Source organism: Streptomyces sp. NBC_00620 (assembly GCF_026341825.1).
Taxonomy (GTDB): Bacteria; Actinomycetota; Actinomycetes; order Streptomycetales; family Streptomycetaceae; genus Streptomyces.
The window spans coordinates 969721-1025843 of sequence record NZ_JAPENY010000003.1; the positions used below are offsets into that span (position 1 = coordinate 969721).

A 56123-nucleotide genomic window follows, 5' to 3' on the forward strand; every position below is an offset into this window, starting at 1 on the left:
GGGCGGCGGCACCTTCGACGTCAGCATCCTCGACGTCGGCGACGGCGTGGTGGAAGTACGGTCCACGGCGGGCGACAGCCATCTGGGCGGCGACGACTTCGACCGCCGGCTGGTCGACCAGCTCGCCGACGGCTTCCAGAAGGAGAACGGCATCGACCTGCGCCAGGACCCCCAGGCGCTGCAACGCCTGTTCGAGGCCGCCGAGAAGGCCAAGACCGAGCTCAGCTCGGTGACCCAGACGCAGATCAGCCTGCCGTTCATCACGGCCGACGCCTCCGGGCCCAAGCACCTGACCACGACGATCATGCGGTCCACGTTCGAGCAGATCACCGGCGACCTGGTGGAGCGCTGCCTGGGCCCGGTACGGCAGGCCATGGACGACGCCAAGGTCAGTGACAGCGACATCGACGAGGTCATCCTCGTCGGCGGCTCCACCCGCATCCCCGCCGTCCAGGCCCTGGTGCGGAGGCTGACCGGCGGCAAGGAACCCAACATGAGTGTCAACCCCGACGAGGTCGTGGCGCTGGGTGCCGCGATCCAGGCGGGGGTCCTCAAGGGCGAGGTCAAGGACGTCCTGCTGCTCGACGTCACCCCTTTGTCGCTGGGTGTGGAGACACGCGGCGGCGTGATGACGAAGATCGTCGAGCGGAACACCACCATCCCGGTACGCCGCACCGAGACCTTCTCCACCGCCGAGGACAACCAGCCCGCCGTCGACGTCGTCGTCCTGCAGGGCGAGCGTGAGAGGGCCGCCGACAACCGGGTCCTGGGTCGGTTCCAGCTCACCGACATCCGCCCCGCGCCGCGCGGCGAGCCGCAGGTCGAGGTCACCTTCGACGTCGACGCCAACGGCATCCTCAACGTCACCGCGCGGGACAAGGACACCGGCAAGGAGCAGGGCATCACCATCAGCGAGAGCTCCAACCTGGACCGCAGCGAGGTCGAGCGGATGGTCCAGGAGGCCGAACACAACCGCGGCCAGGACCAGGCCCTGCGCGAGGCAGTCGACGCCCGCAACGAACTGGACGCCATCGCCTACCAGGTCGAAAAGCGCCTCGGCGAGCTCGGCGACGCCGCACCCGCACATGAGAAGGCCCGCGCCGAGATGCTGGTGGCCGAGGCTCGCGAGGCGGTCAAGAACGAGGCCGGGGTGGACAAGGTCCGGCCGCTGGCATCCGAACTCCAGCAGGTCTTCGCGGGGCTCGCGGCCCACCAGGCGGGATCCGCCGCGGGCGGTCCGGCGGGCACCGGCTCACCGGACGGATCCGGGGCCGCGCCGGGCGGCGCCGAGGGCGGCGACGATGTGATCGACGCCGAATTCGACAAGGGCTGAGGTGCCCGCCATGCCCATCCCACCCCAGGGCCGAGAGCCCGACCCGCCGCCGGAAGGCGCCGTACAGCCGCCGCGCGGGGACCTTGCACAGCCTCGACCGCCGACCGAGGAGGCCGAGCCGTCGCCCGACGCCGCAACCGGCAGCGCCACACCCGACGACGAATCCTCGGCCGCGTTGCGAGAGGCCGAGGACCGCTGGCGCCGCGCCCTGGCCGACCTCGACAACCTGCGCAAACGCCACGCCAGGGAGCTGGAGCGGGAGGCCGCGGCCGAACGCGCCCGTACGGCTGCGGCCTTCCTGCCCGTCATCGACAACTTGGAACTTGCCCTGAGCCACGCGGCCGCCGACCCCGGTGCGATTGTCGAAGGTGTCCGGGCTGTGCGTGACCAGGCCGTGAACGTCCTGGAGCGGCTGGGCTACCCGCGCCACGCAGAGAGGGGTGTGGCGTTCGACCCGTCCCGGCACGAGGTGGTCGGCGTGGTCCAGGATCCCGATGCCGATCCGAACACCGTGGTCCAGGTGGTGCGACCCGGCTACGGGGAGGCCGAGCGGCAGCTGCGGCCGGCCGCCGTGACCGTCGCCAAGCGGGAGTGACCGTCCATGTCACGCGACTTCTACGAGGTGCTCGGCGTTCCGCGTACCGCCGACCGGGACGAGATCCAGCGGGCCTATCGCACCCTGGCCCGCAGGTACCACCCCGACGTCAACAAGGACCCCCAGGCCGAGGAGCGGTTCAAGGAGATCAACGAGGCCTTCAGCGTCCTGTCCGATCCGGAGCAGCGAGCCCGGTACGACCGCTTCGGCGAGGACTTCCGGAAGGTCCCGGAAGACTGGGAGGAGCGGGTCGCCGCCGGCGCCGGAGCCGGCAGCGGCTTCCGGTGGACCGCTGGCGGCGATCCCCGGGCGCGCTACTCCACGGCAGGCTTCGAGGGCGAGGGGATCGACGTCGAGGATCTGTTCGGTTCGCTGTTCGGCGGTGCCGGGCGGATGCGTGTGCCCGGCGCCGACCAGGAGGCCGAACTGCCACTCACCGTCGAGGAGGCCTATCGGGGCGGCCGCCGTACGGTCACCCTCGCCGGGCCGGCCGGGCAACGGCGCTACCAGGTCGACGTGCCGCCCGGCACCACCGACGGGCAGCGCATCCGGCTGGCCGGGGAGGGCGGGCGCGGGAGCGGCGACGACGCTCCCGCCGGGGACCTGTACCTGAGGGTGCGGATCCGGCCGCACCCCGAGTTCCGCCTCGACGGCCGGGACGTCCACGTGACGCTTCCGGTTACCCCGTGGGAGGCGGCGCTGGGCGCGACCGTACCGGTGCCCACTCCGAGCGGCGCCACGGCGAAGGTGACCGTGCCCGCCGGGTCCTCCAGCGGACGGCGTCTGCGGCTGCGCGGCGAGGGCATGCCGGGCCCGCGCGGCGCGAACGGAGACCTGTACGCGGAGCTGCGGATCATGGTGCCGCCACGGCTGAGCGACCGGGAGCGCGAGCTGCTGGAGGAACTTGCCGCTGTCTCCTCGTTCGACCCCAGGAGGACCTGATGAGCGACCGACCGGCCGAGGCCCGCCCGTCCCGCGCACGCACGACCGAGGTGGGCGTGAAGTACGCGATCGTGCCAGTGCCCGTGCTCTCCCTGGAGGCCGTGGCCCGCAGCTCAGGCCTCCATCCCGACCTGATCCGTCGGTTCGTCGCCCTCGGACTGGTGGACGCCGGCCTCGACGCCTCCGGACGGATGGTGTTCGCTCCCACGGCTCCGGCCGCCCTGGCCCGCGTCCAGCGGTTGCGCACAGGGCTGTGCCTGAACTACGCATCCATCGGTCTGGTGCTCGACCTGCTCGACCACATCAGCTTGCTCGAAGCCGCGCTGCGGCGTGCAGGCATGAGGAGTGATCTACCACCATGGACATGAACCGCCTGACCCAGAAGTCCCAGGAAGCCCTGCAGGAGGCCCAGAGCGCCGCCGGCCGACTGGGGCACACCGAGGTCGACGGCGAGCATCTGCTGCTCGCCCTCCTCGACCAGGAGGAGGGCCTGATCCCGCGGTTGCTGCAGCAGACGGGCACCGAGCCCAAGGAGTTGCGTGCGGCCGTACGCGAGGAGCTCTCCCGCCGGCCCAAGGTGACCGGCCCGGGCGCGACGCCGGGCCAGGTCTTTGTCACCCAGCGCCTCGCCCGGTTGCTGGACGCGGCCGAGCGGGAGGCCAAACGCCTCAAGGACGAGTACGTGTCCGTGGAACACCTGCTGCTGGCCCTGGCCGAGGAGGGCTCGGCGACCGCCGCCGGGCATCTGCTGAAGGAGCATGGCGTGACCCGGGAGTCCTTCCTCGGCGCGCTCACCCAGGTCCGCGGCAACCAGCGCGTGACCTCTGCCAACCCCGAAGTGGCTTACGAGGCCCTGGAGAAGTACGGGCGTGACCTGGTTGCCGAGGCCAGGGCCGGGCGGCTCGACCCCGTCATCGGCCGGGACGCCGAGATCCGCCGCGTCACCCAGATCCTCAGCCGCAAGAGCAAGAACAACCCCGTCCTGATCGGCGACCCCGGCGTCGGCAAGACCGCCATCGTCGAGGGCCTGGCCCAGCGCATCGTTCGCGGCGACGTCCCCGAAGGCCTGCGCGACAGGACGGTGTTCGCCCTCGACATGGGCTCGCTCGTGGCGGGCGCCAAGTACCGCGGCGAGTTCGAGGAACGTCTCAAGGCCGTGCTGAGCGAGGTCAAGGCCGCCGGGGGGCGGATCCTGCTCTTCGTCGACGAGTTGCACACGGTCGTCGGCGCGGGCGCCGCCGAGGGCGCCATGGACGCGGGCAACATGCTCAAGCCCATGCTGGCGCGCGGCGAACTGCACATGATCGGCGCGACCACCCTGGACGAGTACCGGCAGCACATCGAGAAGGACGCCGCCCTCGAACGCCGCTTCCAGCAGGTACTGGTCGAGGAACCCAGCGTGGAGGACACCATCTCCATTCTGCGCGGCCTGCGCGAACGCCTTGAGGTCTTCCACGGTGTCAAGATCCAGGACACCTCGCTGGTCGCGGCGGCGACGCTCTCCCACCGCTACATCACCGACCGTTTCCTGCCCGACAAGGCCATCGACCTCGTCGACGAGGCCTGTGCCCGGCTGCGTACGGAGATCGACTCCATGCCCGCCGAACTCGACGAGATCACCCGCCGGGTGACCCGCCTGGAGATCGAGGACGCGGCCCTGTCCAAGGAGACCGACCCCGCCAGCAAGGCCCGCCTGGAGGAACTGCGCAGGGAACTGGCCGACCTGCGCGGCGAGGCTGACGCCAAGCACGCCCAGTGGGAGGCCGAACGGCAGGCGATCCGCCGCGTGCAGGAGCTGCGTCAGGAACTGGAGCAGGTCCGCCACGAGGCGGAGGAGGCCGAACGCGCCTACGACCTCAACCGCGCCGCCGAACTCCGCTACGGCCGCCTCCAGGGCCTGGAGCGCCGACTCGCCGCAGAGGAGGAGCAACTGGCCGTCAAACAAGGGCAGAACCGGCTGCTGCGCGAGGTCGTCACCGAGGAGGAGATCGCCGAGATCGTCGCCGCCTGGACCGGCATCCCCGTCTCCCGCCTCCAGGAGGGCGAACGCGAGAAACTGCTGCGCCTCGACGACATCCTGCGCGAGCGCGTCATCGGCCAGGACGAGGCCGTCAAGCTCGTCACCGACGCCATCATCCGCGCCCGCTCCGGCATCCGCGACCCTCGCCGCCCCATCGGCTCGTTCATCTTCCTCGGCCCCACCGGCGTCGGGAAGACCGAGCTGGCCAAGACCCTCGCCCGGACCCTGTTCGACTCCGAGGAGAACATGGTCCGCCTCGACATGAGCGAGTACCAGGAGCGGCACACCGTCAGCCGGCTCATGGGCGCACCGCCCGGATACGTCGGCTACGAGGAGGGCGGCCAGCTCACCGAGGCCGTACGCCGCAAGCCGTACTCGGTCGTGCTGTTCGACGAGATCGAGAAGGCGCACACCGATGTCTTCAACACCCTGCTGCAGATCCTCGACGACGGCCGCATCACCGACGCACAGGGCCGCACGGTCGACTTCCGCAACACCGTGATCATCATGACGTCCAACATCGGCTCCGAGCACCTCCTCGACGGCGCCACCGCCGAGGGGGAGATCAAGCCGGACGCCCGCGCCCTGGTGATGGGCGAGCTGCGCGGGCACTTCCGCCCGGAGTTCCTCAACCGCGTCGACGACATCGTGCTGTTCAAGCCGCTCGGTGAGCGGCAGATCGAGCGGATCGTGGAGCTGCAGTTCGACGAGCTGCGGCAGCGGCTCGCCCAACGCCGCATCACCGTCGAACTCACCGATGCGGCTCGCGAGTTGATCGCCCACCAGGGCTACGACCCGGTGTACGGGGCCCGGCCGCTGCGGCGTTACATCTCCCACGAGGTCGAGACACTGGTCGGACGCGCCCTGCTGCGCGGCGACGTCCAGGACGGCGCGACGGTGCGCGTCGACGCCGAGCACGCAGAGCTAGTGGTCACCTACGACCGGCCCGAGGACGTGAAGGGAGCGAGGGCGGCATGAGTACCGTGCAGGCCACCAACGTCACCTGTCCGCACTGCGGGCGCACCAACCGGGTACCCGTGGCCGCCGAGGGCCGTCCCAGGTGCGGCAACTGCAAGCAGCCTCTGCCGTGGATGGCCGACGCGGGCGACGACGACTTCACCGAGGTCGTCGAGCAGGCCACCGTGCCCGTCGTCGTGGACCTGTGGGCCACCTGGTGCGGCCCCTGTCGCATGGTGAGCCCCGCGCTGGAGAAGGTCGCCGCCGATCTCGCGGGAACGATCAAGCTGGTCAAGGTCGACATCGACAAGAACCCGCGCCTGGCGCGGCGGTTCGAGGTCCAGGCCGTACCGACGCTGCTGGTCCTCGACAAAGGACGGACCATCGCCCGGCAGGCGGGTGCCGCACCTGCCCCTGCCCTGCGGCGGTGGGTGGAACAGTCGATCGCCGGCCGCGAACCGGCCGGGAAAGGATGATCGGCCATGACCGTACGGACCGACCCCCACCTCGCCCTCGTACGCCCCGTCACCCCGCGCGCCCCGGGATGCGAGGAATGCCTGGCCACGCACTCCCCCTGGGTCCACCTCAGGCTCTGCCTGACCTGCGGCCACGTCGGCTGCTGCGATTCCTCTCCGAACCGGCACGCCCGCCGTCACGCCGCCGCCGACGGCCATCCGATCGTGGCGTCGCTGGAGCCCGGCGAGGACTGGCGGTGGTGCTACGTCCACGAGGCGTTCGTGTGATGCCCGGCGACGAGACGCGGACGGGCGAAGCGCCCGTGCCGGAGGAGGCGGAGGAGAGCGTCCCCTTCGAGACCCCCGACATCTACGGCGCCTATCCCCGCCTGCCGGACGACACGATGGCCCGTCTGGCCCAGCATGGCCGCAGGCGCCCGGTGGACGCCGGTGACGTGCTGATCCGGGAGGGCGAGCGGTGCGAGACGTTCTACGTCGTCCTCAGCGGCTCGGTCGCCATCGTCGAGGGCTACGGCACGCCCGGTGAACGCCTGCTCCGGGTGCACGGCCCTGGCCGCTTCATCGGCGAACTCGGCCTCCTGAACGGACAGGTGGCCTTCTACACCGCCGTGGTCAGGGACCCCGGCGAGATCCTCGCCCTGTCCATGGACCAGCTGCGTGACCTGGTGACCCGGGACTCCACCCTCGGTGACGTGGTGCTGCGCGCCTGCCTGGGCCGCCGTGCCCTGCTCGTCGGACAGGGCGCCGGTTTCCGCATCATCGGCTCGCGCTACTCGCCCGACACCCGGCGGCTGCGCGAGTTCGCCGCCCGCAACCGGCTGCCGCACCGCTGGATCGATCTGGAGTCGGACTCGGAGGCCGAGGCGCTGCTGCGCCGCTTCGCGGTCGGTCCGGAGCAGACGCCGCTGGTGATCTGGCGGGACACGACACTGCTGCGCAATCCGAGCAACGCCGAACTGGCCCGGTTGATCGGCCTGCCGCCCCTGCCGTCGGGCAACGGCCGCGACGATCTCCTGATCGTCGGCTCCGGACCGGCCGGTCTCGCCGCCGCGGTGAACGCCGCCTCGGAGGGCCTCGGCACGACCGTGGTCGAGGCGATGGCCACCGGCGGCCAGGCCGGGACGTCCTCCCGCATCGAGAACTGCTTCGGCTTCCCCTCCGGCATCTCCGGCGCCGAACTCACCGAGCGCGGGGTGCTCCAGGCGGGCAAGTTCGGTGCCCGGATCAGTGTCCCGGCGGAGGCGGCCCGGCTCGAACGGCGGGACGGCCACTACGCCGTCGGGTTCGCCGACGGCAGCGAGATCACCGCCCGTACCGTCGTCCTGGCCACCGGCGCCCATTACCGCCGCCTCCATGTGCCCGGCATCGAGCCGTTGGAGGGCACGGGCGTCCACTACTCGGCGACCGTCTACGAGGCCCAGCAGTGCCGTACCGACCCGGTGGCGGTTGTCGGCGGCGGCAACTCCGCGGGCCAGGCCGTGCTCTTCCTGGCCGGGTACGCACCGCAGGTGTACCTGCTCGTCCGTGCGCCGAGCCTCGATGCGCACATGTCCCGCTACCTGATCGATCAGATCGAGCGCCACCCGCGGGTGCGCGTCCTGCTGCACACCGAGGTGACGGAGGCACTCGGCGACAAGGCGCTGGAGGCGGTCACCGTGGTCGACCACCGTACGGGCGAGCACCGCCACCTCGAGGTGCGGGCCCTGTTCGTCTTCACCGGCGCCGACCCTCACACCGAGTGGCTGTCCGGCGCGCTCGCCCTCGACGCACGCGGCTACGTGCTCACCGGCGCGGAGGCACAAGCCTGCTCCGTTCCCGAACTATGGCAGAGCCAGGGCCGCGACTGCCTGACCTTGGAGACCAGCCTGCCTGGCGTCTTCGCCGCCGGCGACGTCCGCAGCGGCTCGGTGAAGCGCGTGGCCTCCGCGGTCGGCGAAGGCGCGATGAGCATCCACTTCGTGCACCGCTACCTGGACCACACGGCCGCGCCAGGCGGCAGCGACAGCTCCCCGCACATCCGTCCGAAGGAGTCCGCTTGGCTCGCGTGACACCCAGCGGGCGACGAGATCACAAGACGGAGAATGCGGCGAGGGGAATGGCCACGCCCGTCCGGCGCCACCGTGGTGGCGGAATGCAGGACAGGCCCCTTGGCAATGACGTTCCACCCCTGTGAGTGGAGGTAGAGGGCGTTCTCCCGCCCATATCCAGATTAGGCACCTCCGGATACGGCGAACAGTCCCCCAGGTAGCGGCCCAACTGCGCGGCCGCCAGCAGGTAGTTGTACCGGGTGGTCTCCAGGTAATTCCCCGACCGCAGCGAGCGATCCCAGTCCCGCGGAAACCCCGACCAGGTCTTCGACAATCCCGCAGTGATCTTGTCCAGGTCCAGTAGCAGCATTTTCGCCGGCCTCCGAGTGAAGGCGCCTATGAGCGGCGTGCTCAACCCCGAAGATCGGCAACGCCTCATACGAAAAGGGCCCCCGCAGGCTCTCGCCTGCGAAGACCCTTCGCACCGTCGGGACGACAGGATTTGAACCTGCGACCCCTTGACCCCCAGTCAAGTGCGCTACCAAGCTGCGCCACGTCCCGGTGCCGTCTGACCTGGGGTTTCCCCCGGCTGAACGTGCATCGAAACAATACCGCACTCGCGCTGCTGATCGCGCCCTCGTTTATACGGGCCATGCGAGGGCCTGCGTCTATACGGGTCGTACGAGGGCCCGCGTCCCGAGTTGACCTGAAGTTTGGTTGAGGTTGCAGAGTCGTCTGTATGACGACGACAGCGGAACAGAGCTACGTGTACGCGGACCTGCCCCACTTGATGGGGCTGATGACCGGCGACGAGAAGCACGGGCCGGCGGCGACGTCCACCCTGGACGCGCTGTGGGTGCTGTACGACCGGGTGCTTCGGGTGGGGCCAGAGCGGATGGGCGATCCGGAGCGGGACCGGTTCCTGTTGTCCAAGGGGCACGGGCCGATGGCGTACTACGCGGTGCTGGCGGCCAAGGGGTTCGTGCCCGTCGCGTGGCTGCCCGGGTTCGGGTCGTACGACTCGCCGCTCGGGCACCACCCGGACCGGGTGCTGGTGCCGGGTGCCGAGATCGGGAGCGGGTCGCTGGGACACGGGCTGCCGATCGCCGTCGGCATGGCCCTGGGGCTGCGGGCGCAGGGGCTGGACGAACCGCGCGTATGGGTGCTGACCGGCGACGCCGAGCTGGACGAGGGCAGCAACCACGAGGCGATCGCGTACGCCGGTCCGGCCGGTCTGGAACGGCTGCACACCGTCGTGATCGACAACTCCTCGGCCAGCCATGCCCGGCCGGGCGGCATCGCCGCGCGGTTCGAGGCGGCCGGCTGGTCCACGGCGACCGTCGACGGCCGTGACCACGAGGCGCTGTACGCCGCCTTCACCGCCCCTCACCCGGGCCGTCCGCGGGTGGTCGTCGCCCAGGTCGAGCCGAAGCTCGACTGAGGCTCGGCCGTGCCCCGTCCCGCACCTCTCCGTTCCGTAAGCCCCTTGGAAGGACACGAGTACCCATGGACACCATGCGTGACCGTTTCGCCCCTGTCGTCACCCAGCTGCTCGACGAGGATCCACGCGTCGCCGTCGTTCTCGCCGAGATCGGCACGGACGGCTTCACGGAGGCTCGACGCAGGCACCCGAAGCGGGTGATCAACGTCGGCATCCGCGAACAGCTCCTCGTCGGGGCGGGTGCCGGACTGGCGCTGACCGGGCTGCGGCCCGTGGTGCACACCTTCGCCAGTTTCCTCGTCGAGCGGCCCTTCGAGCAGGTCAAGCTCGACCTCGGGCACCAGGACGTGGGCGCGGTGCTGGTCAGCGCGTCCGCGTCCTTCGACTGGCCCGCGGGCGGGTACACGCACATGGCCCCCGGCGACGTGGCCCTGCTGGACACGCTGGACGGCTGGACCGTGCATGTGCCGGGCCACCCGGACGAGGCCGAGACCCTGCTGCGCCACGCGATCGCCGCCGGGGACGACAAGGTGTACGTCCGGTTGTCGGTGCAGTCCAACGCGCAGGCGCTTCCGGTCGACGGGGCGCGCTTCATCACCGTCCGCGAAGGGCGCGCCGGGGTGGTCCTGGCCGTCGGCCCGATGCTCGACGCCGTGCTCGACGCCACGGAAGGGCTCGACGTCACCGTCCTGTACGCGACGACCGTCCGCCCCTTCGACACGGCCGCGCTGCGCCGGGCCAGTGAGGCGGCGGGCACCGATGTCGTCCTCGTCGAGCCATACCTGGCCGGCACGTCCACGGCCTTCGCGGGCGACGCTCTCGCCGACGTGCCCCACCGCGTCCTCGGCCTGGGCGTGGGCCGCCGTGAGCTGCGCCGTTACGGGCAGGTCGACGAGCACCTGACCGCACACGGTCTCGACGCGGGCTCGTTGCGGCAGCGGATCAGCGGCTTCCTGGAAGCAGGCGTCCTCCGGTGAACGTCAGGTCAGATTCAGTCGACGGCCGGAAGACCCAACTCCGGGTAGGACTCGAGCAGTCGGGTCGGGGCCGCCTGGCGCCAGGAGTCGGCGAGGATGTCGCGCAGCTCGTCGGTGTCCTCCAGCGCCGCGAGGCGGACGCGGACCCAGGCGAAGCCCGCCTCGTGGTCGGCGATCCAGAACTTCCCGGGCTCGGCCCTGGACAGTTCGTCCCGCTCCTCCTTCGGGCAGCGCACGGCGATGGAGGTCTCTTCCTCGGGCAGCGTGGCGAACATCTTTCCCGCGACCCGGAATGTGGGCATGCTCCAGGCGATCTTCTCCGTCGTGTCCGGCAGGGAGAGGGCGATACGTCGTACGTCTTCGGCATCCGGCATGAGAGGCACCGTAGTCAATGGCACCGACAATCGCCCCGGCCCACCGCCCCACCCAGTCCGGCCACCCCTCACCTGTCACCTGCGCCGACACTCCCCGACCCGACCCTCTTGTAGAAGATCGTGGTCGGCCGCAGCTCGCCCGAAGGCGTCGCGGCGTAGTCGGGTATCGCCCCGAGCCGGGTCCAACCCGCCGAGCAGTACAAGGACTCGGCGGGGCTGTCGGTCTCGGTGTCCAGGTGCAGGAGGGTCACTCCCGCCGCGGCTGCCGCCTGTTCGGCCGTCGTCAGGAGGGTGCGGCCGAGGCCCCGTCCACGGCCGGCCCGGTGCACCATCAGCTTCACGAGCTCGGCGCGGTGGCGGCTGTTGGGCTTGTCGGGGAAGGCGAGACTCACGGTGCCGAGCAGCCGGCCCTCGGTCCGTGCCACCCAGACGGCGAGGTGGCCGGACGACACCGCGTCCGCGCGGTCCTCCCACCAGGACAGGGCCGCGGCGCGGTCGAGCGGAGCGAGGAAGCCGACCGAGGCGCCGTCGTCCACAGTGTCGGCGAGCAGGTCGGCCAACTCCTCGGTGCAGGCGAGGAGTTCGGGCGCGCTCAGCCTTGAGACGGCGGTCACGGCTCCACCACGACCAGCGCGTACCGTACGCCGTCGGGGCCGGGGCACCGGAACCGCGTCGGCCCCCACACCCGCAGCCGTAGGCAGTCACCGACGCCGAGGTGGTGCTCGACATCCCCGGCGGTCACGTCCAGCGCTCCCTCCAGGATCCAGATGTGCTGCTCCAGGCCGGGTACGGGGGGCCGGTCGTACGCGATGTCGGAGCCGCCCGCGAGCCGTCCCTCGACGAGTTCACCGCGCAGCCCGGAGTGCGGCGGCGACACCGAACGCCGTACGAAGCCGGAGTCCCGGTCTTCCCACACCGTCTGCTCGACGGCGCGCACCAGCAGCGCGGGCTCCGCCTCGACCTCACTGAGGAGCTGCGACATGGTGCGCCCGTAGACACCGCACAGCCGGTTGAGGAGCGAGGCGGTGGGGCTGATCTCGGCGCGCTCGGCCCGGGACAGGGTGGAACGGCTCACCCCGCTGCGTTCAGCCAGCTCCCCGAGCGACCAGCCGCGTTCGGCCCGGAGCTCCCCGAGGCGTGCGGCGAGCCGGGCATCGACGGGGTCCGGGGCAAGACCGTCTCCATCAGGCCGTTTCATATAAGGGACGATATCTCATATCCGAGAAACACCGGGAGCGGAGTTGGCCTGAGCGCCTCACGCAACAGCAGCACCGGCCCGTACAAGCGGCCCGCGCTACCCCTCCGCGGCACCCCGGAGCGCGTCCAGCACCGGCCGGATCAGCGGATGCCCCTCCGCTCCCCGCCGTACGGCCGCGAAGACCCGCCGCGTCGGAGCCACCCCGTCGACCGGGCGGACGACCACACCGGTGAGGTCCATGCCGCGCAGTGCCGAGCGCGGTACGAGCGCCACTCCCGCGTCTGCCGAGGCCAGGGCCACCACCGCGCGGAAGTCGTCCGAGGAGTGTTCGAGGCGGGGCTGGAAGCCGGCGCTCTCGCAGGCCAGGACCACTACCTCGTGGCACGGATTGCCCGGGTACGGGCCGATCCACGTGTCCTTGGCCAGCTCCGCGAGCGGCACTTCGTCGGCGTCGGCGAGGCGGTGGCCGACCGGGACGACCGCGTCGAAGGGCTCGGCGTACAGAGGTACGTGGGTCAGGCGGGGGTCGTCGGCGGGCGGGGCCCCGCGGTACTCGACGGCCACCGCGACGTCGACCTGCCGGTCGAGGACCATCGGCAGGCTGGCGTCGCCCTCGGCGTCCTGGACGCGGATGCGGATGCCGGGCGCCGACACGGCGAGGCGGGCCACCGCGGGGGCCACGACCAGGGCGATGCCGGTCGCGAAGGAGGCGACGGTGACCGTGCCGGCCGCGCCCGAGCTGTAGGCGGCGAGCTCCGCCTCGGCCCGCTCCAACTGGGCGAGGACGGTGTTGGTGTGGCTGAGCAGGATCTCCCCGGCCGGAGTCAGCCGTACGCCCTTCGCGCCGCGCTCCACGAGCCGGTGACCCGTCTCCTGCTCCAGGGCGGTCAGCTGCTGGGAGACGGCCGAGGGCGTGAGATAGAGCGCGGCGGCAGCCGCTGTCACCGTGCGGTGGTCGGCCACCGCACGGAGGATGTGGAGCCGCCGCGCTTCGATCATGCGACCGATTCTCTCAGGTCGGGCAAACAGGCCGGGCGAACCGGAACGGCCCTCGCTCAGGCGTCCAGCTCCGCGCGGGCGGCCACGAACGCGTCCACCGCCCGGTTCACGTCCTCGGTCGAGTGCCCGGCGGACAGCTGAACCCGAATACGCGCCTGCCCCTGCGGCACGACCGGGAACGAGAAGCCGATCACGTACACGCCGCGCTCCAGAAGCAGCTCCGCCAGGCGTCCCGCCCTCGCGGCGTCCCCGATCATGACGGGCGCGATCGCGTGGTCGCCGGGGAGGATGTCGAAGCCCTCCTCGGTCATCCGGCGGCGGAACAGCGCGGTGTTCTCGGCGAGCCGCACCCGCAGGTCGTCCGCCGACTCCAGCAGGTCGAGGACCTTGAGGGAGGCGGCGGCGATCACCGGGGCGAGCGTGTTCGAGAAGAGGTACGGACGCGAGCGCTGGCGCAGCAGCGCGACGATCTCGGCGCGGGCGGCGACGTAACCGCCGGAGGCACCGCCAAGTGCCTTGCCGAGCGTGCCGGTGATGATGTCGACGCGGTCCATGACGCCGTGCAGTTCGGGGGTGCCGCGGCCGCCGGGGCCGACGAAGCCGACGGCGTGCGAGTCGTCGACCATGACCATGGCGTCGTAGCGGTCGGCGAGGTCGCAGATCTCGCGCAGCGGGGCCACGTACCCGTCCATGGAGAAGACGCCGTCCGTGACGATCAGCCTGCGCCTGGCGCCCGCCGCCTCCTTCAACTGCTGTTCCAGATCGGCCAGATCACGGTTGGCGTACCGGAAGCGGCGGGCCTTGGACAGGCGGATGCCGTCGATGATCGAGGCGTGGTTCAGGGCGTCGGAGATGACCGCGTCCTCGGCACCGAGGAGGGTCTCGAAGACGCCGCCGTTGGCGTCGAAGCAGGAGGAGTAGAGGATCGTGTCCTCCTGGCCGAGGAACGCCGACAGCCGCTGCTCCAGCTCCTTGTGCACCTCCTGCGTACCGCAGATGAAGCGCACGGACGCCATGCCGTAGCCCCAGCGGTCGAGGGCCGCGTGGGCGGCGGCGACGACCTCGGGGTGGTCGGCGAGGCCGAGGTAGTTGTTCGCGCAGAAGTTGAGTACCTCGCCGGGTCGCCCGCCCGCGGTGACGCTCACCGTCGCCGACTGCGGGGTGCCGATGACGCGCTCGGGCTTGTGGAGACCGGCGGCGCGGATCTCGTCGAGGGTGGTGCGCAGATCGTCGCGTACGGAATCGAACATCATCAGTTCCTTAGAAGTCTCAAGCGGTCCGGGCAAGTGTCGGACAGCCAGGGAAAGTCTCGGACGGCCAGGGAAGGTCTCAGACGGCCAGGGAAGGTCTCAGACAGTCCAGTCGAGGATGACCTTGCCGCCGCGGCCGCTCGCCGCGTCGGCGAAGGCCGCCTCGTAGTCGCGGTAGCCGTACCGGCCGGTGATCACGGGCGCGAGGTCGAGGCCGCCTTCGAGGAGGACCGACATCGCGTACCAGGTCTCGAACATCTCGCGGCCGTAGATGCCCTTGATCGTGATCATGGAGGTGACGATCCGGGACCAGTCGACCGGGAACTCCTCGGCCGGCAGGCCGAGCATCGCGATCCGGCCGCCGTGCGTCATGTTGGCGATCATGTCGCGCATCGCCTCGGGACGTCCCGACATCTCCAGGCCGATGTCGAAGCCCTCGCGCAGCCCCAGTTCACGCTGGCCGTCGGCGATCGTGGCGTTCGAGACGTTGAGGGCGAGGCTCGCACCGATCTTGCGGGCGAGCTCCAGGCGCTCCTCGCTGACGTCGGTGACGACGACGTTGCGGGCGCCCGCGTGCCGGGCCACCGCGGCGGCCATCAGGCCGATGGGTCCGGCGCCGGTGATCAGTACGTCCTCGCCGACCAGCGGGAAGGAGAGAGCCGTGTGCACGGCGTTGCCGAACGGGTCGAAGATCGCGGCGACGTCGAGGTCGACGGGAACGCGGTGCACCCACACATTGGCGGCGGGCAGGACCACGTACTCGGCGAACGCGCCGTCGCGGCCGACGCCGAGGCCGACCGTGGCACGGCAGAGGTGGCGCCGCCCGGCCTGACAGTTGCGGCACTTGCCGCACACCAGATGGCCCTCGCCACTGACCCGGTCACCGATCTTGATGTCGGCGACATCGCGACCGGTCTCGACGACCTCGCCGACGAACTCGTGCCCGAGCACCAGCGGCGTACTGATGGCCTGTTGCGCCCAGCCGTCCCAGGACCGGATGTGCAGATCGGTGCCGCAGATCCCGGTTCTGAGGACCTTGATCAGTACATCGCCGGGGCCGGCCTGCGGCTCCGGAACGTCCACGAGCCAGAGCCCGGGCTCCGCCTTCTCCTTGACCAGCGCCTTCACGCAACGGCTCCTGTGGGTGAGGTCCCGAAGCAGGGCACGCCGGAACGGCCGGCCCGTACCGGGGAGAGGGGTGAGATCCCGTAGAAATCTGCCGTACGACGGCGCCCTGGTCCATCGAGGATTTCTTAAGCACCGCCGCAGCTTTGCTTCACGCCACCGTGCGCCTCACCCCTCGGGCAGCCCCCCGCCCTCCCGTAGTTCGATCTGCTCGACCAGCTCCGCCGCCATCGACTTGATGATCTCCAGGCCCGCTCTCCCCCACGGGCGCGGCTCGATGTCGACGGCACAGACCGTGCCGAGGACGATGCCCGTGTGGTCGATCAGCGGGGCGCCGAGGTAGGAACGGACACCGATCTCGTCGACGACCGGATTCCCGGCGAAACGCGGGTAGTCGCAGACGTCCTCAAGGACCAGCGCCTTGCGTCGGACCACCACATGGGGGCAGAAGCCATAGTCGCGGGCCATATAGCGGCCCACGCCAGGACCACCGCCAAGCTCCCCGCCAAGCTCTCCGCCGAGGCCACCGTCCAGGTCACCGCCGTCCGGAGTGTGCAGGCCCGCGAAGAACTGCCGGTTCTCGTCGATGAAGTTGACCATCGAGTACGGCACGGCGGTGACCTCGGCGAGCCGGTCCGCGAAGGCGTCGAAGGCAGGCTCCGCGCGCGCCCCCAGGCCCAGCCTGCGCAGCCGCCGCACCCGGGCGGCGACGTCCTTGTCCTGCGGGGTCAGCAGCAGACGACCGGCAGGACGCGCGGGCTCATAACTCATATACGGACTCCACGACTTGGGGCAGATGTCATACACGGGCTCCGTGGTTAGGTGCGGGCCTCACATGTGGGCCCCGTGGCTCGGCGCCGTGGCCGGCGCGTGGGCGAGGAGGTGCCGCACCAGGACGAGCAGGGTCTGCACGCCCGAGCTGGAGATCCGGGCGTCGCAGCGCACGACGGGGATCCCGGGGTCGAGGTCGATGGCCGCGCGCACCTCCTCGGGGTCGTAACGGTAGGAGCCGTCGAACTCGTTGACCGCGACGATGAAGCCGAGACCGCGCTGCTCGAAGAAGTCGACGGCCGCGAAGCAGTCCTCCAGACGTCGTGTGTCGGCGAGGATCACCGCCCCGAGCGCACCCTCGGAGAGCTCGTCCCACATGAACCAGAACCGCTCCTGTCCGGGCGTTCCGAACAGATACAGCACGTGTTCCGGATCGAGGGTGATGCGGCCGAAGTCCATCGCCACGGTCGTCTCGACCTTGTTCTCGATGCCGTCGAGACTGTCGGTCGCGGTGCTGACCGTGGTGAGCAGCTCCTCCGTACTGAGCGGCGCGATCTCGCTCACCGCGCCGACAAAGGTCGTCTTGCCGACCCCGAACCCTCCCGCCACCAGGATCTTCAGTGCGGTGGGGAAGGGGTCAGAGCTGTCGTCGTAGTCCATCGAGCACTGCCTCCAGAAGAGACTGGTCAGTGGGGTTGTGGTGGAAGGTCGGAGGCTTCGTCGTCAGCGCCCCGCAGTCGACGAGGTCGGACAGCAGCACCTTGGTGACCGCCGCCGGCAGCTTCAGGTGTGCGGCGATCTCCGCGACCGAGACGGGGGCCCGGCACAGTTCGAGTGCCTGGGAGTGCTCGGGCCCGAGGTAGCCGAGGGGGGTGGCGCCGGTGGCCATGACCTGCGACAGGAGGTCGAGCGCGGTGGTGGGCCGGGTCCGGCCGTTGCTGACCGTGTAGGGGCGCACCAGCCGGCCGGCCGCGTCGTCGAGCCAGGGCCCGTCGCCGGCCGCGGCCACGCTCAAGGCCTCATCGCCGAGGGTTCGGCCGCGGGCTGCCGGGGGGCGGTGATCAGATACGGCCGGACGCTCTTGACCAGCATCGCCATCTCGTAGCCGAGCACCGCCGCGTCGGCCTCGCGCCCGGCGAGTACGGCGAGACAGGTGCCCGAGCCGGCCGTGGAGACGAACAGCAGGGTCGAGTCGAGTTCGACGACGATCTGGCGTACGTCGCCGCCGTCCCCGAAGCGGATGCCCGCGCTGCGGCCGAGGGAGTAGAGGCCGGAGGCCAGCGCCGCCATGTGGTCGGCGCTGTCCGTGTCGAGGCCGTGGACCGACTTCACGAGTCCGTCGCAGGACAGGAGTACCGCGCTCGTGGTGTGCGGTACGCGCTGTACGAGGCCGCTCATCAGCCAGTCGAGATCGGATACCTGGCCGGTCGGCGCATCGCTCGCCATGGTGGATCGACTCCTTGAGGTACGAAGGTCTGTGGGAGCGGAGGGGGTGGGTGTGGGGATGGAGAGGCCACTGGTCATCCGGCCGGTGCGCTCCCGTCGTGCCGGGTGGTGAAGTCCTGTCCCGGCGCAGGCGCGGGCGCGGCGTCGCGCGCCCCCTGCGCCTCGTGCGGCGCGGGCGCATGGGCCGTGTGCGCTTCGGCTATGTGCGCCACGCCGATGGGCGCTCCGGGTACTCCGTCGACTCGGGCCGCACCGTCCATGTGCAGCCCATCCATATGCGGTCGCTCCATGTGCGGTCGCTCCATGTGGGAGGCATCCGCATGTGAGACATCCACGTGTGATTGCTCAACGCGCGGAGCATCGGGGACGTCCATGTGCTCCGTGCCCCTATGGCCCGCACCCATAGGGGCGGTGTCCATGTGGCCGGAGTCCATGTGGCCGGAGTCCCTGGCGGCGCTGTCCATGGCGGCGGTGTCCCTACGCCCCGCACCCACGATCGGCACATCCACCCGGACCATCTCCAGCGGCGGCAGCGAACCCGTGTCCACCAGGTCCAGGTGCGCCCGGTCCCGCGGAGCCTCGGTGCGCGCCGACTCCGCATGGGCCGCCTCCGCGAGCCCGATCCCCCGCTGGAACGCCGCCATGAGGCCGGGGTCGTGACCGGCGACGTGCTCCGCGTCCTGTCGGGGCGCGGGCCCCTCACGCAGCTGGGGGACGATGTGTTCCTGGGCGCGCCGCGTGGGCAGTTGGGGCTTGCCCATGGTGCCGCGGACCGCACCGCCTCGCGCCGTGGGTGGCTTGCCCGCGTGCTCCGTCACCGCGTGCCGGTCGTCGGGGCGGATGCCGGGCACGGCCTCCGCCGGGTTGGGCCGCTCCAGGTGGCTACCGCGCACGGGCAGCGGCGCCGGACCGCTGCGCCCCGTGGCCCCCGCGCCCCGCGGCGTCTGGTCCCGCGGCGTCTGCTCCCGCGGCGTCTGCCGAGGCACAGGAGACACGCCCCCGGGCGGCGCGGACACCGGACCCGCCTGCACGGCCTGCGGTCTGGCCGGCGGGCGCCGGTCCGCGCCCGGCTCCTGGGGCTGCGCCCGTGTGAGCACCCCGGGGTCGCCCTGCGCCGTCCCCAACAGCGCCTGCGGCACGACGAGTACGGCTTGGACACCGCCGTAGATATTGTTCTGCAGCCGCACATGGATGCCGTGCCGCCGGGCGATCTGCGAGACCACGAACAACCCGATGCGGCCGTCCTGGAGCAGGCTGGCGACATTGACCTGGTCGGGATCGGCGAGCAGGGCGTTCATCTTGTTCTGTTCGCCGAGCGGCATGCCGAGGCCCCGGTCCTCGACCTCGACGGCGAGTCCGGAGGTCACGAGGTTGACCCGCAGCAGCACTTGGGTGTGCGGGGCCGAGAACACCGTGGCGTTCTCCACGAGTTCGGCCAGCAGATGGATGACGTCGGCGACGGCGTGCCCGCGCAGGGTGCCGTCGATCGGAGGCACCAGCTTCACCCGCGAGTACTGCTCGACCTCGGCGATCGCGGACCGCAGCACCTCGGTCATGGAGACGGGGTTGCTCCACTGCCGGCGCGAGACGGCGCCGCCGAGCACGGCGAGGTTCTCGGCGTGCCGCCGGATGCGGGTGGCGAGATGGTCGATGTGGAAGAGACCCTTGAGCAGATCCGGGTCCTCGATCTCGTTCTCGAGCTCGTCGAGGATCGAGATCTCGCGGTGCACGAGAGACTGAAGCCGCCGCGCCAGATTGACGAAGACCTCGACCTTCTGCTCGCTGCCCGCGTGGCTGGAGAGCTGCGCGGCCTGTACGACGGCGGTGACGGCGCCGTCGTGGGCGCGCGAGAGGTCGGCCGCGAGCAGCTCGAAGTCGTCGGCGTCGGCGGGGGGCTGGCGACGCGCTTTGCGCGCCGGCGGGCTCTCGCCTCGGCGCAGTCCTTCCACGAGGGCACGCAGGTCGCCCTCGGTGCGGGCGGTTGTGCGGCGCAGGGCGCCTATCCGCTCGTGCACGGACGTGGCGGCGCGGTCGGCGGCCACGGCGGCGATCACGATGCCCGCGAGCGCCACGCCCACGGCGCCCGCGAGCACGGCCCACAGGATGAGCGTGGGGCGTGCGCCGGTCGAGCGGACGGTGAAGAGCACAGCCGCGCACGCGCTGAGGGCCACCGCGGTCGGCGGCAGCACCGCGAGGCGCAGCAGCTGGGGCCGCAGGTGGGTCTCGGGCAGCGAGGGTGCGGTGTGGGCGACCGGCCGTCCGTGCCGTCCGCCCTCACGGCGGTCTGCGCGTGCGGCCGGTGCGCGAAGGTGAGACATCGGCGTCCTCGTACTGGTACGTCGGGGGTGGGGGGCCTCTGACGGGTCGGAGACGGGTCGGATGCCCCCTGGGGCTCCCGCAGGTCTGCGCGACTCGGTCGTGCGTCATCGCGGTGCCGGTCGAGAGAGCCGAAAAATTCGACCCCGCGTCGCCCGACGGCAACTGACAGTAGTCGGCAACGCATCATGTGCGGTGGGCAGTTGACAAACTCCCACGGCCAGGGTCCCGCTCTGGTATGAGGCCTCGTACGACAGACCGATAACACCCTCGGACACACGTTCGCGTCGCGGCCCGGATTCGATCAGAGCTGGTCAGAAGCGGTCGGGAACAAACGGCGAGGGCCGGGGAGCAGTGCGCTCCCCGGCCCTCGCCGTCGATCGAAAAATCAGCCCCCGTGATCCGAGAATCAGCCCGCGGGCACCGTTTCCGGCTCCCCGGTGCCCTCCGGGGTCCCGGCGGCGACGTCACCCGGTGTGCTGACCGTGGTCTTCTGAGCGGCGGGCCAGCCACCCTCAGGCGTGACGGCCACGGCGCGCCACCAGGGCTCGGACGGAACGGTCTCGGCCGTCGGTTCGAAGGGCTCACCGGGGCGGGGCAGCGCGACCCGCGCACCGGCCGCGTCCGCGGCCGCGATCGACCCCTCGCCGGGCTCCGCCCACGGGTGGGCCGCCAGGTTGAACGTCGCCCAGTGGATCGGCAGCATGACGCCGCTGGGCCGCCCGCCCTGAAGGCCCAGGTGGGCGCGCATGCCCTCCTCGGGCGTCATGTGGATGTCCGGCCAGAACTCGCTGTACGCCCCGATCTGGATCATCGTGGCGTCGAACGGGCCGTGCTCGGCGCCGATGTCCTTGAAGCCCTCGAAATAGCCGGTGTCGCCGCTGTGGTAGATCCGGTGCTCATCGCCCGCCACCACCCAGGACGCCCAGAGCGTGTGCTGGGTGTTGCGCAGGCCCCGGCCGCAGAAGTGGCGGGCCGGCGTGGCGGTCAGGGTGATTCCCCCGACCTTCGTCGACTCGTTCCAGTCCAGCTCACGCAGCCGGTCCGCCGACACACCCCAGCGCTCCAGGTGGGCGCCGACACCGAGCGGCACCGCGAACAGCGTGTCCGAGTCGGCCAGGGCCTTGATCGTGGGCAGGTCGAGATGGTCGTAGTGATCGTGCGAGATGACGACGACGTCGACCGGGCCGAGCGCGGCCAGTGGCAGCGGTACCGGGTGCAGCCGCTTGGGTCCGGCGAAGTCGAACGGGGAACAGCGCTCACCCCAGACCGGGTCGAACAGCACACGGTGCCCGTCGATCTCGGCGAGGACGCTGGAGTGCCCCATCCACGTGAGCCGCAGCCCGGTGGGCACGGGCCTACCCAGGTCGGCGAGCGTCGTGGCGTGCACCGGCACCGTGCCCGCCGGGGCGCGCAGGACCCGCTCCTCCTTGCGGAAGAAGGTCTTCGCGAACTCGCGCATCGCGCCGTCCGGCCGAGGGGTACCCGCCGGGTTCTTGAAGACACCGTCCGCGAAGTTCGGCGATCTGCGGATGCGCTCCAGGCGCTCACCCGCCGGATCCGCGCCGAAGGCGGCGGGCCGCAGCGCGCGGAGCCCGGAGCTCAGGGTACGGAAACCGGTCACAGTACCTCCAGGTGGAGTCAGTCAGGCTTTCATTATGGTCGCCGCCTCTGACAGCGCCGGGTCGGCCCTGTCACAGCACAATTTCCGTGACCCCATGGCCTGTATCTCCACAACCCCACGGCGCCCGCTCTTCTTCCTGGCCACGGGACGCGCGTTCCGCCGTCCACGGGGCGGACGCGTGTTCGGTTCCACGACGCGAGCTCGGTTACTGACCGATGGTTCAGTAGGCGTACTGTGACCGTCCGGCCCCGTACATCCGGCCGCCTTTGGAGACACCATGTACCGAGGACTCCGACACCCCCACGGCGGTGGGCCTCGCGCCGGCCCTCCAGCCCCCTGACCGCCGTACCCGAGGAGACCCCCGTGACCGCCCCCCTGATGCTGCTCACCTGGACCGACCACGTCACCGGCCACCAGGGATTCCTCGTGGTCGACCGGCTCGTACGGGGCGTCGCCAGCGGCGGGCTGCGGATGCGGGCGGGCTGCACGCTGGACGAGGTCGCGGGGCTCGCCCGGGGGATGACCATGAAAGAAGCCCTGCACTACAACCCCGAGGGCCGCTACATCCCGCTCGGCGGCGCCAAGGGCGGCATCGACTGCGATCCCCAGGACCCGGCGGCGTACGGCCTTCTGGTGCGCTACCTGCGCGCCATGCGCCCGTACATCGAGAGCTTCTGGACCACGGGCGAGGATCTCGGCCTCACCCAGGACCTGGTCGACCGGGCCGCCGAGGAGGCGGGGCTCGTCTCGTCCATCCAGGCCGTGTACCCGCTGCTCGACGACGAGGTGGCGGCCAGACGGCGGCTCGCGGACGCCTTCGCGGTCGAGGTGGACGGGATCGGGCTCGACGAGCTGGTCGGCGGCTGCGGTGTCGCCGAGTCGGTGCTCGCGGCTCTGGACCGCGCCGGGATGCCGTACGCGGGAACGCGCTTCGCCGTGCAGGGACTTGGCACCATGGGAGGGGCCACGGCACGCTTCCTCACGCGCGCGGGACTCACGCTGGTGGCCGTCGCCGACATCAAGGGCACGATCGCCAACCCTGAGGGCCTCGACGTCGACGCGCTGCTCGCGGCACGGGACGCGTACGGGACGGTCGACCGTTCGGCGCTGCGCCCGGCCGACCGTGAACTGCCGGGCGACGCCTGGCTGTCCGTCGACGCGGAGGTGCTGGTGCCCGCGGCGGTCTCGTACGCGATCGACACCGCGAACCAGCGCCGGATCACCGCCCGTTGGGTCGTCGAGGCGGCCAACATGCCGGTTCTGGCGGAGGCGGAGGAACTGCTCGCGGCGCGCGGGGTCATCGTGCTGCCGGACGTCGTGGTCAACTCCGGGACGAACGCCTGGTGGTGGTGGACGCTGTTCGGCGACATCGGCGCGGACGCGGACGAGGCGTTCGCGTACACACGGCGCTCCATGCGCGCCCTCATCGACCGGACGCTGGCCCGCGCGGAGGCCGACGGGATCACACCGCGGGCCGCCGCGCACGCCATCGTCGCCGACCGGCTGCCGGTGATCGCGGAGCGGTTCGGCTGGTACGCATGACGGCGGGACCACCGGCACGACCAGCGCGAACCATGGAGACCCGGCTCCGACACCACGTCTGGCGAGGGATTAGGGTTGCCGCGTGGCGAGAGTGCGTTTGAACGTGGCGGAGCGGCGTGAGGAGTTGCTGCGCGCCGCCGTCGAACAGATCGAGGCGCGTGGTGTGGCGGCGGTACGGATCGCCGATGTTGCCTCGGCACTCGGAGTGAGCAACGCGCTGGTGCTGTACCACTTCTCGACCAAGGAGAAGCTGGTCGCCGAGGCGTTCGCATACGCGGCCGAGGACGATCTGGCCCATCTGCGCAAGTTGCTCGGCCGTCGTACGTCGGCGCTGCGACGGCTGCGGGCCGCGGTGCGCTGGTACGCGCCGACCGGGCAGGCCAAGGGCTGGCGGCTGTGGATCGAGGGCTGGGCGGCCGCACTGCGCGAGCCCGCGCTGCGGGAGGTCACGTGCTACCTCGACAAGCAGTGGAAGGCCGCGATCATCGAGGTGATCGCGGAGGGAGTGGCCGCGGGTGAGTTCCGCTGCCCGGATCCCACCGGCACGGCCCTGCGGCTCACGGCGCTGCTCGACGGTCTCGCCGTCCAGATGACCTCGTACGCGGGTGCCGTTTCGCGAGCGCGGACCCACGAGTGGGTGGACGAGGCACTGGCACGCGAACTGGGCCTCGACCGCGAGGCGTTGACGGCGGCGGTGCGCTGAGGCACGCGCTTCTCCGGAACGTCGAGGGGTGGTTGGTGGTGCCGGGTCCCGGCACCACCAACCACCCCTCACTCAGCCGTCGAGCCCGGCATCGCGCCCCGGTTCAGGCCACCGCGTCGATCCACGTCTTGATCTCGTCCGGCGAGAGCGTCCCCTTGGCCGCCACATGATCCCCGGAGGACTCGCCGCGCAGGCGCCGCCCGATCCACGGGACCAGGTACTCACGCGCCCAGTGGATGTTGTCGCGCCTGGCCTCGAGCGTGCCGCGCGGCGGAAGGGGCGGCCACGGCTGGTCCGGGTCGGCCGGTACTTCGAGGCCGAGGACCTGGCCGGCCCGGAGCGCGACGCGGGTGTGGCCCTCGGGTGACAGGTGCAGACGGTCGCCGTCCCAGGCGCGGCGGTCCTGAATCGTCTTCAGGGACCACAGGTCGAGGACATGGCAGCCGTACCGGTCGGCGACGGCCCGTATGTGCCCGTTGTACGTGGCGATCTTGCCGCGCATGTGCTTCAGCACGGGCACGCCACGGGTGTCGAAGCCGGTCGTCACCATGACGGTGCCGACATGTGAGGTGAGATCGGCGACCGCGCGCTCGAAACGCTCCGCGACCTCGTCGGGGTCGACGCCGGGCCGGATGATGTCGTTGCCGCCCGCACAGAAGGAGACCAGGTCGGGCGCGAGCTCCTTCGCCCGCGAGAGCTGGTCCTCGACGATCTGGTCGAGCAGTTTGCCGCGCACGGCGAGATTGGTGTAGTTGAAGTCGCCCTCGGGCTGCCGGTCCGCGAGAAGTACCGCGAACCGGTCGGCCCAGCCGACAAAGGCCCCGTCAGGCCCGGGGTCGCCGACGCCCTCGGTGAAGCTGTCCCCCACCGCCACGTACGACCCGATCACTGATCTGTTGACACTCTTCGAATCGTCTGCCACATCGGCCCATGATTCACCTTCGGGTGTGAGCTACGCGACCGTAGGAAGGGGTTGACGTGTGGTGAGATAAGCCACTCATAAAGTCTGGGTCAAGCTCGGAATAAGGGCCTGTCAGGGGCGGTTGAACAGCCGCCATACCTGGAAGTCCGTGATCCTGAAGTGGCTCCAGGTGGTGCGGAACGCGAAGTGCCCACTCGTGTACGGCTCCGGGTCGCTGTAGTCGAAGACCAGCCGCCCGTTGTTCCACCACTGGACGGTGGAGCCGTCCGACACGATCCGCACCCGGTTCGGTTCGTTCGCCGTGAGCAGCGGCTCCGTGTAGTCGTGGATCAGTGGACGCACGCCGGCCTCGCCGACGTAACGGCGCAGCCTCGTCGTCGTGTTCGTGTTGGCGCCGTATCCGACGTAGTACGTCTTCAAGTAGTCGTACTCCGCGAGCGCGCCGCCCCGAGGCGTGGCGAAGAGGTCCGCCGGGGAGCGGACGTCGACGGCGTTCCAGAAGTTGTTCAGGTCGGACACCCGGTCGTTGACACCGCCCGCGGAGACCGGCGTCGCGGTGTACTCGATGACGTACGGCCCTTCGAGCTTCCGTCTGAACCAGACCGTCGCGCCGGCCGGCACGTCGATGTCCAGGACACCGCGCGAGGCCGTGACCGTGCCGCCGTTCTCCAGCTCGGCGGCCCAATGACCGAGTCCGTGCCGGAAGCTGTCGTGGGCGAGGAGCCGGCCCCGACGGTAGCGCGGCGAGGCGCTCGCGGCGGTGGCCGGGACGAGCGCCGCGAGGGCGGCACCGGCGGCCAGGGCTCCGAAGGTTCTACGAGTGGTCGTCACGGGAAAGCGGACCTCCGCGCGGAGTAGAAAGCGCTTACGGAGATCACTGTGCGGCCACCGCGGCACGTCTGTCGACACCTCGTCCGGGCTGTCCACAAGACCGCAATGTGCCGCTCATGAATCCGAAGGAACGCGGTCCGTCGGCCACGAAACACCGAAGGCCGGACCCCGGGGATCGTGGGGTCCGGCCTTCGGAGGTAAGGGAGAGGCGTCAGCCGACGGTGACACCGTGCGCGCGCAGGTACGCGACCGGGTCCACGTCCGAGCCGTAGTCCGGCGTCGTGCGGATCTCGAAGTGCAGGTGCGGTCCGGTGACATTGCCGGTCGCGCCGGAGAGGCCGATCTGCTGCCCCTCGGTCACGGTCTGGCCCGCCGAGACGGAGAGGGAGGACATGTGGGCGTACTGCGAGTACTGGCCGTCGGTGTGCTGGATGACGACCTGGTTGCCGTACGCGCCGCCCCAGCCCGCCGAGACGACGGTGCCCGCGGCGATGGACTTGATGGTGGTGCCGGTCGGGACCACGAAGTCCACGCCGGTGTGGTAGCCGCTGGACCACATGCTGCCCGCGGTCTTGTAGGCGGTGCCGACGGTGGCACCCTCGACCGGCAGGGTGTAGCCGGAGCTGCTGGCGGTGTCGGTCGCCGGGGTCGTGGTCTCGGCGGCCGTCTTGGTGGACGACTCGGAAGACTTGGACGACTGGGTGGACGACTTCGACTTGGCGGACGACTCAGTGGTGCCGCTCGACGCGGCCTTCTTGCCGATCGTCAGCTTCAGGCCGGGGTGGATCAGAGCCGGGTCCTCGCCGACAGCCTTGCGGTTGTCCGAGTACAGCTTCTTCCAGCCGCCGCTGACACTCTGGTCGGTGGCGATCTTCGAAAGAGAGTCGCCCGCCTTTACCGCGTAGGTCTTCGTCGCGGTCTTCTTGGCGGCGGCCGGAGCAGAAGTGGCGGCCTTTTCCTGAGCCGTCGCGGCCTTTTCCTGAGTCGAGGAAACCGTGGCCGTCGGAGTCGCTGCATGGGCACCGGTGGCCCCCATCAGCGGCAGCGCGAGCGCGGCGCCACCCGTTCCGGCAACGGCGATCGAGCGCGTGAAACGCTGGGACTTGGGACGGCGGTGCTTACCCTTCGCGGGCATGACGAATTCCTCTCCGGCGCCTGCGAGGTGAGCTGTCGGGTGCGGGCTGGAGATGCCCGGCCGCGCTGCTGCGCGGCTATACCCCTAGCCGTTCCGGAGACCGGAACAGGCGTCTTACCTGTGGGTCCCCCGCTCCTGCCACATACGGGTGAGTGCGGATTCCGGGCGGCGGCAGGATTGGGCGTCCGTCCGGATTGAGGGCGAACGTAAGCGAAATGAGAGCGCGTCGACAACCATGTGGACTTTCTGTGGGCGTGACCCCCTTGATCCATGCCGGAATTCCCGTCACCCTCTGTGGACCGATGACCTTTCCGGCCTCTCAAATAGCCCGGGAATTCGGGCAGGTTGACAAAAAGGCGTCGCAACACATCGTCACGAATATGACGCTGCTCACGCACGTCGACCCACGGCACCTTATTCCAGGGCCAGTTGTAATGAAGCAGCTAATTCGGACAGAACAGTCACATGCGACGCAGGCGGATAACCGTCGCATCGAGATCCCCGCGCAGCCCCGCCCTCACCCCGTGATGCAGCAGTACCGCACCTCTGTGCATTTCGCCCGTTTCGCGGCACTCGTACGCTTGTGTCGGGTCGAGTCCGCGTAGCCGGAGCCGCGCGACCGGCTCACCGTGACGCTGGGCCTGGAGCCAGGCGAGGACGACGACCTCGTCGCCATGGACGTACTGCACCGCGCTCAGCCCACCCTCCGGGGGCCGCAGCCGGTAGAGGTCACCGCGCTGCACGACGGGCCGGATCTCCTTGTACAGCTCCACCCAGTCCCGCGCTTCGGCGAGCTCCTGCTCACTCCACTCACTCAGGTCGCCGCCGACGCCGAGTACCCCGGCCATCGCGCTCACGAACCGGAAGCGCAGCGAGCTGACCCGCCCGTTGAGCTGCGTGTTCGGGCTGTCCGTGACCCAGGCGGCCATGATCCGGGCCGGGTGGATCTGGCTGAAGCCGTCCTGGATGGCGAGCCGGTCGAGCGGGTCGGTGTTGTCGGAGGTCCACACCTGGTCCGTACGGGCCATGACACCCAGGTCGATACGGCCGCCACCGCCCGAGCAGGACTCGAACGCGACACCGGGGTGCGCGGCCCGCAGCCGGTCCAGAAGGCCGTACAGGGCCTCCACGTGCGCCACCCACAGCTTCTGCGGATAGCGCTCGCCCGGCCAACCCGCATCCGTGAAACAGCGATTGAAGTCCCACTTCACGTAGTCGATGGGGGCGCTGGAGAGCAGTCCGTCGAGCTGCTCCCACAGGTACTCCTGGACGTCCGGGCGCGCGAGATTCAGTACGAGCTGATTGCGGTACTCCGTCCTGGTTCGCCCCTGCTGGAACTGCACCCAGTCGGGGTGCGCGCGGTACAGCTCGCTGTCCGGATTGACCATTTCCGGCTCGACCCAGATGCCGAACCGCATACCCAGCGCGTGTACGTCCTCGGCGAGCGGCTTCAGGCCGGCCGGGAAGCGGTCCGGGTTGGGCGTCCAGTCGCCGAGCCCCGCGCGGTCGCTGGTGCGCGCCCCGAACCAGCCGTCGTCGACCACGAACAGCTCGACACCCATGGCCGCGGCCCGCCGCGCGAGCTTGCGCTGCTGGTCCTCCGAGATGCCGAAGTCGGTGGCCTCCCAGGAGTTGTAGAGCACGGGCCGGTCCTGGTCCACGTCCGGGATGACGTACATGCGCTGGTACGCGTGCCAGGCGCGGCTCGCCCCGCCGAAGCCGCCGTCGCTCCAGAGGCCCGCGAAGACGGGCGTGGTGAACGACTCCCCCGGCTCCAGGCGCAGCAGCCCCGAGTCGTCGTACCCGGCGCCGCCGGTGATCTGCACGCGCGCGTCGGGGAGTTGGGCCACGGAGATCCGCCACGAGCCCGACCAGCCGAGCGCGCACCCGTACACCTCGCCGCTCTCCTCGGTCGCCTCGCTGTCGAGCGCGACCCACGGCAGGTGCTGGTGCCCGGTGTGCCCGCGTCGGCTGCCGATGACCTTCTCGCCGTAGGTGAGGTGCGATCGTACGAGCCGGGACTCGGCCGCCCACCGCCCGTGCAGCTGGGACAGCCGCCAGCCGTCACGCTCGGGCAGCGTCCAGGTCGCGGAGTCGGCGCGCAGCAGCTCCAGAGCGGGCCCCTCGTTGACAAGGCTCACCCGGCGCTCGACGACATCGCCGCGCATCCGGTAGTGGAGGGTGATGCCGAGCCCGGAGTCGGAGAAGCGCAGCCGCAGCTCGTCCCCGTCCGCCTCGTACTCCTCGAAGCGCCACTCGGTCCCGCGCCGCTCGTCCGTCCGCACGGACAGGGCGGGGCGTGCGAAGCGGGGGCCGCCCTCGACGGGGTACTCCTCGCGCCCGTCGAGCGGGGACTCGAACGGCCAGTACTGGGGTGCCGGCAGGGCGGCCAGCGCCTCGGCGTCGGCGAGCGTGATGCGCGGGCCCCAGTGGAGATGCAGTAGCTCGTCGAGTTCGGTGAGCCGCAGTGCATAGCTGCTCGTCGGCCCCGAAAGAAGCCAGGTACGACCGTCCGCGCCGATCTCCGTCATCAATCCCCCACAGATACGAACAGGTGCGATCAGGTACCAACATCATCACGCGCTCCGTGCCCTGGAGGCAACGCCTCCGCACCTGCGAAGACGGCGCCTGTGGACAACTCATTGCCCCAGGTACCCATGTCGTATCGTCGATAGCGCAACGTCCGTCGGCGGGCGACGCCGAGCAGCGCCGACGGTTTATTGGGAGGAGTTCCCGTGACGCAGCAGATCCCGTCGACCGAGCCCGAACTGGCCGCAGTGCGCAACTTCCGCGATGTGGGCGGTCTGCCCACCGTGGACGGCCGACGGGTGCGGTACGGGGTGCTGTTCCGCAGCGGCCACCTCGCGCACGCCACCGATGAGGACGCCGCGTTCCTCGCCTCCCTCGGCCTGCACACGGTCTTCGACTTCCGCAATGCCTCGGACCAGAAGCTGGAGGGTCCGGACGTCGAGCTGCCGGGCGTGCGGAACGTGAATCTTCCGCTGACCGACCCGGCCGACGGCGCCGAGTTCTGGAAGATGGTCCGCGACGGCGATCTCGACCAGCTGCGCGCGCTCCTCGCGGACGGCAAGGGGGCGAACCGAATGATCAACTCCTACCGCGCCATCGTGAAGCAGCGCACCGCGGAGCATTCCCAGGTGCTGCACTCCCTGGCCGAGGACAGCGTGCCCGCCCTGATGCACTGCGCCGCGGGCAAGGACCGCGCGGGCCTCTCCATAGCCATCACGCTCCTCGCCGTCGGCGTCGAGCGTGATGCCATCGTGGCCGACTACCTGGAATCGAACGCCGCGCACCGGCGCTACAAGGTCCACCGCAGCAGCGCCTCCGCCTCGGCGTACTCCCCGGAGGTCATGGAGCTGCTCAGCCCGCTGTTCGATGCGCGCGCCGAATACCTGACGGCGGCCTTCGAGACGATCGAGGAGGCCTGGGGCGGAGTCGACGCCTATCTGGAGCAGGCGCTGCGGATCACCCCGGAGCTGCGGGACCGCCTGCGCGAGCGGCTCCTCGACTGACGAAGGCCTCCTGGTCCCCTCCGAGCGGCCCCTACTGGTTCTGCGCGCCCAGCGTGAACAGCAGGTACACGAAGGCCGCGAAGAGGTGGCCGACGGCCACGTAGATGATCAGCCGCACCCACAGAGCGCGGGGGAGCCTGTCGTCCATGTCACGGCGAGGGCCGGATTCCGTCGGTTCGGTCATGGTGTCTCTCCCAGGGTGGGGTGCCCCGTCACCGGGCCGAGGCACAGCGCGGCGGTGGGGCTCTGCAGCAGGGTGTGTACGAAGAGGAGCTCGGCGCCGTCCCGATCGGCGGCGGCGATGCGGTGCGGGGTGAGCGAGTCGAAGTGCGCGCTGTCTCCCGGCGCGAGCACCTGCGCGGTGTCACCGAGGCGCAGCCGCAGCCGCCCCCTCAGGACATGGAGCCACTCCTCGCCGGGGTGGACCCGCACGATGTCGCCCTGCGAGCCGTACGGGACATGCACCCGCAGGGCCTGCATCCCGCGCCCGGAGGCGCCGGCCTGCCAGTAGGTCCAGCCGCCCGCCGCTGTCGGCTCCATGTCGGCGGCACGCACCACGGCGTCCCGCTCTGCGACCGTCTCGCCGAGCAGCTCCGAGACGGTCGTACCGTAGATACGAGCGAGCGCGAGCAGCATCGGCAGTGAGGGCTGGCGCTGCCCGGTCTCCAGGCGCGAGAGGTGGGCGGGCGAGAGCCCGGCGGCGCGGGCCGCGGCCTCCAGGGTCAGTGAGGCACGGCGGCGCAGCTCACGCAGCTGGGGTGCGACGACATGGAGGTCGTCGGCGGCCCTCTGCGGGGAAGGGTTCGAACCCTCGGCGGTGCTCATGCCTCCATTGAGCCCGAACCTTACCTCTGGGGCAAATTTCTTACCTCAGAGGCAAAAACCCGACGGTTCGCCATCGCCCGCTCTTTCCGGTGCGCCACCGCCTGCTCTGTCAGCGGTCCGCCACCGCCCGCTCTCTCAGCGGTTCGCCACCGCCTGCTTCACCAGCGTCTTCCCGAAGTCCCACATCAGTCCGCCGCCGCCGTGCGCGTCGTCCATCACGGCCGTGAAGGCATCCACAAAGCGGTCCACGTCCCGCTCGTCGACGACCAACGGCGGGATCAGCTTGATCACCTCCAGGTGATCGCCGGAGACCTGGGTGAGGATGCGGTGCCGTTGCAGCAGCGGTACGACCACCATCTGCGCGAACAGACCCTTGCGCGCGGCCTGCAGCATCGTCCAGCGGCTGCGCAGCTTCAGGGACTTGGGCCGCCCGAACTCGATGCCGATCATCAACCCCCGGCCGCGTACGTCGCTCAGCAGCTCGTACTTGTCCACGAGCGCCGCGAGCCGGGACTTCAACTGCTCTCCCGTGGCCCGGGCGTTGGCCACGATCTGCTCGTTCTCCATGACCGAGAGCACCGCGAGCCCCGCCGCCATGGCCTGTGCGTTCGACCCGAAGCTCGCCGAGTGCACGAGGACCCGGTCGATGGACGAGTAGACCTTCTTGAAGATCCAGTCCTTGCCCAGCGTGGCACCGACCGGCACATAGCCGCCGGACAGCGCCTTGGCCACGCACACCAGGTCCGGCTCCACACCCTCCTCGTGCTGATAGGCGTAGAAGTCCCCGGTCCGCCCAAGACCCGTCTGCACCTCGTCGACGATGAGCAGCGCCTTGTGCTTGTGCAGCAACTCCTGGGCGGCGCGCAGATATCCGGGCGGTGTCTCGTGCACCCCCTTGCCCTGGATGGGTTCGACGATGAGGGCGGCGACGTCACCCTTCTTCAACTCCCCTGCCAGGGCGTCGAGATCACCGAGCGGGACGGCCGTGTCGGGCAGCAGCGGTGCGAAGCCGTCCCGGAAACCGTCCTCGCCGTTCACGGACAGCGACCCGGTGGTCAGCCCGTGGAAGGCGTGCGAGCAGTACAGGATCCGCGGTTTCCCGGTCGAGTACCGGGCGAATTTCAGCGCGGTCTCGACGGCCTCCGTACCGCTGTTGCCGAAGAACACCCGGTCCAGGTGCGGGCTGTGGACGAGCAACCGCTCCGCGAGAAGTCCGGGCAGCGGCTGACAGTCGAAGCGGGTGAGGTCGGCGAGCGAGGCGTCGAGAACGTCGTGCAGCGCCTTGCGGACCACGGGGTGATGTCGGCCAAGGCCCATCACCCCGAACCCGGCGAGCATGTCCAGGTAGTCCTCCCCGTCCGCGTCCCAGAAGTGCGCGCCCTCGGCCCGCTCGTACACCTTGTCGAAGCCGATGGTGTGCAGCATGCGCGGGAGCTGGTGGTTCAGGTACTTGGTGTGCAGCTCGTAGCGCTCGGCCCCGCGTTCGGCGAGCAGCGCGCCGAGGTCGAACTCCTGCTTCCCGGAAGGCGTGGTCATTCCTGTTTCTCCTTGGACAGCTCGTCCTTGACTGCCAGACCGGCGCTGATCCGACCGGCGATCTCCACGGGCGTGAGACCTATGTCGGCCAGCACCTCACCACGTTTGGCGTGCGCGAGGAACTGCTCCGGAATGCCGAACCGCCGTACGGGTACGTCGACTTCGGCGTCCCCCAGCGCCAGCGCGACCGCCGCGCCGACCCCGGCCGCCCGGCTGTTGTCCTCGACGACGGCCACCAGGCGGTGCTCGGCGGCGAGCCCCGGCAGCGAGGGATCGACCGGCTTGACCCAGCGCGGGTCGACGACGGTGCACCCGATTCCGCGGGCTTCGAGCAGTTCGGCGGCCTGGAGGCAGACCGGTGCCATGACTCCGATGGCCACCAGGAGCACCGAGGGCCGCTCCCCCCTGTGCAGGACGTCCATCCCGCCCACATGGTCGACCGCCGGAATCGCCGGCCCCACCGACTCCTTCGGGAAGCGGATCATCGTCGGCGCGTCGTCGACGGCGACCGCCTCCCGCAGCTGCGCCCGCAGCTGGTCGGCGTCGCGCGGCGCGGCGATCCTGAGCCCCGGCACGACCTGGAGGATCGACATGTCCCACATGCCGTTGTGCGAGGCGCCGTCGACACCCGTGACTCCGGCCCTGTCCAGCACGAAGGTCACGCCGCACCGGTGCAGTGCCACATCCATCAGGAGCTGATCGAAGGCCCGGTTGAGGAAGGTCGCGTAGACGGCGACGACGGGATGCAGTCCGCCGGTGGCAAGGCCCGCCGCGGACACCGTGGCGTGCTGCTCGGCGATGCCGACGTCCCACACCCGATCGGGGAACTTCTCGGCGAACTTGGCGAGCCCCACCGGATGCAGCATGGCCGCCGTGATCGCCACGACGTCCTCCCGCTCCGCCCCGATCCTGACGATCTCGTCGCCGAACACCGAGGTCCAGGAAGGCCCGTTGGAGGGCGCGAGGGGCTCGCAGGTGAGCGGGTCCATCACGCCGACGGTATGGAAGTGGTCCTCCTCGTGTGCGAGCGCGGGCTCGTAGCCGCGCCCCTTCTCCGTCAGGCAGTGGATGAGAACCGGCCCGTGGAACCGTTTCGCCCGTCGCAGCGCGGACTCCACCGCCCCCACGTCGTGCCCGTCGATCGGCCCGACGTACTTGAGCCCCAGATCCTCGAACATGCCCTGCGGGGCGAAAGCGTCCTTGAACCCCTTCTTCGCGCCGTGCAGCGACTCGTAGACGGTGTTCCCGATGACCGGCGTGCGCAGGAGTACGTCCTTGCCCCAGGCGAGGATCTGCTCGTAACTGTCCGTCGTACGCAGGGTCGCCAGGTGATTGGCGAGACCGCCGATGGTCGGCGAGTACGAGCGCTCGTTGTCGTTGACGACGATGATCAGCGGCCGGTCCTTGGCGGCGGCGATGTTGTTCAGCGCCTCCCACGCCATGCCGCCGGTCAGCGCGCCGTCGCCGATGACCGCGACGACGTGGCCCTTCTCGCCCTGCACCTGGCGGGCCTTGGCGAGGCCGTCCGCCCAGCCGAGCGCCGTGGAGGCATGGCTGTTCTCGATGATGTCGTGCTCGGACTCCTCACGCGACGGGTAGCCGGACAGGCCGCCCTTGCCGCGCAGTTTGGAGAAGTCCTGACGTCCTGTCAGCAGCTTGTGTACGTAGCTCTGATGGCCGGTGTCCCACAGGATGCGGTCGACGGGCGACTCGAAGGCCCGGTGGAGTGCGATGGAGAGTTCCACCACCCCCAGATTGGGCCCGAGGTGACCGCCGGTCCTTGCGACCGCGTGCACCAGGAACTCCCGGATCTCATCGGCCAGTTCACCGACCTCCGCCTCGGACAGCGCCTTCAGGTCGCGTGGTCCCCGGATGCTCTCCAGAATCGTCACGCTCGGGCCCCCTCTCGGTCCGTGCTGATCAACTCACGGTGACGGCAGGTTCGCCTGACGCGACGCCGTCGTTCTCCATCTGCTCGGCGATCTTCATCGCCTCTTCGATGAGGGTCTCCACGATCTTCGACTCGGGCACGGTCTTGATGACCTCGCCCTTGACGAAGATCTGTCCCTTGCCGTTGCCGGAGGCGACCCCCAGGTCCGCCTCCCGCGCCTCGCCGGGACCGTTGACGACGCAGCCCATGACCGCGACGCGCAACGGGACCTCCATCCCCTCCAGACCGGCCGTGACCTCGTCGGCCAGCTTGTACACATCAACCTGGGCGCGCCCGCAGGACGGGCACGAGACGATCTCCAGGCGCCGTTCCCGCAGCCCCAGCGACTCCAGGATCTGCATGCCGACCTTGCACTCCTCTGCGGGCGGTGCGCTCAGGGAGACCCGGATGGTGTCCCCGATGCCCTCGCTGAGCAACGCCCCGAAGGCGACGGCCGACTTGATGGTCCCCTGGAAGGCCGGTCCTGCCTCCGTCACACCGAGGTGCAGCGGGTAGTCGCACTGCGCCGCCAGCTGCCGGTACGCGTTGACCATGACCACCGGGTCGTTGTGCTTCACCGAGATCTTGATGTCCCGGAACCCGTGCTCCTCGAAGAGCGACGCCTCCCACAGCGCCGACTCGACGAGCGCCTCGGGCGTCGCCTTGCCGTACTTCTTCAGCAGCCGCTGGTCGAGCGACCCTGCGTTGACCCCGATCCGGATGGGGGTGCCGGCGTCCAGGGCCGCCCGCGCGATCTCCCGCACCTTGTCGTCGAACTGCTTGATGTTGCCCGGGTTCACCCGGACCGCCGCACACCCCGCGTCGATGGCCGCGAACACGTACTTCGGCTGGAAGTGGATGTCCGCGATCACCGGGATCTGCGACTTCTTCGCGATGGTCGCGAGGGCGTCCGCGTCGTCCTGCGTAGGGCAGGCGACGCGGACGATCTGGCAGCCGGACGCGGTGAGTTCCGCGATCTGCTGCAAGGTGGCGCCGATGTCCGACGTACGCGTCGTCGTCATCGACTGCACGGAAACAGGCGCTCCGCCCCCGACCGCCACCGGTCCGACCTGGATCTGCCGCGAAACACGGCGCTCCGCGATCGGTCGGACCGGCACCTCGGGGAGGCCCAAGGAAACGGCGGTCATGACGTCACCCGCGGCTTTCCGTGAAGGTCTCACGGGAGGCGCGCAGCGACTCCTTGAGGGAACTCATGGTGGCGAGCACGGCGGTCGGCTCGTAACCGCAGTGCGCCATGCAGTTCGCGCACCGGTCGTCCTTGCCGCGGCCGTACGCGTCCCAGTCGGTCTCCTCCAGGAGCTGCTTGTACGTCTGCACGTACCCGTCGCTCATCAGATAGCAGGGCTTCTGCCAGCCGAAGAGCGAGTAGCTCGGGATCGCCCAGGCCGTGCACGGGAAGTCGACCTTGCCTTCCAGGAAGTCCAGGAAGAGCGGGCTGTGGTTGAGCCGCCAGCGGCGCCGGTTGCCGCCCGCGAAGGCCTTCTTGAACAGCTCGCGGGTCTGCTGGACGCCGAGGAAGTGCTCCTGGTCGGGAGCCTTCTCGTAGGCGTAGGCGGGCGAGAGCATCATCTCGTCGACCTTCAGGTCGTCGTTGAGGAAGTTGAGGACCTCGATGATGGTCTGCGGGGTGTCGGTGTTGAAGAACGTCGAGTTGGTGGTGACCCGGAAGCCGCGCCGCTTGGCCTCCTTGATGGCCTCGACCGCCTCGTCGAAGACGCCTTCCTTTGCGACGGACTCGTCGTGCCGCTCACGCAGCCCGTCGATGTGCACGGCCCACGCGAAGTACGGCGAGGGCTTGAACTTGTCCATCTTCTTGCGCAGCAGCATCGCGTTGGTGCAGAGGAAGACGAACTTCTTCTTGGCCACCAACTGCCGCACGATCTCGTCGATCTGAGGGTGCATCAGCGGCTCGCCGCCAGCGATGGAGACCATCGGCGCACCGGATTCGAGCACCGCGCCCACGGCCTGGGCCACGGGCATCCGCTGCTTCAGCACCCCGGCGGGGTGCTGGATCTTCCCGCAGCCCTCGCACGCGAGGTTGCATGCGAAGAGGGGTTCCAGCTCGACGATCAGCGCGAACTTGTCCCGCTTCCTGAGCTTCTGTTCAAACAGGTATGCAGCGACCTTCATGGACTGCCGAAGCGGCATGGCCATCTGGCTCACCTCCGAGGGAGCAGCAAAGAACGGTGCCATTCAAAAAAAGCGGGAAGGACGGCACGAAGAACACGGAAAGCTGATATTCCACCGCGCACCGTCCCGATTCGGACGAGTTCATGTTCTGGAGCGTCCACGACCACCCGTACGGCCGCAACCGGGCGCGCGCCCGTGCGCACGGCGCTGTGGAGCGTGGACGCCGATTCCATGTCGACCGCGATCGCGCCGGTCGCGAGCAGACCCGACCGCTCGTGACCGCGGACGACGTGATCGGAGCCGATGAGCGGCCCCGTGTGGACGGTGCGCCCGGGCAGGGCACGCACCAGTTCCTTGACCAGCAGCTCGGTACCCACGCACGGCGTGATGCCGCGCGGGTCCCGGGTTTCTTCGGCGACGACCAGGTCCCCGGGGTGCATGCCCGGGGCGAGCCCCGCGCAGAATCCCGTGGCCAGGACCGCCGCCTCGCGCAGCGCCGGGTCCGCGAGGATCCGCGTCACCGAGCGCTCGGCGGCCTTGGGGCCCATGCCCGTACGCAGCACGGTGACGGGCCCGTCGGCACCGCCTCGGTCGCCGCTGCGCAGGGCGAGGTGCTCGATGCCGAGCGCGCAGGCGATGAGGAGCGGGGCCGGCGCAGGCTTGCTGTCCATCAGCCCCCCTTGGCCTCGGCTAGCGGCTCGCCGTGGATGTACCGGCCGAGCGCGGTGAGCGGGAAGACCTGGCGGTAGAGGTGGTAGTTGATCGAGAAGTCCCACGGGAACCCGGTGCCGGTGAAGTACGGCTCGTCCCAGGAGCCGTCCGCCAGCTGGGTCTCCGCGAGCCAGGCGACCCCGCGCTCGGTGGCCTTGGAGTCCCGCTCCCCCGCCGCGAGCAGCGCGAGCAGCGCCCACCCGGTCTGGGAGGCCGTCGAGGCACCACGACCGCTCCACTCGGCGACGTCGTGATAGGAACGCAGGTCCTCGCCCCAGCCGCCGTCCTCGTTCTGCACGGTCTCCAGCCAGGCCACGGCCCGGCGGATCGCCGGATGTGAACCGGGCAGTCCCGCGGCGACAAGCGCGGGCACCACCGACCCTGTTCCGTATACGTAGTTGACTCCCCAGCGCCCGAACCAGGAGCCGTTCGCCTCCTGTTCCGCGAGCAGCCACTCGATGCCCCGGCGGGTGCGCGGGTCGTGCGAGAGCCCCTCGTAGGCGAGCATCTCCACCACGTGCGCGGTGACGTCGGCGGACGGAGGGTCGATGACCTCGCCGAAGTCGCAGAACGGCAGCCGGTTGGGGAAGGCGCTGGTGTTGTCGACGTCGAAGGCGCCCCAGGCACCGTTCTTCGACTGCATGCCGAGGTTCCAGCGCACTCCACGTCCGATGGCGTTCTCCAGGCGCTCCGGGTCGTGGTGCTTGACCCGGCGCAGCGCGAGGACGACCTCGGCGGTGTCGTCGATGTCGGGGTAGTTGTCGTTGTGGAACTCGAACGCCCAGCCCCCGGGCTGGAGTCGGGGCCGCTTCACCGACCAGTCACCGGGCCGGACGATCTCCTCCCCCAGCATCCAGTCCGCCGCTTTCACGAGCTGCGGATGGTCGGCGGGAACGCCCGCGTCGGCGAGCGCGATCGTGGCGAGACAGGTGTCCCACACCGGCGACTGACAGGCCTCGATCATCCGGGCGCCGTCCTCCCGCCAGATGGCGAAACGGTCCAGCGACTCCAACCCGGCACGCATCACCGGGTGTTCGAGGTCGTACCCGAGCAGATGAAGCGCGATCACCGAGTACACGGCGGGCGGCTGGATGCCTCCCCAGCAGCCGTCGTTCTCCTGCCGCTCGATGATCCAGCGCCCCGCGGTGTTCATCGCGGCCCTGCGCAGGCGACGCGACGCCACCTTGCGGTACTGGTGCAGAACCTTGTCGAGTCGCTCGAACACGCCGTCCCAACTCGCCACCGGGGCAAGCGGCTTGACCGGGTTGGGATTGCGGGCGTCGATGTGCAGCTCGTCGAGCGCGAACGGCGCGGGCCGCACCGGACGCTTCGCCGAGACGATGGTGAGCGGCACGATCGTCTGCCGCGCCCAGCACCCGAAGTCGTAGATGTTGAGCGGCATCCACTTCGGGAAGTAGATGAGCTCCGGCGGGAGTTCGGGCAGGTCGTCCCACTTCCACCAGCCGAACAGGGCGAGCCAGATCCGGGTGAAGACACGGGCCGAGGCGATGCCGCCCCGCTCGCGGATCCACGCGGACGCCTTCGCCATGTGCGGCTCGTCCGGGCTGTCGCCGGCCAGTCGCAGGGCGACGTACGCCTCGATGGTGGTGGAGAGTTCGCCGGGTCCGCCGTAGAACGTGGCCCAGGTGCCGTCCTCGCGCTGCTCGCCCCGGATGAAGAGTCCGGCGGCGCGTGTGGTCGTCTCGTCGCGGATACCCAGGAACTGACGGAGAAGCAGGTCCTCGGCGTCCATCGTGACGTTCGTCTCGAGGTCGCCCTTCCACCAGCCCTGGGCGTCCTGCCGCGAGAGCAGGAAATCTGTGGCGCGCTCTATCGCGCGCGTGGCGGCGTCTCGAGTCTCGACTGTCCCGGCCGCCCCGGGAGTTGTCGTTTCTGCGGTTTCGCGGGCCGAGGCAGTGCGGGGCGGCAGGGCCCCGGTACTTCCGTCGGTCGTCGCTGTCATGGCTTCCCCTTCGTGCAGTGGCATGTCTCTGCTGTGGGTCCGCCGTCGGCCGGTGCGCGTTTCCCGCGGCACCGGCCGGCGACTACGCGAGGTTTATTCGACCGATACTGATCATCTCTTCCGTACGACGACGAAGTCGGCGAGCTCCACGAACTGGGCCCGTACCTGTTCCGGCATATGGATCGCGTCGAGGGCCTCGACGGCGATCGCGTGCTGGCGACGCGCCTCCTGGGCGGTCCAGTCGCGGCCGCCGGCCTCCTCGATGAGCGCGGCGCGCGCGGCGAACTCCTCCTCGGAGAAGTTCTCGAAGTCACTGGCCTTGGCGTCGGCGGCGAGCAGTTCGCCCAGGCGCTCGGATGCGGGCCCGCCCGCGGCGAGCGCGGCCACCACCGGCAGGGACTTCTTGCGCTGGCGCAGATCGCTCCAAGTCTGCTTTCCGGTGGCCTCCGGGTCGCCCCAGATGCCGAGGAGGTCGTCGACGGCCTGGAAGGCGAGGCCGAGGTGGTAGCCGTACTTCTCGAGGGTGTCGGCGGTGTGGTCGTCGGCGCCGCCGAGCACCGCGCCGATGGAGCAGGCGCAGGCGAGCAGCGCGCCCGTCTTGTTGCCCTCCATCTCCAAGCACTCCTCGACGGTGACCCGCTCGCGGTGCTCGTAGGAGATGTCCTGGGCCTGGCCGTCGATGAGGGCGCGGGTGGCGGTGGTCAGGCGCCGGGTGGCGCGGCCCGCCTCCACCGTGCCGAGCTCCAGCAGGAGTTCGTTGGCCAGCGCGAACAGGGCGTCGCCGACGAGGATCGCCTGGGCGGGGCCGTGCACCTTCCATACGGTGTCGCGGTGGCGGCGCTGCTCGTCACCGTCCATCAGGTCGTCGTGCAACAACGAGAAGTTGTGCACCAGTTCGACGGCGACCGCACCCGGCACGCCCACCTCGGGGGCGGCACCGGCGGCCTGCGCGGACAGCACGGCGAGCGCGGGGCGTACGGCCTTGCCGCCGTCACCGTCCGCGGGGTTCCCCTCGGCGTCGATCCAGCCGAAATGGTAGGCGGCGACAGTGTCCATGGGAGGCGCCAGGCGGTCGACGGCCGCCCGCAGCACCGGTGTGGCCAGGGTCCGGCCGCGCTCCAGGAGCGCGGTCACGTCCACCGCGTCGGCAGCCGTTTCGGCCGGGGGCACAGTGGGCACAGTCTCTCCTCTTTTTGCGGTACCGGGGGTGCGGGGGTCCGCCGCGCGCTGATCGAGCATCAGGCCGCCTCCTCGACTTCGAAGAGGTGATCGCGAGGCCGGCCCAGGGCGCCCAGCGCGGCTCCCGCCGCACTGACACCACTGCGGACCGCACTCTCCATGGTCGCGGGCCACCCTGTGGCGGTCCACGCTCCGGCCAAGTACAGACCGGGAGCTTTGGTGCGAGCGCCGGGCCGCAGCCGCCCGACGCCTGGGGTGGGGGCGAACGTCGCCGTACGCTCCCGGGTCACGAAGAAATCCTTCACTTCCGCGCCGCGCGCGCCGGGCAACAGCCGCTCCAGCTCCGGCAGATAGCGCTCGCGCAGTACGGACACGGGCTCGTCGATCTCGTCCTGCGCGGCCGACTGGGAGAGGGCCAGGTACTGCCCCTCCCGGAGCCCGGAGGCCTCGGTGCGGTCGAAGACCCACTGCACCGGGGAGCCGAGCGCCGCGAAGAACGGCCGGGTGAGCACCGTGCGGTCGTAGATGACATGGACGTTGAGGATCGGCGCCGTGCCGATCTCAAGGAGCCGTTCGGGGGCGTCGAGCGCGCCCTCGGGCAGCAGATCGTGGGCCTCGCGATGCGGTACGGCGAGGACGACCGTGTCGGCGTCGAGCGTCTCGCCGGGAACCTGAACGCTCCAGCGGCCGTTCTCGTTCTGGGAGATGGAGGTGACGCGTGTACGGACTTCGGTGCGGACGCCCGCGGTGTCGAGCGCCTTGCGAGCCAGAGTGTCGTGCAGTTCGCCCAGCGGGACGCGCGCCCAGCCGATGTCGGCCGCGCCCGGGTCGGACAGCAGACCGGTCTTGAACACCATCGCGGCGAGCCCGAGCGACGAGTCGCCGGCCACCGCGTTGAGGGTGGCGACCCCCACCAGGTCCCACAGTGCCTCGACGGCACGCTCGGACTGACCGTGCGCGGTCAGCCAGCTGCCGAAGTTCTGCGCGTCGAGCGCCGGATCGGCGAGGTCGAGCCCCTTGAGCGCCAAGGCGGCACGCCCGACTTTGGCGCGCTCGGCGAGCGAGAGATGGGGATAGGTCGCGAGGCTTTTCGCCAGATGCAGCGGCACGGGCAGCGCGGTGCGGCCGATTCTGCCGAGCCGCCGCCCAGGTTTCGCCTCGGCGTCGAGAACGGGCACGTCGAGACGATCCTGCAGTGGCGCGAGCGAGGCTCCGTCGACGCGGTCGAGGAACCACCGGTAGGCGGTGCAGCAGCGCAGATACACGTGCTGTCCGTTGTCCACGGTGAGATCGCCGCGCTGGAAGGAGAAGGCGAGCCCGCCGAGCCTCGGCCGGCCTTCGAGGAGCGTCACACGCACCCCGGCGTCGGCGAGCGCCAGCGCGGCGGTGATGCCGGCGAGCCCTCCGCCGACCACCACGGCGGTTGCCGTGTCCGGGCGGGCCGTGGTGTCCACGGGCCGCGTGACCTCGCTCATCGTGCACCCTCCCCCTCGGCCGTGCCGCGGTGTTCGAGCGGTGTGCGGCAGGCCATTGCAGTCAGGGACGCCCCGCGGCTCCGGAGGGTTGCGTGCCACTTTTCGCCGTTGGAATCACCTTGGCCCAAATTGTCCATCAGGTACGCCTCCTGACGGTCCGGCGGGACACATGCCGGGCGTCCAGGCCGGAGAGGCCGCGCACGGCGACGTACGCCTTCTCACGTCCGGGCAGCGAGACACGGCCGCGCAGCACGGCCTCCGGCTCGCGCTCGATGCGGTCGAGGAGGCGGCGGTAGATGCCGGCCATCGCCGCGACGCACGCGCCGCTGCGCCGGTCCAGCATCGGCAGCAGCCGGTAGCCCTCGGCGAAGAGAGCGCGGGCCCGGCGCACTTCGAAGTGCACGAGGCCCGCGAAGTCGGAGCCGGGCGGTGGTGTCGGCCCGTTGAACCCGGCCGAGCAGCCGAACTTGGCGAGGTCGTCGGCGGGCAGATAGGTACGTCCGCCCTCGGCGTCCTCACGTACGTCCCGCAGGATGTTGGTGAGTTGGAGCGCGAGCCCGAGTGTGTCGGCATACTCCGGCGCACGCTCAGCTCCGCGCGCCCCCGGCTCCGTACCGAACACGCCGAGCGAGAGCCGCCCGATCGCCCCGGCCACACACCGGCAGTACACCTTCAGGTCGTCCCAGGTCTCGTACGTCTCTCCGCGTACGTCCATGAGGACGCCGTCGATGAGTTCGTCGAGGCCTTCGAGGGGTACCGGAAAATACTCGGCGGTGTGGCTGAGGGCGACCGCGACCGGGTCGGTGTCGTCCTCCTCCACGGAACCCTCGCGGACCCGGGCAAGCAGTGCCCGGGTGTCCTCGAGACGGGACGCCTTCACGTCCGTTGCGAGCGTGCCGTCGCCGATGTCGTCGACACGACGCGAGAACGCGTACAGCGCCGACATCGCGCGGCGCTTGGACGTCGGCAGAAGTCTGATGCCGTACGCGAAATTACGGGCCTGCTGACTGGTTACTGCTTCGCAGTAGCTGTAAGCGGCGAGTACCGGTGCGGGCACGTGTTGTTCAGACTCCACGGTCCGGATCACCCCTTTCCTCGCAGAGTCACTCCCACCTCGCGCAGCAGCTGGAGCTTGCCGTGCTTGGGCGGGCCTGGAAGTACGTCGTATTCGGCGGCGGCAATCGCACGGATTGCCGCCCTTCCCCCCGCAACGAACCCCGCGAGCAGCAGCTTCAGTCTGCCGTGGACGCTACCCACGAGGGGGGTGCCTTCATTCAGGAGGTTCCGGGCGCGTTCTGCTTCGTATGCAACCAGTGCGCGCACCGATGCGCCTGCCGTGGCCGGGGCCAGATCCGCCTCTTGGACATGAAAGCGCTTCATGTCCTCGGCGGGCAGATAGATACGGTCGCGGCCGAGATCCTCGGCCACGTCCTGGAGGTGTTCGACGATCTGCAGTGCCGTGCACACCGCGTCGGAGCGACGGACGCGCTCCGGGGTCTCGGTGCCCGTGACGGCCAGCACGAGGCGGCCGACGGGGTTGGCGGACAGCTCGCAGTAGGCGACCAGGTCGTCGTAGGTCTCGTACCGCTTGACCAGCTGGTCCTGGCGGTTGGCCGCGATCAGGCCGAGAAAGGGCTCGGGGGTGAGGCGGGCGCGGCGGACCGTGGGCTGGAGGCGGCGCAGCAACGGGTGGCGCGGGGTCGAGCCGAACACCCGGTGGAGGTCGGTCTCGAAGGCGTCGAGGAGGACGACGCGGTCCTCGGCCTCCGTGGGCGACACGCCGAGGAGGCGGGCGTCCGCGCCCCCGGGGGCCAGGTCGCCGTCACCGATGTCGTCGACGAGGCGGGCGAAGCCGTACACGGCCATCAGATCGTCACGCCAGGCCTTGGGCAGAAAGAAGGGCGCCACCGGGAAGTTCTCGTCCGCGGCCTTGTCGAGGGTGCCGCGCTCCGGGTCTCCGGTACGCGCCGTCCCGGCTTCGGTCACCGCTCGCCGCCCGGCGCGGGGACGGCACACGCATCGCGGAGCTGGAGAGTTTCCGTAGCCATTGCCGTCACATCTCCCGTTCTACACTGCTGACCCAATAGTGCCCATTTCGGACACGCCGCCCGGACGTCCGCGCGGCGCTGCCGTGCCGGGTGCGCGCATTATCGCCCTACTTGCCGCGAATCAGCACCGGTACAGCTTACGTTGTACAACGCGGCACAGTCCGTCGGGGTGTCCTGCACATCACAACAACACACCGATTGGCGTCAAGATTCCTAAGGCCGCCAGGAGTTGGCGTTTCCTTTGCAGACGCAGGGCCCCGCCGAAGAGTTCCGGCGGGGCCCTGGGCGAAACGGGCTACTTGCCCGTGAACTTCTCGTACTCCTTGAGGACCTCTTCGGTCGGGCCGTCCATCCGCAGCTCACCGCGCTCCAGCCAGAGCACGCGGTCGCAGGTGTCGCGGATCGACTTGTTGTTGTGGCTGACCAGAAAAACCGTGCCGGCGCTCTTGCGCAGCTCGCGGATGCGCTCCTCGGAGCGCTTCTGGAACTTGCGGTCGCCGGTGGCGAGGGCCTCGTCGATCATCAGGACATCATGGTCCTTGGCGGCCGCGATGGAGAAGCGCAGGCGGGCCGCCATGCCGGACGAGTAGGTGCGCATGGGGAGGGTGATGAAGTCACCCTTCTCGTTGATGCCCGAGAAGTCGACGATCTCCTCGTACCGCTCCTTGATCTGCTCGCGGGTCATGCCCATCGCGAGCCCGCCCAGAATGACGTTCCGCTCGCCCGTCAGATCGTTCATGAGGGCGGCGTTGACGCCGAGCAGGGAGGGCTGGCCGTCGGTGTAGACCTTGCCCTTCTCCGCGGGCAGCAGCCCGGCGATGGCGCGCAGGAGGGTCGACTTGCCGGAGCCGTTCGAGCCGATCAGGCCGACGGCCTCGCCCCGGTAGGCGGTGAAGGAGACGCCCCGGACGGCGTGCACCTTGCGTACGCCGCGCTCCTCGCCGCGTCTGAGGATGCGGCTGAGGGCGGAGGTGGCACTGCCCTTGCCCGTCTTGGCGCCGTTCACGCGGTAGACGATGTGCAGCTCGTCCGCGATGACGGTGGGGATGTGGGAGTCCTTGCTCGGCTCAGCCACGGCCGTACCTCTCTTCCGCCTTCCAGAAGTAGACGAACCCGCCGAGCGCGACGAGTACGGCCCAGCCGCCCGCGACCGCCCAGACGTGCGGGGGCAGGTTCTCGGAGCCGTAGGAGTCGATGAGGGCGAAGCGCATCAGGTCCATGTAGATCGCGGCCGGGTTCCACTGCAGGACGTCGGCGATCCACTGCGGCTTGTCGGCGAGCATCACAGGGATGGAGTACATGACACCGGACGCGTACATCCACGTACGCATCACGAACGGCATGAGCTGCGCCAGGTCCGGGGTCTTGGAACCCAGCCGCGCCATGATCAGCGCGAGGCCGATGTTGAAGAGGAACTGCAGCGCGAGGACCGGGAAGATCAGCAGCCACGACGGGCTCGGGTAGCTGCCGAAGCCGATCGCCACGGCGAACAGCACGATCATCGAGAACAGCAGCTGCTGGAGCTGCTGCAGCGAGAACGAGATGGGCAGCGCGGCGCGCGGGAAGTGCAGCGCCCTGACAAGCCCGAGGTTCCCGGAGATCGCCCGGACTCCCGACATCACCGAGCTCTGGGTGAAGGTGAAGGTGAAGACACCCGTCACCAGGAACGGGATGTACACGTCGATCGACATGCCGCGGTCGGCCTGCAGGATCAACCCGAAGATCAGGAAGTACACGAACGCGTTGAGCAGCGGCGTCACGACCTGCCACAGCTGGCCGAGCTTGGCCTGGCTGTACTGCGCGGTCAGCCGCGCCTGCGAGAAGGCGAGGATGAAGTGCCGTCTGCCCCACAGCTGACGCACGTATTCGGCGAGCCCGGGACGGGCACCGCTGACCGCGAGCCCGTACTTGGCGGCCACCTCGGCCGCGGAGAGCCCGTCATCGGGCGACGGTCGTTCGCTCACCGCGACTCCGCCGTCATGCGTTGTCTCACTCACAAGTGGAAACTTTCGTCTTCAAGATGCGCACAGCCTGGTCGGGCATAGGCATGAGCCAGGGACCGGGGTACGGCCACGAATGCTCTCAGAAATGAGCTTGTCAGATGACAGGAGGTCGGCCCAGTCGGGTCAGCCGCCACACCGTACGCCACTTCATGGGACGCCTGGGGCCGCATGGACTGGTCCAGCCTTCCCGGAAGCCGCCGAACCAGGCCCTCAGGGCGGGCTTCGATGGACGGCGGGCCAGCGTCAGGAGCATCCAGACGCCCAGGTAGACCGGGACGAGGGGGGCCGGGAGGTTGCGGCGCGCGAGCCAGACGCGGTTGCGGGCCACCATGCGGTGGTAGACCGCGTGCCGGGAGGGAGCGGTCGTGGGGTGGTTCAGCACCATGTCGGACCGGTAGTCGATCATCCAGCCCGCGTCGAGGGCACGCCATGCCAGGTCGGTTTCCTCGTGTGCGTAGAAGAATTCGTCCGGGAGGGCTCCGACCTCGGCGAAGACCTTCGTACGTACGGCGTTGGCGCCGCCGAGGAAGGTGGTGACCCGGGAGTTGCGCATCGGGTCGGAGGCCCGCAGCCGCGGGACGTGGCGGCGCTGGGTCTCGCCCGTCTCCGGGTCGGCGATGCGGAAGCTGATGATGCCGAGCCTCGGGTCGGCCGTGAAGGCCTCACGGCACAGCTCGGCGGTGTCGTGGCGGGCGAGGAGGCCGTCGTCGTCGAGGAAGAGGAGGACGTCCACGTCGCTGCCGCCGGGGCCGAAGGCCTCTATGCCGATGTTGCGGCCGCCGGGGATGCCGAGGTTCTCGGGCAGTTCGACCGTGCGTATGCCCTCGGGGACGTCGGGCACCGGCGAGCCGTTGCCGACCACGACCACCTGGACCGCGTCGCCGTCCTGCTTGGCGACCGAGTCCAGTAGGGCTCGGAGTTCCTCGGGGCGGTTGCCCATGGTGATGATGACCGCGCCCACCTTCGCGACCGGACCCGCGTTCGTCACCGCACCCGCCTCCATCGCCGCGCTCACTTCAGCCTGCTCGAGGCGAGGATGGACACGAGGTGCAGCAGGGTCTGCAGGATCGCGATGCCGGCCAGGACCGCGATGCCGAGGCGGGTCCAGAAGAGGTCGCCGCCGATCAGGTCGAGGACCGCGACGAAGAGTACGAAGAGGCTGGCTTCGACGCCGCCCACCAGCCGGTGGAACTTCAGGGCCGCGGCCGCCCGGCGGGCCAGGGCGAGCCCCGAGGAGCGCGGCGTGGACGCCTCGTCCTTGGCGGCGGGCAGACCGCTGCGGGCCCGCGCCACGTCGACCAGGTCGGTCTCGGCCTTGATCAGGATCGCGCCGAGCGCGGCCAGGGTGCCCACGAAGGCCCAGAGCCACTCGGGGCCCTCGGAGCCGTCCCACAGGTCCGCGCCCCGCAGACCGAAGCCCACGAGGAGGGCCGCCTCGGACAGGTAGTGGCCTATGCGGTCGAGGTAGACGCCGGTGATCGAGGTCTGCTTGCGCCAGCGGGCTATCTCGCCGTCGACGCAGTCGAGCAGCAGGTAGAGCTGGATCAGGATCGCGCCGAGCAGCGCGCCGGTCAGGCCAGGTATGAGGAGTGCCGCACCGGCCAGGACGCCTGCGACGACCATCAGGTAGGTGAGCTGGTTGGGCGTGATCCTGGAGTTGACCAGGAACGGGTCCACCCGCAGCGAGATCTCTCGCATGTACAGGCGTCCCGCCCAGTGCTCACCACTGCGCCGGTCCTTCACCCCTTCGGGGTGAACGACGGGGCGGAGTTCAGCTACTGATGGCCTTGGCATAGTCGGCGTAGATGTCCTTGATCTGGTGGGTTTTCAGGTCTAGGTGTTCGAGGATCGTGTAGCGGCCGGGCCTGGTCTGCGGAGCGAACTCCACGACCTGGCAGAACTCGTCGACGGTGAAGCCGATCTCCTCCGGTGTCACCGGTAGCCCGTGCCGGTGGAGCACCTCAGCCATGTACACCGACTCCTCGTGCGCCCCGCGCAGGTACATCGCGAAGGCCGCGCCCAGGCCGCACTGCTCGCCGTGGCTCGCCGCGCGCTTGGGGAAGAGGAGGTCGAAGGCGTGGTTGATCTCGTGGCAGGCGCCGGAGGAGGGGCGTGAGTCGCCCGACACCGACATGGCCACCCCGCTGAGGACGAGGGCCTCGGCGAGCACCTGGAGGAAGGCGTTGTCGCCGATGCCGCCGGGGTGCCGCAGCACGGCCTCACCGGCCTGGCGCGCCATCGCGGCGGCGAGGCCGTCGATCCGCTCGCCGTTGACACGATTCGCCAGTTCCCAGTCCGCGATCGCGGAGATGTTGGAGACGGCGTCGCCGATTCCGGCGCGCACGAAACGCGCGGGGGCCTCACGGATCACATCGAGGTCGATGACGACCGCGATGGGGTTCGGCACACCGTACGAGCCGCGCCCGGCGTCGTTGTCGAGCGTCGCGACCGGTGAGCACAGGCCGTCGTGCGCCAGGTTCGTGGGCACCGCGACCAGCGGGAGGCCGACGCGCGCCGCGGCGAACTTCGCACAGTCGATGATCTTGCCGCCACCCAGGCCCACGACCGCGTCGTAGTGCCCGGCCTTCATGGCGCCGGCCAGCTCGATCGCGTCGTCGAGGGTGCCGCCGCCGACCTCGTACCAGGTGGCACCGGGCAGTGCCGGGGCGATCCGGTCGCGCAACTTGGCGCCGGAGCCGCCGCTCACCGCGACGGCCAGCTTCCCCGAGTGCGAGATCCGCTCGTCGGAGAGCACCCCCGCCAGGTCGTCCAGGGCACCCGGACGGATGTCGACGACGACCGGCGAGGGGATGAGCCTCGTCAGTACTGGCACGCGATCTCACGTCCCTTGGCAAGGTCTTCGTGGTTGTCGATCTCGACCCACGGGACCTCGCCGATCGGCGCGACGTCGATCTGGAAGCCGCGGTCGACGAGCTCCTGGTAGCCGTGCTCGTAGAACTGCTGCGGGTCGGTCTCCCACACCGTCTTCAGCGCGTCGGCCAGCTCGTCGGCGGCCGCGCCCTCGATGAGGGTGACACCGATGTACTCGCCGGTGGCCTCGGCGGGCTCCATGAGCTTGGTGATCTTCCGGACGCCCTTCTCGGGGTCCACGACGACCTTCATCTCCTCGTCGGCGAGCTTCTTCACCGTGTCGAGGGCGAGGATGATCTTCTTGCCGTCGCCGCGGGCGGCCAGCAGCGTCTTCTCGACGGAGACCGGGTGCACGGTGTCGCCGTTGGCGAGGATCACACCGTCCCTGAGGGCGTCACGTCCACACCACAGGGAGTAGGCGTTGTTCCACTCCTCGGCCTTGTCGTTGTCGATGAGGGTGAGCTTGAGGCCGTACTTCTCCTCGAGGGCCGCCTGGCGCTCGTACACGGCTTCCTTGCGGTAGCCGACGATGATGCCGACCTCGGTCAGACCGATCTCCGCGAAGTTGCCGAGGGTCAGGTCCAGAACCGTGATGCTGTCCTCCGCACCCGCGGGGCCCACCGGCACCAGAGCCTTGGGAAGGCTGTCGGTGTAGGGGCGCAGACGCCGGCCGGCGCCGGCCGCCAGCACGAGGCCGATCATGCGGGTTCTCCTTCATCGTGTACGGCGGGCGCCCCGGAGGACACCCAGAAGCGGATGCTCTCGACGAGCACCAGCAGTGCCACGGCCACGGCGAGAGCCGTGAGCGCGACCTTGAACTGCGCGGCGGTGAGCAGCGCGGCCAGCACGACGACCAGCAGCGTCCTGCCTTCGTGCCCGCCGATCGCCCGCACCAGCCAGTGCGGCGGCGCGCCGGCGTTGCCGCGAATGCGGTACACCGTGTCGTAGTGATGGTAGGCGACAGCGGCCACCAGGCCGAAAGCTGCGGGAAGTGCTCCGTTCACCTCCGCTTCAGCTGCGAGGACGAGAACGGTGCCGTATTCGGCCGCGCGGTAGATCGGCGGGACCAGCCAGTCCAGGGGGCCCTTGAGCGGCCTGGCAAGGGCCACGGGCGACAGCAGTACGTAGATCACGGCGCCCAGGACGGGCCACCAGCTGCCGTACGGGGCAAGCGCGGCGCCGAGCACGACGAGGGCCCCGGCGACGAAGGCGACGTACGCCGGACCGAGGCTTGCGACCCCGCGGGTGAAGCGGGTCAGCAGCTCGGCGAGGGGCCCTGAGTCCGTGAGGTCGGCGAGGGCCTTGGCCGCGCGGTCGGTGCGTTGGGCCTTACGGGTGAGCGAGCGCAGTACGCGGCCCGCCGTGGTGTACGTCGCCGCGAAGGCGCAGCCGATGAGCAGCGCGTACAGGGTGATGCGCGGTGTCGTCAGCGCGGTGAGTACGGCGATCATCGCCCAGCGTTCACCGATGGGCAGCACGATCATGCGGCGCACCCAGACCGTCCAGCCGACGCTGTCGAGCTTGTCCGAGAGAGCGGCGGTGGGGCTGGTGTTGGCGGTGGCGTCGTGGTTCGCCTCGTTGAAGGAGAAGTCGACGACGTGGCGGCAGGTCTGCAGGATCATCGCGCCGAGGGCGAGTGCCCATACGTCGTCGCCGCCGCGGGCCGCTCCGAGGGCGAGGCCCGCGTAGTAGGCGTACTCCTTGGCTCGGTCGAAGGTCGCGTCGAGCCAGGCGCCGAGCGTGGAGTACTGGAGGGAGTAGCGGGCGATCTGGCCGTCCACGCAGTCCAGGACGAAGGAGAAGAGGAGCAGCAGGCCGGCGGCGACGAAGCCGGCGCGGGTGCCGGTGGCGGCGCAGCCCGCGGCTATCAGGGCGGTGAGGAGTGAGGCGGTCGTCACCTGGTTCGGGGTGAGGCCTCGGCGTGCGCACCAGCGGGCTATGTAGCGTGAGTACGGGCTGATGAAGTGGGTGGTGAAGAAGCCGTCGCGGGCCTTCACGGCGCTGCGCAGACGTACGGCCTCGTCGTCCACGGCGGAGACGGCCTGCCGGATCTCGTTGCGCTGCTGCGGGTCGGCCGGGACGGCTGCGACGAGCGTGCCGAGCTCGGGGCGGTGCACGTCCACGCCGTCCGCGTCGAGGGCCGTGACGATGCGGTCGGCGACGTTCTCCGTGGCTATGGCGACGCCGCCCGCGGCGGATGTCTCGTGGGCCATCGCCCTGATCAGCGCACGGCGTGCGGCGGGCTGCACCGAGACGGCGCCGGGCACCGCGGCGACGGGGAACCGGGGGTCCGTGAGGCCGAGGCGCAGCGCGTGCACGTGTCCCACGAAGCGGGCGTCGACGACGGCGACCCGCTGGTCGGCCGGCACGGCGGCCAGAAGTGTCCCGGTGTCACCCGCGTCGGAGGCGAGCCGCACGTCGAAGCCGAGCGACCGGAGGTCGCCCTCGATCGACGATCCGGGAACCGGCTGGCCGGTGAGGATGGCGGTCGACAGCGAACTCACTCCCTGGGTGGCCGGCACGGCCTGCCGCACCGGGGCTGTAGGTGATGGGGCACCCGGCGGCCTGGACCGGGCGACATGTCGGCAGAGGCTATCGGATGAATGGAAGCGGGCGTTCACCACCCGTTCACGGCCCGATCAACCAGATCTGCCTAGCCGCCTCCGCCGCGATCATCATCAGGGATCCAAGGGCCGCGCCACAAACCGTGCCGCCATTTCTTACCATTTACGACATCGGGGGCGGGCCCTCACGCCCCGGCCGCACCGGCGCCGAGCTGCCGGAACGGCGGACCGGCATAGGGTTGGCGCCCATGACATGGCTGATCACAGGCGGGGCCGGATACATCGGCGCACACGTGGCGCGGGCAATGGCCGGGGCCGGGGAGCGCGTCGTCGCCCTCGACGACCTCTCGGCGGGCGTTCCGGGCCGGCTCCCGGAGAGCGTCCCGCTGGTGCGGGGCTCGTCGCTGGACGGGGACCTGGTGAGGAAGGTCATCGCCGAGTACGACGTGACGGGTGTGGTGCATCTCGCCGCGCGCAAGCAGGTCGGCGAGTCCGTGGACCGGCCGGCGTACTACTACCAGGAGAACGTGGGCGGTCTCGCGACACTCCTGGAGGCGGTCGCCGAAGCGGGCGTGAAGCGCTTCCTCTTCTCCTCGTCGGCGGCCGTCTACGGCAACCCGGATGTGGACCTCATCACGGAGGACACCCCCTGCGCCCCGATGAGCCCGTACGGCGAGACGAAGCTCACCGGGGAGTGGCTGGTGCGGGCGGCGGGCCGGGCGCACGGCATCGCGACGGTGTGCCTGCGCTACTTCAACGTGGCCGGCGCGGGCGCACCCGAGCTGGCCGACACCGGCGTGTTCAACGTCATCCCGATGGTCTTCGACCGCCTCACCCGCGGCGAGGCCCCCCGGATCTTCGGTGCCGACTATCCGACACCGGACGGCACCTGCGTACGCGACTACATCCACGTCGCCGATCTCGCCGAGGCCCATCTGACGGCGGCCCGGCGGCTCACCGAGGGGGCTGCGGGCGACCTGACGGTCAACATCGGCCGTGGGGAGGGTGTTTCGGTCCGCGAACTCATCACGGCCATCGCGGAGGTGAGCGGCGACAGCACACCCGCGGTCGTCGGGCCGCGCCGTCCCGGTGACGCACCGCGCGCGGTCGCCTCGGCCGAGCTTGCCGCGCGGGAGCTGGGCTGGAGCGCGCGGCGCGGGGTACGCGAAATGGTCGAGTCGGCATGGCAGGGGTGGCAGCTGCACCACTCCAGGACACCAGCCGTGTGATCTTGTGGGTGCTCTGACCTGCGAATCGTTTCCGCAGGTCAGAGCATATGACAACGGTGTTCAGTGCCGCGTTGCCCGATACCCCCCGCCCGTAGTTCACTGTGATTCCGGGCAGAGCGAAGGAGGCGGCTTCCATGGGGGCTGGGCACGATCACGGGCATGCGCATGGTGCTCCCACCACGGGTACGGCGGCAGCGGCGTACCGCGGGAGGCTGCGCATCGCGCTGTCGATCACGCTCACCGTCATGGTGGTCGAGATCGTGGGCGGTGTCCTCGCCGATTCGCTCGCGCTCATCGCGGACGCGGCCCATATGGCGACGGACGCGCTGGGCCTCGGCATGGCACTGCTCGCGATCCACTTCGCCAACCTCCCGCCCAGCGAGAACCGCACCTTCGGGTACGCGCGGGCCGAGATCCTCGCCGCCCTCGCCAACTGCCTGCTGCTGCTCGGCGTCGGCGGCTACGTCCTGTACGAGGCGATCCAACGCTTCATGACGCCCGCCGACACCCACGGCGGTCTGACCGTTGTGTTCGCTCTGATCGGCCTGGTCGCGAACATGATCTCGCTCACGCTGCTGATGCGCGGGCAGAAGGACAGCCTGAACGTGCGGGGCGCGTTCCTGGAAGTGGTGGCCGACGCGCTGGGTTCGGTGGCGGTGCTGATCGCCGCGGTGGTCATCCTGACCACGGGCTGGCAGGCCGCCGACCCGATCGCCTCGATCGTCATCAGCCTCATGATCGTCCCGCGCACCTGGAAGCTGCTCCAGGAGACCCTCAACGTGCTCCTGGAGGCGGCTCCGAAGGGCGTCGACATGGCGGAGGTGCGCGCGCACATACTGGCGCTGCCCGGCGTCGAGGACATCCACGACCTGCACGCCTGGACCATCACCTCCGGTATGCCGGTCCTCTCCGTGCACGTGGTCGTCAGCTCGGACGTCCTGAACGCCATCGGCCACGAGAAGATGCTCCACGAACTCCAGGTCTGCCTCGGCGACCACTTCGACGTCGAACACTGCACGTTCCAGCTGGAGCCGAGCGGACACGCGGAGCACGAGGCGAAGCTCTGTCACTGACCCGGCTCCGTGGACCCGGAGGGGACGGACCGGCCGCTGTACGCGCGGTACGGCAGTCCGCCCGCTTCGGAGTACGGCATCCGGCCCGGATTTCGCCTGCCGCCCGAACACCCGATGGCCCCTGTCCCGGACGGTTCCTCGTCCGTGGCACCGGGCACGAACAGGTATCCGGCGCTTTCGGTGCGTGACGTACGCCGCCCCGCGCGTCCCGGTCCGAGCTCCCGGAGCGGGACATGCGGGGAGCAGCGAAGTGCCGGGAGTGCCGGTTTCGTACGGCAGACTTGGGGCTCGAAGACCGATGCGAAGGATGGGTATGCCGATCACACCTGCCACCGCGACGCACAGTTCGTCGAACGGCACCGTTGAAGCGATCTTGCTGGAACTGGTCGACGAGGACGGCAACACGATCGGTACGGCGGAGAAGCTCGCCGCGCACCAGGCGCCCGGGCAGTTGCACCGAGCGTTCTCGGTGTTCCTCTTCGACGAGCGCGGGCGGATGCTGCTCCAGCAGCGCGCCCTCGGCAAGTACCACTCCCCCGGCGTCTGGTCCAACACCTGCTGCGGCCACCCCTACCCCGGCGAGGCGCCCTTCGCGGCGGCGGCCCGGCGGACGTACGAGGAGCTCGGGGTCTCCCCCTCGCTGCTCGCCGAGGCCGGCACGGTCCGGTACAACCACCCGGACCCGGACTCGGGCCTGGTGGAGCAGGAGTACAACCACCTCTTCGTCGGGATGGTGCAGTCGCCGCTGCACCCCGACCCGGAGGAGGTCGAGGCGACCGCGTTCGTGACCGCCGACGAGCTGGCGGAGCGGCACGCGAAGGAGACCTTCTCGTCGTGGTTCATGACGGTCCTGGACGCGGCCCGTCCGGCGGTCAGGGAGCTGACAGGACCGTCCGCCGACTGGTGAGATCGGCCCGCTGAGCTAGACCACGCTGGGGGTGAGCGGCAGGGCGGCCCAGATCACCTTGCCGCCGCCCGAGGTGTGCTCGACGTCGCACACTCCGCCCGATTCCCTGGTGACCTCCCGCACGAGCAGCAGGCCCCGGCCACCGGTCTGCCCGTGGTCCGCTTCAAGGGCGGTCGGGCGGTAGGGGTGGTTGTCCTCCACGGAGACCCGCACCCACTCGGCGCCGACGGCGACCTCCACGGCCAGCACCGGTGAGAGGAGCGCCGCGTGCCGGACCGCGTTGGTGACGAGTTCGGAAACGATCAGAAGGAGACCCTGGACGAGCTCGTCCGAGACGGGCACTCCTTGGCGGACCAGCAGGTCCCGCACGGCGTGCCGCGCCTGCGGTACCGAGGCGTCGACGGCGGGAGCGGTGAACCGCCACACTCCCTCGTACGGCAACGGGCCCGGCGGTCTCCCGTCGGGAGGGATCTCCCCGCCGACTTCAGGGCTCGGGTCGGACCCCCGCCCGAGGTTCTCCATCGTCCGGTCGCCACCCTTGCGCTCGATTGTCACCACCCAATGAGTGTTGGTACTGGGCCCGTCCGCACCGGAGTACTGAACAGAAGTCAGCGACTATCGACAGCTTCTGATCGTCGTCGTATGACACGGTCACTTGTGGGACTGATCCTGTACCGGTTGTGCCGACTTCGGAAACTATTCGGGTTGTACGGGTTTGACGCCGGGCTCGCCCTGTCCGTCCCGTGCGGAGTGGCCACCTCCGTGTGGATAGCATCCGGCACATGGAGCCGCAGCTGCCGCACAGCGTCACGGACGGGGTCGCCGCCGTCGTCATCAACCATCCGGCCAAGCGCAATGCCATGACGGCCGGCATGTGGCGGGCGTTGCCGCCCTTGCTCGACGAGTTGACCGATGACGCCGATGTACACGCGCTGGTGCTCACCGGTGAGGGCGACACGTTCTGCGCCGGGGCCGACATCTCGACGCTGCGGGGCTCGCCGGACGAGGCACAGGGCCTGGCCGTGCTCGCCGAGGAGGCGCTCGCGGCCTTCCCGAAGCCGACGCTCGCGGCGATCCGCGGGTACTGCGTGGGCGGCGGGTCACAGCTCGCGGCAGCCTGC

At 70.1% G+C, this 56123-nt stretch carries 53 protein-coding genes, 1 tRNA gene, 1 pseudogene and 1 riboswitch (2 of these 56 only partly in view); of the genes and pseudogenes, 17 read left to right on the forward strand and 38 right to left on the reverse strand.

All coding sequences use genetic code 11. The annotated features are described in order from the left end of the window. The 8 genes in view from dnaK to OG246_RS35665 are tightly spaced (at most 10 nt apart) and all read left to right on the forward strand, a layout consistent with a single transcriptional unit that may run on beyond the window. On the forward strand, positions 1–1333 hold the 3' portion of the coding sequence (gene dnaK, locus OG246_RS35630) for a molecular chaperone DnaK (RefSeq protein WP_266472856.1). Its footprint begins 575 nt before the window's first position; the window shows 1333 of its 1908 coding nt (coding positions 576–1908); the start codon falls outside the window, past its left edge; the stop codon is at positions 1331–1333. Positions 1334–1343: 10 nt separating this feature from the next. Then, positions 1344–1928: a nucleotide exchange factor GrpE gene (gene grpE, locus OG246_RS35635; protein ID WP_266472857.1), complete on the forward strand. Its 585-nt coding sequence runs from the start codon at positions 1344–1346 to the stop codon at positions 1926–1928. 6 nt (positions 1929–1934) lie between these two features. Continuing rightward, positions 1935–2870 carry a J domain-containing protein gene (locus OG246_RS35640; RefSeq protein WP_266472858.1) on the forward strand — a complete coding sequence of 312 codons (936 nt, stop codon included), beginning with the start codon at positions 1935–1937 and terminating at the stop codon, positions 2868–2870. Continuing rightward, on the forward strand, positions 2870–3238 hold the full coding sequence (locus tag OG246_RS35645; RefSeq protein WP_266472860.1) for a chaperone modulator CbpM: 369 nt from the start codon (positions 2870–2872) through the stop codon (positions 3236–3238). Before OG246_RS35640 ends, OG246_RS35645 begins: the two co-directional genes overlap by 1 nt. Then, positions 3229–5868: an ATP-dependent chaperone ClpB gene (gene clpB, locus OG246_RS35650; protein WP_266472861.1), complete on the forward strand. Its 2640-nt coding sequence runs from the start codon at positions 3229–3231 to the stop codon at positions 5866–5868. The genes OG246_RS35645 and clpB overlap by 10 nt, the downstream gene beginning before the upstream one ends. Further along, complete coding sequence (gene trxA, locus OG246_RS35655) at positions 5865–6323, forward strand: thioredoxin (RefSeq protein WP_266472863.1); 459 nt, start codon at positions 5865–5867, stop codon at positions 6321–6323. The genes clpB and trxA overlap by 4 nt, the downstream gene beginning before the upstream one ends. A 6-nt stretch (positions 6324–6329) precedes the next feature. Continuing rightward, entirely contained in the window at positions 6330–6590 is a 261-nt protein-coding gene (locus OG246_RS35660; RefSeq protein ID WP_266472865.1) for a UBP-type zinc finger domain-containing protein, read from the forward strand. Next, positions 6590–8371, forward strand: a complete 1782-nt coding sequence (locus OG246_RS35665; protein WP_266472867.1) for an FAD-dependent oxidoreductase — start codon at positions 6590–6592, stop codon at positions 8369–8371. The genes OG246_RS35660 and OG246_RS35665 overlap by 1 nt, the downstream gene beginning before the upstream one ends. Positions 8372–8837: 466 nt before the next feature. Here the strand turns inward: OG246_RS35665 and OG246_RS35670 are convergent. After that, a tRNA-Pro gene (locus tag OG246_RS35670) sits at positions 8838–8911 on the reverse strand. A gap of 178 nt (positions 8912–9089) precedes the next feature. Here OG246_RS35670 and OG246_RS35675 point away from each other — a divergent pair. Together OG246_RS35675 and OG246_RS35680 are read left to right on the forward strand one after the other, a co-directional pair. Further along, entirely contained in the window at positions 9090–9791 is a 702-nt protein-coding gene (locus OG246_RS35675; RefSeq protein ID WP_266472869.1) for a transketolase, read from the forward strand. 65 nt (positions 9792–9856) lie between these two features. Beyond that, on the forward strand, positions 9857–10768 hold the full coding sequence (locus tag OG246_RS35680) for a transketolase family protein (protein WP_266472870.1): 912 nt from the start codon (positions 9857–9859) through the stop codon (positions 10766–10768). Positions 10769–10782: 14 nt separating this feature from the next. Here the strand turns inward: OG246_RS35680 and OG246_RS35685 are convergent, their stop codons facing one another. The 12 genes and pseudogenes from OG246_RS35685 to OG246_RS35740 form a co-directional block, all read right to left on the reverse strand. After that, on the reverse strand, positions 10783–11142 hold the full coding sequence (locus tag OG246_RS35685; protein WP_266472872.1) for an MmcQ/YjbR family DNA-binding protein: 360 nt from the start codon (positions 11140–11142) through the stop codon (positions 10783–10785). 68 nt (positions 11143–11210) lie between these two features. Further along, complete coding sequence (locus OG246_RS35690) at positions 11211–11756, reverse strand: GNAT family N-acetyltransferase (RefSeq protein ID WP_266472873.1); 546 nt, start codon at positions 11754–11756, stop codon at positions 11211–11213. Beyond that, complete coding sequence (locus OG246_RS35695; protein ID WP_266472874.1) at positions 11753–12340, reverse strand: helix-turn-helix domain-containing protein; 588 nt, start codon at positions 12338–12340, stop codon at positions 11753–11755. Before OG246_RS35695 ends, OG246_RS35690 begins: the two co-directional genes overlap by 4 nt. A 96-nt stretch (positions 12341–12436) precedes the next feature. Continuing rightward, the gene (locus OG246_RS35700) at positions 12437–13339 is read right to left on the reverse strand and encodes a LysR family transcriptional regulator (RefSeq protein ID WP_266472876.1); all 903 of its coding nucleotides are present in this window, start codon (positions 13337–13339) and stop codon (positions 12437–12439) included. A gap of 56 nt (positions 13340–13395) precedes the next feature. After that, positions 13396–14589, reverse strand: coding sequence for a glycine C-acetyltransferase (locus OG246_RS35705; protein WP_266474950.1), 1194 nt, complete (start codon positions 14587–14589; stop codon positions 13396–13398). 99 nt (positions 14590–14688) lie between these two features. Further along, positions 14689–15717 (reverse strand): L-threonine 3-dehydrogenase, encoded by a 1029-nt coding sequence (tdh, locus tag OG246_RS35710; protein WP_266472877.1) that lies wholly within the window; start codon positions 15715–15717, stop codon positions 14689–14691. Between the two features lie 165 nt (positions 15718–15882). Further along, a complete protein-coding gene (locus tag OG246_RS35715) occupies positions 15883–16485 on the reverse strand; it encodes a GAF domain-containing protein (RefSeq protein ID WP_266472878.1) in 603 nt (200 codons plus the stop codon). A gap of 60 nt (positions 16486–16545) precedes the next feature. Beyond that, positions 16546–17145, reverse strand: a complete 600-nt coding sequence (locus tag OG246_RS35720; RefSeq protein WP_266472879.1) for an ATP/GTP-binding protein — start codon at positions 17143–17145, stop codon at positions 16546–16548. After that, positions 17123–17494 carry a DUF742 domain-containing protein gene (locus OG246_RS35725; protein ID WP_266472880.1) on the reverse strand — a complete coding sequence of 124 codons (372 nt, stop codon included), beginning with the start codon at positions 17492–17494 and terminating at the stop codon, positions 17123–17125. Before OG246_RS35725 ends, OG246_RS35720 begins: the two co-directional genes overlap by 23 nt. Before the next feature lie 2 nt (positions 17495–17496). Further along, positions 17497–17931: a roadblock/LC7 domain-containing protein gene (locus OG246_RS35730; RefSeq protein WP_266472882.1), complete on the reverse strand. Its 435-nt coding sequence runs from the start codon at positions 17929–17931 to the stop codon at positions 17497–17499. A 593-nt stretch (positions 17932–18524) separates the two neighbouring features. Beyond that, positions 18525–20249 (reverse strand): annotated as a pseudogene (locus tag OG246_RS35735) (ATP-binding protein); the annotation flags it as partial. Positions 20250–20656: 407 nt separating this feature from the next. Continuing rightward, complete coding sequence (locus tag OG246_RS35740; protein ID WP_266472883.1) at positions 20657–21871, reverse strand: MBL fold metallo-hydrolase; 1215 nt, start codon at positions 21869–21871, stop codon at positions 20657–20659. Positions 21872–22234: 363 nt separating this feature from the next. On the opposite strand from OG246_RS35740, the gene OG246_RS35745 reads away from it, so the two are divergent. Both OG246_RS35745 and OG246_RS35750 read left to right on the forward strand, forming a co-directional pair. Beyond that, a complete protein-coding gene (locus OG246_RS35745) occupies positions 22235–23413 on the forward strand; it encodes a Glu/Leu/Phe/Val dehydrogenase dimerization domain-containing protein (protein ID WP_266472885.1) in 1179 nt (392 codons plus the stop codon). A gap of 82 nt (positions 23414–23495) precedes the next feature. Next, complete coding sequence (locus OG246_RS35750; RefSeq protein WP_323178361.1) at positions 23496–24116, forward strand: TetR/AcrR family transcriptional regulator; 621 nt, start codon at positions 23496–23498, stop codon at positions 24114–24116. A gap of 103 nt (positions 24117–24219) precedes the next feature. Here OG246_RS35750 and OG246_RS35755 read toward each other — a convergent pair whose 3' ends face one another. The 4 genes from OG246_RS35755 to OG246_RS35770 all read right to left on the reverse strand — a co-directional run bounded on the left by OG246_RS35755 (position 24220) and on the right by OG246_RS35770 (position 29535). Continuing rightward, positions 24220–25005, reverse strand: coding sequence for an SGNH/GDSL hydrolase family protein (locus OG246_RS35755; RefSeq protein WP_266474952.1), 786 nt, complete (start codon positions 25003–25005; stop codon positions 24220–24222). Between the two features lie 144 nt (positions 25006–25149). Next, a complete protein-coding gene (locus OG246_RS35760; RefSeq protein ID WP_266472887.1) occupies positions 25150–25869 on the reverse strand; it encodes a DUF6250 domain-containing protein in 720 nt (239 codons plus the stop codon). Positions 25870–26080: 211 nt separating this feature from the next. Beyond that, positions 26081–27004 (reverse strand): LysM peptidoglycan-binding domain-containing M23 family metallopeptidase, encoded by a 924-nt coding sequence (locus OG246_RS35765; protein ID WP_266472889.1) that lies wholly within the window; start codon positions 27002–27004, stop codon positions 26081–26083. Positions 27005–27008: 4 nt separating this feature from the next. Next, positions 27009–27165, reverse strand: a riboswitch (cyclic di-AMP (ydaO/yuaA leader). Between the two features lie 300 nt (positions 27166–27465). After that, the gene (locus OG246_RS35770; RefSeq protein WP_266472891.1) at positions 27466–29535 is read right to left on the reverse strand and encodes an alpha-galactosidase; all 2070 of its coding nucleotides are present in this window, start codon (positions 29533–29535) and stop codon (positions 27466–27468) included. Positions 29536–29739: 204 nt separating this feature from the next. On the opposite strand from OG246_RS35770, the gene OG246_RS35775 reads away from it, so the two are divergent. Next, positions 29740–30537 (forward strand): tyrosine-protein phosphatase, encoded by a 798-nt coding sequence (locus OG246_RS35775; RefSeq protein ID WP_266472892.1) that lies wholly within the window; start codon positions 29740–29742, stop codon positions 30535–30537. Positions 30538–30568: 31 nt separating this feature from the next. Here the strand turns inward: OG246_RS35775 and OG246_RS35780 are convergent, their stop codons facing one another. From OG246_RS35780 to OG246_RS35870, 20 genes are all read right to left on the reverse strand, one after another. Next, positions 30569–30721: a DUF6126 family protein gene (locus tag OG246_RS35780; RefSeq protein WP_266472894.1), complete on the reverse strand. Its 153-nt coding sequence runs from the start codon at positions 30719–30721 to the stop codon at positions 30569–30571. Next, positions 30718–31362 (reverse strand): helix-turn-helix domain-containing protein, encoded by a 645-nt coding sequence (locus tag OG246_RS35785; RefSeq protein WP_266472895.1) that lies wholly within the window; start codon positions 31360–31362, stop codon positions 30718–30720. The genes OG246_RS35780 and OG246_RS35785 overlap by 4 nt, the downstream gene beginning before the upstream one ends. A gap of 135 nt (positions 31363–31497) precedes the next feature. Then, complete coding sequence (locus OG246_RS35790; RefSeq protein WP_266472896.1) at positions 31498–32898, reverse strand: aspartate aminotransferase family protein; 1401 nt, start codon at positions 32896–32898, stop codon at positions 31498–31500. Next, a complete protein-coding gene (dxs, locus tag OG246_RS35795; RefSeq protein ID WP_266472897.1) occupies positions 32895–34790 on the reverse strand; it encodes a 1-deoxy-D-xylulose-5-phosphate synthase in 1896 nt (631 codons plus the stop codon). Before dxs ends, OG246_RS35790 begins: the two co-directional genes overlap by 4 nt. 28 nt (positions 34791–34818) lie before the next feature. Further along, positions 34819–35976: a flavodoxin-dependent (E)-4-hydroxy-3-methylbut-2-enyl-diphosphate synthase gene (gene ispG, locus OG246_RS35800; RefSeq protein ID WP_266472898.1), complete on the reverse strand. Its 1158-nt coding sequence runs from the start codon at positions 35974–35976 to the stop codon at positions 34819–34821. 4 nt (positions 35977–35980) lie between these two features. Continuing rightward, positions 35981–37003 carry an adenosyl-hopene transferase HpnH gene (gene hpnH, locus OG246_RS35805; protein WP_266472899.1) on the reverse strand — a complete coding sequence of 341 codons (1023 nt, stop codon included), beginning with the start codon at positions 37001–37003 and terminating at the stop codon, positions 35981–35983. A 5-nt stretch (positions 37004–37008) separates the two neighbouring features. Then, on the reverse strand, positions 37009–37650 hold the full coding sequence (locus tag OG246_RS35810) for a 1-hydroxy-2-methyl-2-butenyl 4-diphosphate reductase (RefSeq protein ID WP_266472900.1): 642 nt from the start codon (positions 37648–37650) through the stop codon (positions 37009–37011). Next, on the reverse strand, positions 37650–39653 hold the full coding sequence (shc, locus tag OG246_RS35815; protein WP_266472901.1) for a squalene--hopene cyclase: 2004 nt from the start codon (positions 39651–39653) through the stop codon (positions 37650–37652). The genes OG246_RS35810 and shc overlap by 1 nt, the downstream gene beginning before the upstream one ends. A gap of 111 nt (positions 39654–39764) precedes the next feature. Then, a complete protein-coding gene (locus tag OG246_RS35820; protein WP_266472903.1) occupies positions 39765–40892 on the reverse strand; it encodes a polyprenyl synthetase family protein in 1128 nt (375 codons plus the stop codon). Next, positions 40892–42307, reverse strand: coding sequence for a hydroxysqualene dehydroxylase HpnE (gene hpnE / locus OG246_RS35825; RefSeq protein ID WP_266472904.1), 1416 nt, complete (start codon positions 42305–42307; stop codon positions 40892–40894). The genes OG246_RS35820 and hpnE overlap by 1 nt, the downstream gene beginning before the upstream one ends. Further along, positions 42304–42444, reverse strand: coding sequence for a DUF6380 family protein (locus OG246_RS42930; protein WP_353962480.1), 141 nt, complete (start codon positions 42442–42444; stop codon positions 42304–42306). The genes hpnE and OG246_RS42930 overlap by 4 nt, the downstream gene beginning before the upstream one ends. Beyond that, complete coding sequence (gene hpnD, locus OG246_RS35830; RefSeq protein ID WP_266472906.1) at positions 42444–43394, reverse strand: presqualene diphosphate synthase HpnD; 951 nt, start codon at positions 43392–43394, stop codon at positions 42444–42446. The genes OG246_RS42930 and hpnD overlap by 1 nt, the downstream gene beginning before the upstream one ends. Further along, complete coding sequence (hpnC, locus tag OG246_RS35835; protein WP_266472908.1) at positions 43391–44293, reverse strand: squalene synthase HpnC; 903 nt, start codon at positions 44291–44293, stop codon at positions 43391–43393. The genes hpnD and hpnC overlap by 4 nt, the downstream gene beginning before the upstream one ends. Positions 44294–44650: 357 nt before the next feature. Beyond that, a complete protein-coding gene (locus OG246_RS35840; RefSeq protein WP_266472910.1) occupies positions 44651–45430 on the reverse strand; it encodes an ABC transporter ATP-binding protein in 780 nt (259 codons plus the stop codon). Continuing rightward, positions 45423–46352, reverse strand: a complete 930-nt coding sequence (locus tag OG246_RS35845; protein WP_266472911.1) for an ABC transporter permease — start codon at positions 46350–46352, stop codon at positions 45423–45425. Before OG246_RS35845 ends, OG246_RS35840 begins: the two co-directional genes overlap by 8 nt. A 100-nt stretch (positions 46353–46452) precedes the next feature. After that, the gene (locus tag OG246_RS35850; protein WP_266474954.1) at positions 46453–47361 is read right to left on the reverse strand and encodes a glycosyltransferase family 2 protein; all 909 of its coding nucleotides are present in this window, start codon (positions 47359–47361) and stop codon (positions 46453–46455) included. An 8-nt stretch (positions 47362–47369) separates the two neighbouring features. Next, the gene (locus tag OG246_RS35855; RefSeq protein WP_266472912.1) at positions 47370–48152 is read right to left on the reverse strand and encodes a CDP-alcohol phosphatidyltransferase family protein; all 783 of its coding nucleotides are present in this window, start codon (positions 48150–48152) and stop codon (positions 47370–47372) included. Beyond that, positions 48130–49191, reverse strand: a complete 1062-nt coding sequence (locus OG246_RS35860; protein WP_266472913.1) for an iron-containing alcohol dehydrogenase family protein — start codon at positions 49189–49191, stop codon at positions 48130–48132. Before OG246_RS35860 ends, OG246_RS35855 begins: the two co-directional genes overlap by 23 nt. After that, on the reverse strand, positions 49179–49931 hold the full coding sequence (locus OG246_RS35865) for a phosphocholine cytidylyltransferase family protein (RefSeq protein WP_266472916.1): 753 nt from the start codon (positions 49929–49931) through the stop codon (positions 49179–49181). Before OG246_RS35865 ends, OG246_RS35860 begins: the two co-directional genes overlap by 13 nt. Then, entirely contained in the window at positions 49928–51724 is a 1797-nt protein-coding gene (locus tag OG246_RS35870) for a DUF5941 domain-containing protein (RefSeq protein WP_266474956.1), read from the reverse strand. The genes OG246_RS35865 and OG246_RS35870 overlap by 4 nt, the downstream gene beginning before the upstream one ends. Positions 51725–52041: 317 nt before the next feature. Here OG246_RS35870 and galE point away from each other — a divergent pair, with 317 nt between their 5' ends. The 3 genes from galE (at position 52042) to idi (ending at position 55002) form a co-directional block, all read left to right on the forward strand. After that, positions 52042–53022 (forward strand): UDP-glucose 4-epimerase GalE, encoded by a 981-nt coding sequence (gene galE / locus OG246_RS35875; protein ID WP_266472918.1) that lies wholly within the window; start codon positions 52042–52044, stop codon positions 53020–53022. 134 nt (positions 53023–53156) lie between these two features. Next, complete coding sequence (locus OG246_RS35880) at positions 53157–54095, forward strand: cation diffusion facilitator family transporter (RefSeq protein WP_266472919.1); 939 nt, start codon at positions 53157–53159, stop codon at positions 54093–54095. A 313-nt stretch (positions 54096–54408) separates the two neighbouring features. Continuing rightward, a complete protein-coding gene (gene idi, locus OG246_RS35885) occupies positions 54409–55002 on the forward strand; it encodes an isopentenyl-diphosphate Delta-isomerase (protein ID WP_266472921.1) in 594 nt (197 codons plus the stop codon). A 15-nt stretch (positions 55003–55017) separates the two neighbouring features. Here idi and OG246_RS35890 read toward each other — a convergent pair whose 3' ends face one another. Further along, positions 55018–55524, reverse strand: coding sequence for an ATP-binding protein (locus OG246_RS35890; protein WP_266474957.1), 507 nt, complete (start codon positions 55522–55524; stop codon positions 55018–55020). A gap of 260 nt (positions 55525–55784) precedes the next feature. Between OG246_RS35890 and OG246_RS35895 the strand changes: the two genes are divergently transcribed. After that, positions 55785–56123 carry the beginning of an enoyl-CoA hydratase/isomerase family protein gene (locus OG246_RS35895; protein WP_266472922.1) on the forward strand. 417 nt of this gene lie beyond the right edge of the window, so 339 of the gene's 756 nt are visible here — the first part of the coding sequence; it begins with the start codon at positions 55785–55787; the stop codon falls past the right edge of the window.

Excerpts from the sequence above, each read along its gene's own strand:
- grpE (WP_266472857.1), top strand. The coding sequence starts at position 1,344 with ATGCCCATCCCACCCCAGGGCCGAGAGCCCGACCCGCCGCCGGAAGGC.
- OG246_RS35640 (WP_266472858.1), top strand. The coding sequence starts at position 1,935 with ATGTCACGCGACTTCTACGAGGTGCTCGGCGTTCCGCGTACCGCCGAC.
- OG246_RS35645 (WP_266472860.1), top strand. The coding sequence starts at position 2,870 with ATGAGCGACCGACCGGCCGAGGCCCGCCCGTCCCGCGCACGCACGACC.
- clpB (WP_266472861.1), top strand. The coding sequence starts at position 3,229 with ATGGACATGAACCGCCTGACCCAGAAGTCCCAGGAAGCCCTGCAGGAG.
- trxA (WP_266472863.1), top strand. The coding sequence starts at position 5,865 with ATGAGTACCGTGCAGGCCACCAACGTCACCTGTCCGCACTGCGGGCGC.
- OG246_RS35660 (WP_266472865.1), top strand. The coding sequence starts at position 6,330 with ATGACCGTACGGACCGACCCCCACCTCGCCCTCGTACGCCCCGTCACC.
- OG246_RS35665 (WP_266472867.1), top strand. The coding sequence starts at position 6,590 with ATGCCCGGCGACGAGACGCGGACGGGCGAAGCGCCCGTGCCGGAGGAG.
- OG246_RS35675 (WP_266472869.1), top strand. The coding sequence starts at position 9,090 with ATGACGACGACAGCGGAACAGAGCTACGTGTACGCGGACCTGCCCCAC.
- OG246_RS35680 (WP_266472870.1), top strand. The coding sequence starts at position 9,857 with ATGGACACCATGCGTGACCGTTTCGCCCCTGTCGTCACCCAGCTGCTC.
- OG246_RS35685 (WP_266472872.1), bottom strand. The coding sequence starts at position 11,142 with ATGCCGGATGCCGAAGACGTACGACGTATCGCCCTCTCCCTGCCGGAC.
- OG246_RS35695 (WP_266472874.1), bottom strand. The coding sequence starts at position 12,340 with ATGAAACGGCCTGATGGAGACGGTCTTGCCCCGGACCCCGTCGATGCC.
- OG246_RS35700 (WP_266472876.1), bottom strand. The coding sequence starts at position 13,339 with ATGATCGAAGCGCGGCGGCTCCACATCCTCCGTGCGGTGGCCGACCAC.
- OG246_RS35705 (WP_266474950.1), bottom strand. The coding sequence starts at position 14,589 with ATGTTCGATTCCGTACGCGACGATCTGCGCACCACCCTCGACGAGATC.
- OG246_RS35715 (WP_266472878.1), bottom strand. The coding sequence starts at position 16,485 with ATGAGTTATGAGCCCGCGCGTCCTGCCGGTCGTCTGCTGCTGACCCCG.
- OG246_RS35720 (WP_266472879.1), bottom strand. The coding sequence starts at position 17,145 with ATGGACTACGACGACAGCTCTGACCCCTTCCCCACCGCACTGAAGATC.
- OG246_RS35730 (WP_266472882.1), bottom strand. The coding sequence starts at position 17,931 with ATGGCGAGCGATGCGCCGACCGGCCAGGTATCCGATCTCGACTGGCTG.
- OG246_RS35765 (WP_266472889.1), bottom strand. The coding sequence starts at position 27,004 with ATGCCCGCGAAGGGTAAGCACCGCCGTCCCAAGTCCCAGCGTTTCACG.
- OG246_RS35770 (WP_266472891.1), bottom strand. The coding sequence starts at position 29,535 with ATGACGGAGATCGGCGCGGACGGTCGTACCTGGCTTCTTTCGGGGCCG.
- OG246_RS35780 (WP_266472894.1), bottom strand. The coding sequence starts at position 30,721 with ATGACCGAACCGACGGAATCCGGCCCTCGCCGTGACATGGACGACAGG.
- OG246_RS35785 (WP_266472895.1), bottom strand. The coding sequence starts at position 31,362 with ATGAGCACCGCCGAGGGTTCGAACCCTTCCCCGCAGAGGGCCGCCGAC.
- OG246_RS35790 (WP_266472896.1), bottom strand. The coding sequence starts at position 32,898 with ATGACCACGCCTTCCGGGAAGCAGGAGTTCGACCTCGGCGCGCTGCTC.
- ispG (WP_266472898.1), bottom strand. The coding sequence starts at position 35,976 with ATGACCGCCGTTTCCTTGGGCCTCCCCGAGGTGCCGGTCCGACCGATC.
- hpnH (WP_266472899.1), bottom strand. The coding sequence starts at position 37,003 with ATGGCCATGCCGCTTCGGCAGTCCATGAAGGTCGCTGCATACCTGTTT.
- OG246_RS35810 (WP_266472900.1), bottom strand. The coding sequence starts at position 37,650 with ATGGACAGCAAGCCTGCGCCGGCCCCGCTCCTCATCGCCTGCGCGCTC.
- shc (WP_266472901.1), bottom strand. The coding sequence starts at position 39,653 with ATGACAGCGACGACCGACGGAAGTACCGGGGCCCTGCCGCCCCGCACT.
- OG246_RS35820 (WP_266472903.1), bottom strand. The coding sequence starts at position 40,892 with ATGCTCGATCAGCGCGCGGCGGACCCCCGCACCCCCGGTACCGCAAAA.
- hpnE (WP_266472904.1), bottom strand. The coding sequence starts at position 42,307 with ATGAGCGAGGTCACGCGGCCCGTGGACACCACGGCCCGCCCGGACACG.
- OG246_RS42930 (WP_353962480.1), bottom strand. The coding sequence starts at position 42,444 with ATGGACAATTTGGGCCAAGGTGATTCCAACGGCGAAAAGTGGCACGCA.
- OG246_RS35850 (WP_266474954.1), bottom strand. The coding sequence starts at position 47,361 with ATGGAGGCGGGTGCGGTGACGAACGCGGGTCCGGTCGCGAAGGTGGGC.
- OG246_RS35855 (WP_266472912.1), bottom strand. The coding sequence starts at position 48,152 with ATGCCAAGGCCATCAGTAGCTGAACTCCGCCCCGTCGTTCACCCCGAA.
- OG246_RS35865 (WP_266472916.1), bottom strand. The coding sequence starts at position 49,931 with ATGATCGGCCTCGTGCTGGCGGCCGGCGCCGGCCGGCGTCTGCGCCCC.
- galE (WP_266472918.1), top strand. The coding sequence starts at position 52,042 with ATGACATGGCTGATCACAGGCGGGGCCGGATACATCGGCGCACACGTG.
- OG246_RS35880 (WP_266472919.1), top strand. The coding sequence starts at position 53,157 with ATGGGGGCTGGGCACGATCACGGGCATGCGCATGGTGCTCCCACCACG.
- idi (WP_266472921.1), top strand. The coding sequence starts at position 54,409 with ATGCCGATCACACCTGCCACCGCGACGCACAGTTCGTCGAACGGCACC.
- OG246_RS35890 (WP_266474957.1), bottom strand. The coding sequence starts at position 55,524 with ATGGAGAACCTCGGGCGGGGGTCCGACCCGAGCCCTGAAGTCGGCGGG.